Genomic DNA, 57,623 nt, shown 5'->3' on the forward strand with positions numbered 1-57,623 from the left:
CCGCCCGGAGGTGCCGGTATCGGCATGCACGTCATTCCGGTCGAGAAGGCTATCGATGCTTCGAGCACCTCGGTGCCTATTGAGCATATCGAGCACTGGCTCGACAAATACGAGGGTAAGTATGCCGCCAGCACCTGCAGCTGCCGCGCGAGCCGTCGCGTGATGGGCGAGGGCTGCGCCGACGACCCCGCCGACTGGTGCATTGCCGTGGGCGATATGGCCGACTATGTGGTTGAGACCGACCGCGGCCACTATGTGACGCGCGACGAGGTTTACGACATCCTGCGCCAGGCCGAGGACAACGGCTTTGTGCACCAGATCACCAACATTGACGGCGAGAACAAAATCTTCGCCATCTGCAACTGCAACGTCAACGTGTGCTACGCCCTGCGCACCTCTCAGCTGTTCAACACGCCCAACCTGTCGCGCTCGGCCTATGTCGCCAAGGTCGAGAAGGACAAGTGCGTGGCCTGCGGTCGCTGCGTTGAGGTGTGTCCGGCCGGCGCCGCCAAGCTGGGCCAGAAGCTCTGCAGCAAAAAGGCCGGCGGCCGCTTACCCGAGTATCCGCGCCAGGAGCTGCCCGATGCCACCAAGTGGGACCACACCAAGTGGTCGCCCAACTACCGCAACGATAACCGTATCGAGACGCACGAGTCCGGCACCGCGCCCTGCAAGACGGCCTGCCCCGCGCACGTTGCCGTTCAGGGCTATCTGAAGCTTGCGGCGCAGGGCCGCTATGACGAGGCACTGGCGCTCATCAAGCGCGAGAACCCGCTGCCCGCTATCTGCGGCCGCGTGTGCAACCGCCGCTGCGAGGACGCCTGCACCCGCGGCCGTGTGGACGCCGCCGTGGCTATCGACGAGGTCAAGAAGTTCATCGCCCAGCGCGATCTGGATGCCGCGACCCGCTATGTCCCACCTGTGGTGACCCCGACGCGTGCCGGCGGCTTCGACCAGAAGATCGCCATCATCGGTGCCGGTCCGGCCGGCCTGTCCTGCGCTTTCTACCTGGCCGAGAAGGGCTACAAGCCCGTCGTGTTCGAGAAGAACGAGCGCCCGGGCGGCATGCTCACTTACGGTATTCCCAGCTTTAAGCTGCAGAAGGACGTTATCGAGGCAGAGGTTGAGGTCATTCGCCTGATGGGCGCCGAGTTCCGCTATGGCGTTGAGGTCGGTCGCGATGTGACGCTCGACGAGCTGCGCGAGCAGGGCTTTAAGGCCTTTTATGTTGCCATCGGCTGCCAGGGCGGCCGCCTCGCCGGTATTCCGGGCGAGGCGGCCGAGGACGTGACCGTGGCCGTCGACTTCTTGCGCGAGGTCAACAGCGGCAAGATTGACGCGCTGCCCGGCCGCACCATCGTGGTGGGCGGCGGCAACGTGGCTATCGACGTCGCGCGCAACGCCTGCCGTCTGGGTTCCGAGCACGTTGAGATGTTCTGCCTGGAGAGCGAGGCCCAGATGCCCGCCAGCGAGGAGGAGCGTCGCGAGGCCGTTGAGGACGGCGCGCACATCAGCTGCGGCTGGGGCCCCAAGGAGGTTCACCTGGACGAGGCCGGTCGTGTGTGCGGCATCACCTTCAAGCGCTGCACGCGTGTCTTTGACGACGAGGGCCGATTTACGCCCGAGTACGACGAGAACGATCTGCGCCGTGTCGATGCCGACCGTGTCGTCATGTCGATTGGCCAGTCCATTGTGTGGGGCGATCTGCTGGCTGGCTCCAAGGTGGAGCTTGGCCGCGGCCAGGGCGCCCTCGCCGATCCTCAGACCTATCAGACCGCCGAGCCCGACATCTTTGTAGGCGGCGACGTCTACACCGGTCCGAGCTTTGCCATCGACGCTATCGCCGCCGGTCACGAGGCCGCCGTCTCCATCCATCGCTTTGTGCAACCGGGCTCCACGCTCAACATCGGCCGCAACCAGCGCCGCTACACCGCGCTCGACCGCGACGATGTCGTGATCGAGAGCTACGACAACGCGAGCCGCGAGGTGGCGCATGTTAACCGCGACCGCGAGAAGGCTGCGCCCTTTAGCGAGTACGTCGAGACCTTTACCGAAGAGCAGGTGCGCGCCGAGACCGCCCGCTGCCTGGGCTGCGGTGCCTCGATCGTCGACTCCAACAAGTGCATCGGCTGCGGTCTGTGCACCACCAAGTGCGCGTTCGATGCCATCCACCTGGATCGCGATCGCCCCGAGTGCTCCACGATGGTCAAATACGAGCAAAAGCTCCCGAGCCTTGGCAAGTATGCTTTAAAGCGTGCAATCAAAATCAAGTTCGGTCGAAATAGGTAACCATGGCGGGTAAGGGGACGGCGCAGACTAGATTTTGCCGTCCCCTTGCTTTGAGTTTGCATCGCATCAACCGTTGTTGAAAGGTTTCTACCTTGCATGAATTGGGAATCGTCTATCACATTATTCGCGATGTCGAGAGCGTGGCGCGCGCCAATGGCGTGAGTCGCGTTTCGAGCGTCACGCTGCTGCTGGGCGAGGTCTCGGGCGTCGTTCCCGACTTGCTGCTCGACGCTTGGCGCTGGGCGGCAGATAAAAAGCCTATCACGCAGGGCGCGGAGCTTGTCGTGGAGCCTGTCGAGGCCGTGACGCATTGCGAGGCGTGCGGCCGCGACTATGCGACAGTCGAGCACGGCAAGACCTGCCCCCATTGCGGCAGTGGCGAAACATACCTGCTGCAGGGCCAGGAGGTCATGATCAAGCAGATTGAGACCCCCGACGAGGATCCGGCAGACGCTGCCCCCGCCAGTCCTTCCGACGCTCCCGACGCCGTCGACGCCGCAAACCCCCTCCGCATCGCCTGGGATTCCCTATAAGTTGCGGTGAAATAGTTCCTCAATCCAGCCTTCTGGCTCTTAAACAAGAACTATTCCACCGCAACTATTTTGAGTGGTTTCGTAACCATAAGTCATGAAAATAGTCAAGCCATGTCCGTTTAAACAAAATAGTGGCAGTACGAGCGCATTCGCACTTGTTTAAAACCGATATTAATGAACAGCATGCTTGTGTCTGTAAAATACATGGCTTGATGAGCGACGCTTTGACGGGTAATGAGTCGAAAAACAGCGACGTAATCAATTTGTAACAAACTTGGACGTTTAAACAAATAATGCAACCTTTTACGAATTTAGATATAATTCCACAAACCAAACAGCTATACTCCTTTCATGTCGTGTAGGAAATACGTAGACAAAAAGGAGGTTATGTGATGGTAAGTATTGTTCTTGCTAGCCACGGGGACTTGGCAGCTGGAATCAAGCAGACGGGCTCGATGGTCTTTGGCGATCAGCCGTCTGTGGCCGTGGTCTCGCTCGAGCCGAGCATGGGCCCCGACGACTTCCGTGCTAAGGTCGAGGAAGCAGTCGCTTCCTTCGACGACCAGGAGCAGGTACTCTTCCTCGTTGATCTGTGGGGCGGCACGCCGTTCAACCAGATCAGCGGGCTCATCGAGGGCCACGATTCCTGGGCTATCGTCACCGGTGTCAACCTGCCTATGCTCATCGAGGCATATTCGCAGCGCTTTGACGCAAAGAACACTGCACATGCGATCGCAAAACATCTCGTGACTGAGGCTAAGGCTGGCGTGCGCGTCAAGCCCGAGTCTCTGGAGCCCGAGGAGAAGAAGCCGGCTGCGGCCGCCGCTGCTCCTGCAGGCGCCATCCCTCCGGGAACGGTCATCGGCGACGGGCACATCAAGATCGCCCACGTCCGTATCGACACCCGTCTGCTGCATGGTCAGGTGGCCACCACGTGGACCAAGCAGATCAACCCCAACCGCATCATCGTGGTTTCCGACGGCGTTGCTCACGACGAGCTCCGCAAGACCATGATCGAGCAGGCTGCCCCTCCGGGAGTCCATGCCAACGTCGTGCCTATCAAGAAGATGGCCGAGGTCGTCAAGGACACGCGTTTTGGTGACACCAAGGCCATGCTGCTCTTTGAGAACCCGCAGGATCTGCTCAAGGCCATCGAGGCCGGCGTCGACATCAAGGAAGTCAACATCGGTTCCATGGCTCACTCCAAGGGCAAGGTCGTCGTCACCAACGCCGTCGCTATGGGCGATGACGACGTTAAGACCCTCGAGGCCCTCAAGGCCAAGGGCGTCAAGTTCGAGGTCCGCAAGGTTCCTTCGGATGCTTCCGAGGATCTCGACGCCATGTTGAAGAAAGCTAAGGCCGAACTGGCCGCTCAAGCATAGTAAAGGAGGGTCCGATACATGTCTGCAATCACTATTCTGCTTGTTGCGATTGTCGCGTTGCTTGCTGGTATGGAAGGCATTCTGGATGAGTTCCAGTTCCATCAGCCGCTCGTGGCATGCACGCTTATCGGTCTCGTAACCGGTCACCTTCAGGAGGGCATCCTCCTGGGCGGTTCGCTCCAGATGATGGCCCTTGGCTGGGCTAACGTCGGCGCCGCCGTCGCGCCTGACGCCGCTCTGGCCTCGGTCGCTTCTTCGATCATCATGGTGCTCGCCCTCAACGGCGGCGCCACTGATTCGGCCAAGGCCGTTACCGCGGCCATCGCCGTCGCTGTCCCGCTGTCGGTCGCTGGTCTGTTCCTGACCATGATCTGCCGTACCATTGCTACCGCTATCGCTCACGCCATGGACGGTTGCGCCGAGAAGGGCGACTTCTCTGGCATCGAGCGCTGGCAGTACGCTGCCATCCTCATGCAGGGCCTTCGTATCGCCATCCCGGCAGTACTTCTGTGCATCATCCCGGCCGAGGCCGTTACCAACGCGCTTAACGCTATGCCCGACTGGCTGTCCGGCGGCATGGCTGTCGGCGGCGGCATGGTCGCTTCCGTCGGCTACGCCATGGTCATCAACATGATGGCCACCAAGGAGACCTGGCCGTTCTTCATCCTCGGCTTTGTCCTTGCTGCCATCCCTCAGCTCACGCTGATCGCCCTTGGCCTCATCGGCATCTCCCTTGCCCTCATCTACCTTGGCCTTAAGGATCTGGCCAAGCAGGGTGGCGGCATGGGCGGTGGCTCCGGCGACCCGCTCGGCGACATTCTGAATGATTACGAGTAGGAGGGGAGTGATACATATGGCAGAGAACAAGATTCAGCTCACCAAGGCTGACCGCAAGAAGGTTTGCTTCCGTCATCAGTTCCTTCAGGGCTCGTGGAACTACGAGCGTATGCAGAACGGCGGCTGGTGCTTCGCAATGATCCCTGCGATCAAGAAGCTCTACACCAGCAAGGATGACCAGATTGCCGCTCTTAAGCGCCACCTGGAGTTCTATAACACCCACCCCTATGTTTCCGCCCCCGTCATTGGCGTTACCCTCGCTCTCGAGGAGGAGCGCGCCAACGGTGCCCCGATTGACGATGTCGCCATTCAGGGCGTCAAGGTCGGTATGATGGGCCCGCTCGCCGGCGTCGGCGACCCTGCCTTCTGGTTCACCCTTCGCCCGATTCTGGGCGCTCTGGGCGCTTCCCTGGCCCTGTCCGGCAGCATCGCCGGTCCGCTGCTGTTCTTCTTCGCATGGAACATCATCCGTTACGCTTTCCTGTGGTACACGCAGGAGTTTGGCTACAAGGTCGGCTCCTCCATCGCCAAGGACCTCTCCGGCGGTCTGATGGGCAAGGTTACCGAGGGTGCTTCCATCCTGGGTATGTTCATCATCGGCGCCCTGGTCGAGCGCTGGGTGTCCATCTCCTTCACCCCGGTCGTCTCCAAGGTCACGCAGTCTGCTGGCGCCTTTATCGACTGGGCTAACCTGCCCTCCGGTTCTGAGGGTGTCAAGGAAGCACTGACGATGTATAACTCCATCGGTGCTAACGCCCTTGATCAGGTGAAGGTCACCACGCTTCAGGCCAACCTCGATCAGCTCATCCCCGGCCTTGCCGCCGTGTGCCTGACCCTGCTGGTCTGCAAGCTCCTCAAGAAGAAGGTCAGCCCGATCGTCATCATCCTGGCTCTCTTCGCCATCGGCATCATCGGTCGCGTCTGCGGCTTCATGTAAGCACGTTTCGGCTTAAGACCGAGAATTGCTAGGCAAGGGCTTTTGAGCCATTGAAACGGACCGCACCCGGTGGGTACACTGGATGCGGTCCGATTGTTTTATTTGGAGGGCGAGGCGCGCATGGCGCAATCTCAGAACAGCACGGTCGATCTGGCAACGCCGGCAACCTGCCTGATGGGGCTTACCAGCCACGGTAACGTGATGGTGGGCAATAAGGCGTTCGAGTATTACAACGAGCGCAATCCCGAGGATTATATTCAAATCCCGTGGGACGAGGTCGACTATATTGCCGCCGAGGTTTTACGCGGCACCAAGAAGATCACGCGTTTTGCCATCTTCACCAAGGACAACGGTCACTTTACGTTTTCGACGCGCGACGACAAAGAGACGCTTCGTGCTGTCCGCAAGTACGTCGACGAGGATAAGCTCGTGCGTTCGCCCGACTTTATCGATGTGACGGCCAAGGGCGCCAAGAGCATCCCCTCCGTTATCAAAAATCTCTTCCACAAAGGTAACTAGCTCCTCACAAGTTGCGGTGAAATAGTTCCTGAATACGGCTTTAATGCTTTAGGCGGGAACTATTCCACCGCAATTTCGAAGTCTAGTCATGCGACGTATGGCGATGCAGTAAATCTGCTACACTAGTACAACATGCCTCCGTAGCTCAGGGGATAGAGCACCGCTCTCCTAAAGCGGGTGTCGACGGTTCGAATCCGCCCGGGGGCACCAGAGATTTGCCGAGCCCGGTACCACCACGGTGCCGGGCTCTTCTGGTCTAAGGGCAGGATTCGGACCGTCGACACCCGCGTCACCAATTTCCCCGCGGGGGGAGTTTTAGAATCCGCCCGGGGGCACCAGAGGAATATCGAGCCCGGTACCACCACGGTGCCGGGCTCTTCTGGTTTAAAGAGATGCCGTAGTTTTCGCCGCTTCAGATAAAGAAAGTGCCCGTTTGCCGGGGGAGCAAACGGGCGCCATTGAGCGAATATGTTTGCGGCATCAGCCGCTGTGGGCAACGTCTTGATGACTAGTTGGTCGTGCCGGAATCGTTGCCTGAATCAGTACCAGAGCCAGAAATCGAAACCGTCAGCGTGATCGTGCTGTCGGTGGACTGCTTGCCAGTGGGGGAGACGCCCGTCACGGTGGCGTTTTCGTTGCCACTCACGGGGTTGCCGTTCTGATCGCAGAATGCGATGTTGTAGAATCCGGCGTTGTTGAGCGCGGTGACGGCGGAGGAGATACTCTTGCCGTACAGGTTGCTCGGGACGTTTGCCTTGCCGGACTTCTTGGCGATGACGACGGTGATCGTGGCGCCGGGCTTCTGCTTACCGCTGGGGTTCCAGCTAATGACGGTCCCCTCGGTGACGGAGTCGTTCTCCTGGTAGCTCACGTCGACGCCAAAACCGGCCATGTCGAGGGCGTTGCGTGCCTGGGCCTCGGTCATGTCGGTCAGATCGGGGACGGAGGTGGTGTCGGGTCCGCTGGAGACCTTGTACGAGATGGTCGTGCCCTTCTCGACTTCCTTGCCGGCATCAGTGCCCTGCTCAAAGACCTGGCCTTCTTCGGCCTCGTTGGCCTCCTCGGTTGCTTCGCCCTTGAGTCCAACGCTTGCCAGCGCGGCCTCAGCCTGGTCCTTGGTCAGGCCGACGAGCTGCGGAACCTCAACCTTCTCGGAGGGCTTGGGGCCCTTGGAGATCACCAGGTTCACCTTGGTACCCTTGGGCTTCTTGGTGTTGCCGTTGGGGGTCTGCTCGGCAACCTTGCCCTCATCGACATCGTCGTTGTAGCTTTGGTCGACGGTTCCGACCTCAAGGCCTGCCTCTTTGATCTGCTCGATAGCGGTCTGCTGGTCCTTGTTAAGCACATCGGGCACCGTAACCTGCTCGCCCCCAAAGAGTCCGGTGGCGAAGGCCACCACAACGCCAACCACGGCGATTGCGGCGACTACGGCGGCGATAATCTTGTTCTTGTTGGACTTGGGCTGATCGACCTCGTAGGAGCCCGTGGAGCCCGAAACGGCGCTGCGGGCGTTGCTCTGGCCGCTCACGCCCGAGACGGGACGTACCATGGTGCGCGTGGAGTCAGACAGCTCGCGGGTCTTGGTTGCGCCCAGGTCGCCGGCGGCGCCAATGATGCGCGTGGGCTCGGAGACGTTGACAGCGCGGCCGGACAGGTAGTTGTTGAGCACCTGGCGCAGCTCGTCGGCCGTCTGGAAGCGATTCGCCGGGTCCTTCTCCATGCACTTGAGGATGATGCGCTCCAGATCGGCATCGACACCGGAGTTGATCTGGCTCGGCGGAACCGGCAGTTCGTTTACCTGCTTGAGCGCAACCGAGATGGCGTCGTCGCCGTCAAAGGGGACGCGACCGGTGGCGCATTCGTACATCACGACGCCCAGGGAGTAGATATCCGAGGTGGGACCGAGGTCCTGGCCACGCGTTTGCTCGGGGCTTACGTAGTGGGCGGTGCCCAGTACATTGTTGTCCTGCGTGAGGTGGCTGTTCTTTGCACGTGCGATGCCAAAGTCCATGACCTTGATGTTGCCGTCGGGCAGCACCATGATGTTTTGCGGCTTAATGTCGCGGTGGATGATTTCGTGCTTGTGGGCGACCGAAAGCGCGGAGCTGATCTGCGAGCCGATCTGCGCCACCTTCTTGGGATCGAGGGCGCCGTGGCTTTTGATGCCGCTCTTAAGGTCGGTACCGCGCAGGTACTCCATGACGATGTAATAGGTATCGCCGTCCTTGCCCCAATCGTAGACGCCCACGATATAGGGGGAGGAGAGGCCGGCTGCTGCCTGGGCCTCCTGCTTAAAGCGCGCGGCAAAGGTGGCGTCGCCGGCGTACTGCGGCAGCATGATCTTGACGGCAACCGTGCGGTCGAGAACCTGATCTTGCGCACGGAAGACGGTCGCCATGCCGCCCGTTCCCACCTTATCCTTGAGGAGGTATCTTCCCCCGAGGACCCTCTGTTCCATTCCTGCTCCTAACTAACTTATTCGCTCAACGATGTGTGTAGTACCAAATCTATGGCCGCTGGGGCCGCGTGGCGCCTTGCCGCTAGCCTGTTGGCTGCGGTACGCCACATACTCGTGCTTCGATCACGGGCATCACGCTCCTTGGGCGGCAAGTGCCGCGGTCAGGACGATGCCGGCAATCTTGGCCGCCTTGACGTCGTGTTTGTCGTAATCCTCCAAAGCCACCGAGATAGCGACCGTGGGTGAATCGTAAGGTGCGAAGCCGACGAACATCGAGTTGACGTTGGTGCCGCCGGTCTCGGCCGAACCGGTCTTGCCGGCGACCTTGACGCCCGGAATCTGGGCATCGGTGCCGGTGCCGGACTGGACAACAGCGAGCATGGCCTGCTTGACCTGCTCGGCCGTGGTGGCGCTGACGGCCTGGCCGAGCGAGCGGGACTGCGTGGTCTTGACCACGGTTCCGTCGGGGGCGAGCACCTGGGCCACGAAGAACGGGTCCATGACCACGCCGCTGTTGGCGATGGCCGCCGCTATCACGCAGTTTTGCATGACGGTGGTCTGCGGGCCTGGCGTGTGGTCCATGCCGACGGGCTGGCCGGCGCCTGCCCAGGCGGTCTCCCACTCGGTCATGAGCGAGGGGTCGGCCATGATGGAAGCCGCGGCGGTCAGGTCCTGGCCGAGCTTTTGGCCGTAACCAAAGGCGTTGGCAAACTGGACGAGAGAGTTGGCGCCAACCTCGTTGGCTACCTGGCCAAAGACGACGTTGGACGATACGGCAAAGGCCTGCTGGAGGCTGATGGTGCCGAAGCTCTCATTGGCGTCGTTGGTGACCGGTGCGTTGCCGATGTCCATGGAGCTGGGCGCCTTGTAAGTGCTCGAAAGGCTGGCGGTGCCGGTCTCGAGTGCCGCGGCAAGCGTGACGACCTTAAACGTGGAGCCCGGGGTGTAAAGCGCGTTCATGGCGCGGTCGTACATGGAGCCGTCCTCGCCACCACCCGATTGCATCAGGGCATCGATGTTGGTGTTGTCGTAGGTGGGCGAGCTGGCGCATGCGAGGACCGCGCCGGTGCGCGGATCCATAACCACCACGGCGCCCTTAAAGCCCTTGAGCGCCTGCTCGGCGGCCGTCTGGATGCGCGAGTCGATGGTGAGCTTGGCGGTGTTGCCCGGTTGGTTTTGGCCCGCGAGCGACGCGAGGGCGTTGTTCCAGCTGGAGTAATCCTTGGAGCCGGTGAGCGTGTCGTTCATGACGCTCTCGATACCCGCGGTGCCGTACTGCTGGCTTACATAGCCCACCACGTGAGCGGCCATGTTTCCGTTGGGGTAGGAGCGGGCGTAGGTGCCATCCTCCTGCTGCAGTGATTCGGCCAGCGTCACGCCGTCGGACGTGATGATAGAGCCGCGCTGGATGTACTTGGAGCGGGCGATGGTGTGGTTGTTGGTCGGCATGTCCTGATAGTCCTTGGCCTTGATGACCTGGACATAGGTGAGGTTGCCGATAAGGATGGCGAACAGTGCCGTAAAGGCGAACACGGCGCGGGTCAGTCGATTGGCGAGCGCCACGCGGCCGAGTACGCCGGATTCGGGCGTGTCGAGCAGACGGCGGCGCATGCGCGAGGCGGCGGAGTGGCTGCCGCGGGGATACGAAGACGAAGTGGCGAAGCGCGTGCCGGCCGGGGAGGCCACCGAGGCGACCTGGTCGTCGGTGATGGCGGCCATGGTGCCGGTGCCTGTGAGCTCGGCCTCGCGACCGGTTGCCTCGTCACCGGCGCGCAGCAAAAGTGCGACGATGATAAAGCTTGCCAGCAGCGAGGAGCCGCCCTGGCTCATAAAGGGCAGGGTGACGCCGGTCAGCGGAATCAGGCGGGTAACGCCACCAACGATTAAGAAAGCCTGGAAGCTGATAGCGGCCGTAAGACCGGTAGCGCTAAAAGCGGCAAGGTCGGACTTGGCACGGGCTGCCGTGGTCAGGCCGCGCACGGCAAAGAGCATAAACAGGATAAGAACGGCGCCGCCGCCCAAAAGGCCCATCTCCTCGCCGATAGCCGAGAAGATAAAGTCGGACTCGACGACGGGGATGTTATTGGCCATACCGTTGCCAATGCCGACGCCAACGAGGCCGCCGTCGGCCAGCGAGAAGAGGGACTGGACAATCTGGTAGCCCTGGCCCTGCGCGTCCTTAAAGGGATCGGCCCAGATCTGGAAACGCACCTGGACGTGCGACAGGAACTTGTAGGCGCCCACGGCCCCCACGGCCAAGAGCGCAAGGCCGATGATGACATACGAGAAGCGACCCGTTGCAACGTAGAGCATCAGCAAGAAGATGGTGTAGAACAGCAAGGCCGAGCCCAGGTCACGTTCGAAGACAACGACGAGCAGGCATACGCCCCAGACTGCGAACAGCGGCAGCAGCAGGCGCAGGCGCGGAATCTTAAGACCCAAGATCTTGCGGTTGGAGATAGAGAGCAGTTCGCGGTTTTCGGCCAGATAGCCGGCTAGGAACAGCACGATAAAGACCTTGGCGAACTCGCCGGGCTGAATGGTAAAGCCAGCGATGCGAATCCACAGTTTGGAGCCCGAGATCGTGGTGCCGATAAAGATGGGCAGCATCAGCAAGATAATGCCGATGATGCCAAAGGTGTACTTGTAGCGCATGACCACGTCGAGGTTTTTGACCAGCGCAAGCGTACCTACCATCAGCGCCACCGAGACAAACAGGATGACGAGCTGCGAGATGGCGAGCGTGGGCGCCAAGCGCGTCACAAACGTGATGCCAATGCCCGAAAGCACAAAGACGATGGGCAGGATGGCCGGGTCGGCGCCGGGTGCCAGAATGCGTACGGCGATATGCGCCGCGGCGAAGGCGGCAAAGAGACCGATCGGAACGGCAAGTGTCTCAAACGAGATGGCGGCGCCTGCGGTGAGCACGTACATCGCATACAGCAGGATGACGGGGAACGCCGAGGCGATGAGTAAAAGCAGTTCGGTATTACGGCGACTCATAAGCGGCACTCCCTTTCTAATTCTTATCGGAGGCTTCGGCCTCGGCGGACTGTTCGGCGGTTTTCTCGGAATCCGATTCGGAGGTCGAACTCTGATCGGTGTTATTGCGGATCGTTTGCGCGTCGATCACCTGACGGGTCTGCTCCTCGTCTATCTGATGGCGGTACTTGGAGATGGTGTCCTGCGCATCGTCGATGCCCGTCTGCTGAATACCCGCCTTCAGGCGATTTTGCGTGTCTTCGGGCAGGTCGGACAGCTCGATGCTGGTCGTGCTCTCGAGCCAGTGCAGCTTAAGGCCGAGCGGCTTGCCGGGAATGCCCCGGTAGACCGCGACGGTGTCCTTGTAGGTGCCCAGGTAGTACGAGCCGGTGATGCCCGCGTAGGCCCAGATGGCTGCCGCCAGCACAAAAGCGATGCCCAGGACGGCGGCAATGGTGATGTTGCGGCGGCGGACGCGCTTTGCCTCGCGCATGACGCCATCGTCAACCAGGTCAACGACAACCACGGTGACGTTATCGTGCCCGCCGGCGACCAGTGCCGCGTCAACAAGGTTGTCGACGCAAATCTGCGCGGTCGAGGACTGTGTGGCGATGTTTTCGATATCGTTATCGGGAATCATGCTCGACAGGCCGTCCGAGCACAGGATCAGGCGGTCGCCTTCTTCGATATGCAGGGTAAAGTGGTCGGCATACATGGCGGGATCCGAGCCCAGCGCGCGGGTGATGACCGAGCGGTTGGGGTGGACACGCGCCTCGTCTGCCGTAATCTCGCCGGCATCCACGAGCTCCTCCACATAGGAGTGGTCGCGGGTCACGCGGATGAGCGTGCCCTCGTGGAGCAGATAGGCGCGCGAGTCGCCCACGTGGGCGATAGCGAGCATGTCGTTTTCGATATAGGCGCAGGTTGCCGTGCAGCCCATGCCGGGCTTGCCCAAACCGTTGAGCGCAGCCTCGATGACCGCGGCGTTTGCCGCTTCGACGGCGGCCGCCAGTCGTGCGGCGTCGGCTGCCTGCGGCGCTGTCTTGGCAATGGTCTCGACGGCGATGGAGGAGGCTACCTCGCCGGCGGCGTGGCCGCCCATGCCGTCGCATACGCAAAAGAGCGGCGATTGCACCAGATAGGAGTCTTCGTTATGCGGGCGCACGCAGCCAACATCGGAGCGGGCGCCCCACATGAGCTGCGTGGTCGTGCCGGCGTCGTAGGTCGAGTCGGTCTCGATGCGCTCGTCGGTCAGCGGCTCAAAACTCATGGTCGAGCCGGGGTCCTTAAGTTTGGCCTCCACGGCGGCAACGTCAATCTCGGCCGTATCGCCGGGCGAGACGGTGTCGGCATCGTTGCTTGGGTCGTTAGCGTTAGGCGTGGCGGGCTCTTCGGTTGTACGGTCGACAGGCTCGTCGTCTTGCGGGGCGACGGCTGCGGGCTCGGGCGTACTGTGGGGCTGGGAGACATCCTCCGTCGTTGCTGCGGGCACGTCTTCGGCCACAGGATGCATGGCTTCGGGCGTCGATGCGACCGCGGGGGAGGGAGCCGCCGCAGGTTCCGGTGCAGATGTGGGTTCGGGCGCTGCGGCGGGTGCCGGCGCTACGGGAAACACCGGTGCCGCGGGCTCGGGAGCCGCAAATACCGCGGAGCTCTCGGTAATCGCCGTGGCGACGGGTTCGGCAAAGTGAGCCGGCGTGGGCGTGTCTTGCGGGACCGCGGGCTGCTCGGCAGCGGCGTGCACACCGATGGGGGCGGTGCCGCCGTCAGCGTTGTCCTCGACATCCTCGTCGTCGGTCAATGTCGGATATTCTTGCGTCACATGCGAAAGAGGCAGGGAGAACACAGTGTCCTCGGGCTCCACGGGCGCAGGGCCCGCCGGGGCGGCATGAGCCGGCGCGGCTGCGGGGGCAGCCGACGTCTCGGGCATGTTTGCGGACTTGTTCTCCTCGTCGATCATCGACGGTTCACCTTCATGACCACGTCGCCAATCTGGACTTCGTCGCCCTCGCGCAGCGTTGCGGGCTCCACCAGCTGGCGGCCGTTGACGAGCGTGCCGTTAAGTGAGTTGAGGTCCTCGATAATAAGTGCCGGGCCCTGCAGCGAAAAGCGCGCATGCGAGGCCGAGACAAACGGTTCGTTGATGCAGATGTCTGACGACGGCGAACGGCCGACGATGACGGGGCCGAGCATATCCACGTGGATGCCGCGGATGCCGCGCGGGCCCTTGTCCACATCGATCGTCCAGATGGCCGAGTCACGGCGCTGGCCGCGGACGAGCCCCACGCCGGTCTTCATAACGGCAAACAGGAAGATGTAGAGCAGGACGACCAGGACAATGCGGCCTGCAAACAGGACGATATCGATGTTCATAAGCGACTATCCCCTAAATTCGAACGTGCTCAGGCCAAACGTCAGCAGGTCGCCGTTGCGCAGCGGGCAGCGCGTGATGCGGCGGTTGTTGACGAGCGTGCCGTTGGTGGAGTTGAGGTCCTCGATCGACCAGTCCGAGCCGGTAAAGGTGAGCTGGGCATGACGGCGCGACACGTTGGGGTCGCGCAGGGCGATGTCAGAAACCGAGCGCTCGCGACCGATGGTCACCTGTGCGGAGGTGATGCTGTGGCTCTCGCCGCTCACGACGTCGACGAGCTGGGCAAGCGGACGCTGCGGGGCGCGAGGGCTTGCCATGTTGGAGGCGATGCTGGTTGCGGCGCCAAGGCCCACGGCGGCGCCGGTCGCGGCGGCTCCACCCATGCCGGCAAGCGCGTCGCGCGAGACGGTTTGGGGCACGGGAATGGGTGCGGCGGCGGGATCGGGCACATTGGGCGCAAAGGGATCGGCCGCGGCAAGCGGATCGGGAGCGGCGGCGCGGGGTGCCGGCTGCTGCTGCGGCATGGCAGCGGGGTGCTGCTGCGGGGCGGCAAACTGCTGCTGGCCGGCGCGCGGGGCACTGGCGGCACGGCTTGTGGCCGAGCTGTTCTGGCCTAGGCCGTTTTGGTAGGCGCGCTCTTCCTCGTACAGGCGACCGAGCGTGGGGGCATCGACGTTCTCGGCAAAGACCGAGAACTTGCCGCCGCGCAGCTGCGGGTCGATCATAAAGCGAACGAGGGGCTCGCCGACAAAGACGTAGCGGCGCTTTTCGGCCTGCGCTTTCACAAACTCGCGGACCTCGCGCGAAAGCTCGGGGTAGAACGGGGCGAGCATGGGGTCGTCGTCGGCGGCGATCAGGATGGTATAGAGTGCCGGCGCGGTGTTGACGCCGTTGATCACCAGAGTCTGATCCTCCATGTCGCGAGCGGCCTGCTTGGCAAGCTTCTTAAAGGAGAACGGGGCACGGGTGGCACCGAAGATGCCGGCCACGTGGTCCTCGAAGATGTTCAGGAAGTTCACGAAAGATCACTCTCCGTATAGGTTCTTTGGTATCCGAGCAAATAAAGGCATATCCCAACGATTATAGAGGATAGGATTCCCGCAACCGCCGCCTTGGCGACGACCGGGCTCGCAAGGCTGGCAATTTCCATATGGTGTGCAAGACAAAACGATACGGCCGAGCCAATGCCGGCGACGGCAATTGCGACGATGGCGGCAAGGTTCGATCCCTGCTCGGCGCGCTTGGCATGAGCGTTGAGCAGCAGCGATGTTGCCGCGGCCGTTGCTGAAACCAGCACGATTGCAGCGAGAAGGAGCGCGTCTCCCAGCGCTACGGCGACATTGCTAAGCCCCAGTACGCCTCCCGCAGAGAGGGCTGCTGCGGCAAGGCGGGCAAAGAGTGCGCCCATGCCCGTAGCCGCCGCGGCACTTGCCGGAGCGAGCCAAAACGCCGCGAAGCCCCCGGCGGCTCCGGCGGCAAGGAGGGCGTCGCCGGTTAGGCAACCTAGCGCAAGCGCGCAGGTGAGCGCCGCGCTCGCAGCTGCCTCGGTGCGTCCCCAGGCAATCCACCAACCGGACATGGCGGCGGCAAAAATGACCGCGACCGGCAGCATCGACAGGATGCCCTGCGTCTGCATGGTGGCGTTGGCCATGAGCACCAAAAAGCCCACGGCCGAGATGGCCGAGCCGATCTGCGGGGCCAAGCCTGCCGCCGCGCCAATAGCGATGGCCGCCACGACCAGCCCGGGAAGCGCCGCGACGCCCGCTGTCTGCATAAGCAAAAAGCTAAAGGCTCCACACGAGAGAGCCGAGATGGCGCGCATGGTGTAGTTGCGCGCGTGGCTCCAGCGCGTGCCCGCCCAACCAAGTGCGGGGTCGACCTCGACGGTGTCATCCGCGTAGCTCGATGGCTCGATACCGTCTGCCGCGCGCTCGTCATCCGAAAGCTCGCCCACCATCTGCTCCAGGCTGCGACGGCCCTCGCGCACGCTGTCCAAGCCGGCGAGCAGCTGGTCGCAAAATGCCTCGATGCTGTTAGGGCGGTCTTGCGGCATGGGGGAGAGGGCACTCATGAGTGCAGCCTCGGCTCCCGGGGGAAAGTGTGGGATGAGCTCGCCGGGATAAGTGGCACCGCCGATGATGCGGCCGAGCGAGTCGCCGGGCGTGGCCGCCATAAAGGGGGCGCTGCCGCACAGGCTCTCGTAGATCACGCAGGCAAGGGCAAAGACATCGGCGCGTTCGTCGACCGTGCCGGTCTCGATATCGAGCTGCTCGGGCGGCATGTAGCCGATGGTGCCGCCGCGTGACCCGCCAAAGCCGCCGGCAGACGACAGCCGCGCCATGCCAAAGTCGGTGAGCTTTACATTACCCGAATGGTCGATAAGCACATTGGCGGGCTTTATGTCCAGATGAAGCACGCCGTTTGCATGGGCAAAGGTGAGTGCCTGCCCCAGCGCGTCGGCAATGGCCGCGGCCTCGTCAAAGGTGAGCGAGTGACCGTCCACGCGATGCAAAAACTCGGCCAACGACATGCCGTCGACATATTCCATGACCAGGTAGGCATAGGCGGTGTCGTGCGTAAAGTCGATAACCTGCACGATATTGGGATGTTGAAGCATGGCGGCGGTATGCGCCTCGCGCAGTACATCCATGATGTCGCTGGCGGGCATGCCGGCGCCGTTGATAAGAGGGATGCGCTTAATGGCCACGCGACGGCGCAGATGCGTGTCGCGGCAAATCTCGATGGAGCCAAAACCACCGGTCGCAAGCGTCTCGAGCGGCTGGTACCGCTTGAGCAGCTCGCGAGAGCTAGTGCCCTCCAAGGGAACGTCCGGCGAGAACCGGGCGGTATGTTGCGAGAAAAGCGGCATGGCCAACCCTCGTGCGTTTAAAGTTCGTTTGCGAGCGGCGGGCGCGGGGCCGAGCCATTCGCGGTGGCATAGATGCTGCTAGTGTAGCACGCTCAGGTGCATGGGGAGGATGGCGGGATGCGAGGCTGCCTGTCTGGCTTGGCCTTCGTCTCGACTCATCCGGAAAGCGCGCCCCAGTTTTCGGCCAAATTGTGGGATGCGTTTTCCGGATGGGGTAGGCTGCGGAAACTGTGTCCCAGAATATTGGCCTAGAACGGGATGCATTTTCCGAACCGGCGCTCAAAAGGAAACCGCATCCCACTTTGGAGTGCCAAAACGGGATGCGGTTTCCGCTGTCAATCTAAGTTTTGCCTAAGCAAGCGACTGAAGCTTGGGCTGGGAACTTGGCCTTAGCGCTTCTTCTTGTTCTTCTTTTGCTTACGCTGCTTGGCCTTTGCATTCTTAGGCTCGCTTTCCTGCTTGGCCTTGGCAGCGGCCTTTTCGGCCTTCATCTTTTTGCGTTTGGTCTCGATGCGCAGCTTTTTGTTGATGCGCGCCTTGAGGAAGGAGCCAAACTGCTCGGCATCACCACGCACAAAAGTGTCCTTAGGGATCGTCACGCCCTGGTCGGCGAACATGGCCACAAAGATGCGCTCGCCGTCGAGTACATGGTCGAGCTTTTCAAACGGGAAGAACTGCGACTTGCCGCTCTTGCCCCAGACCATCAGGCCGTCCTCGTTGGCGGCGACGCGGCGGTAGCGGCCGCCCATGGACTCGTCTGCCTCGACGGATTCGATAAAGTCGCGCGCAAGCGTATGGTGCAGATTTTTGCTCCACCAGGCCAAAAAGGCGCCGAATACGATCAGGACGACGCCGAACTTGATCCAGTTGCCGCCGGCCACCAGCATGCCGATGCCGATGAGCGCGGCAATCGCCGCGGCGACGTACAGGGAGCCACGGCGCCTGGGCGAGGCGACCAGGCGCGCAAAGTCGGTGACGAGGTCGTTTTCGTACTGATACTCGTTGAGGTACAGGATGCCGTCATCGGCTGCTGCCTGCGTTTCGAGCGCGACCTCGACCTGGTCGGCTGCTTCGGAGGGAACGAGGTTGCTCTCTGCGTCTGCCATGCTCTTTGGACTCCTATCGCGGCGGGCTCGCCGTACGGGTTATTATGAATGCAGTATGCCGTGCGACCGCATGGCCGCCGCGGCAACAAGACTCAGTATACCCGGGGGAGCACCCATGGAATCGTTGTACCGAAAGTATCGCCCGCTCACCTTCGACTCCGTGGTGGGCCAGCAGCATATCGTCTCGACGCTCGAGCACGCCATCACCGAGGGGCGCCTGTCCCACGCCTACCTGTTCTGCGGACCGCGCGGCACGGGCAAGACCACTATGGCGCGCATTTTGGCCAAGGCGCTGCTGTGCCGCAATGCCGAGGCGGCGCGCGCCGAGGGTGCAAGCGGCTGCATGCCCGACGGCACCTGCGAGGAGTGTGAGCTCATTGCCGAGGGCAACCACCCCGATGTCTACGAGCTCGATGCCGCAAGCCGTACCGGCGTAGACAACGTACGCGAGGAGATCATCAACTCCGTTAACTTTGCCCCGGTGCGCGGCAAGTACAAGATCTATATCATCGACGAGGTCCACATGCTCACGACGGCGGCGTTTAACGCGCTGCTCAAGACGCTCGAGGAGCCGCCGGCGCACGTGATCTTTGTGCTGTGCACCACCGACCCGCAAAAGATTCTGGAGACCATCCTCTCGCGCTGTCAGCGCTTCGATTTCCACCGCATCGGTAACGAGGATATCGAGCGCCGCCTGGCATACGTGTGCGAGCAGGAGGGCTTCGACTACGACGACGAGGCGCTGGCCATCGTGGCGCGCCATGCCAAGGGCGGCATGCGCGATGCGCTCTCCACGCTGGAACAGCTGAGCGTCTTCGGCAACGGCACCGTGCATGCGGACGATGCCCGCTCGCTTTTGGGCGAAGTTTCGGACCAGATTCTGGGCGAGTTTGCGCGCGCCATTGCTGATCGCGATGTCGCCGAGCTCTATGGGCTTATTCGCGCGCAGGTCGAGGAAGGTAACGATCTGCTGGAACTGACGCGCGACCTGGTGGCGCACGTGCGCGACGTGTATGTTGCCTGCGTTGCCGGTGCCCGTGCTGAGTTGTTTGAGGGCGGTGCCGAGCAGGCCGAGGCGCTTGCAGCCGAGGCCGCTGCCTTTGGCGAGCATCCTGCCGACCGCCTGGCCCGTGTGCTGACGGTGCTCGACGATGCCGCACTGGAGATGAGGGGCGCGAGCGACGTGCGCCTGGTGCTCGAGATCGCCTGCACCCGCCTGGCGCGTCCCGAGGCCGATTTAACGATTGAGGCTTTGGCTGAGCGCGTGGCTCGCTTGGAGGCCATGGTTGCCAACGCCGCCGTTCCGGCGAGCGTGGCTGCTGCTCAAGCGAGTGCGCCTGCTGCATCCGCGCCCTCTGTCCAGCAGCCGACGCTGATCTCGGGCGCCCGAGCTGCTGCTCCTGCGGCGACCGCCGCCCCCGCTGCTACGCCCGCGCATCAGGGCGGCATGCCTTGGGACCGCGGCGCTGCTGCTCCGGCGGCCCAGTCTGCGCTCAAGTCCGCGGCTCCGGCTCCCGCGCCCAAACCTGTAACGCCTGCACCTCAACCCGTTGCGGCTCCGGCTCCCGCGCCTGCTGCATCGACCGTGCCGGTGTCCAAGCCCAACAACGCCGCCCAGGTTGCCGCCGCCGGCGCTGCCGAGACCCCCGCGGTCGAGGACGCCGGCGAGCTCCAGCGCAAATGGGCCGAGGTCGTCGAGCGCGTCAAGGCGCGTCAGGCTTCCTACGCGGGACTTTTGCTCAACGCCCGCGCCACGGCCGACGACGGCTCCAAGCTCACGGTCTCGTTCCCCGCGGGCTCGACCTTTGCCATCAAGATGCTCGGTCGCGCCGACACGCAGTCGGTGGTCCTGCCGACGGTCTGCGCGGTATTCGGTCGTCGCACCGTCGACTATGTCCTGGATGGAGGTGGCACGCCGGCTCCTCAACATGAGGAGCATTCTCCATCTGCACGGGCTGCGGCATCTGCGGGCCCGCAGCCCGTGTCCTCGGCGGCCCCTGTATCCTCGAGCGCCAGCGCGCCGCAGCAGCAAGCGGCACCGGTAACGGCATCGACCCTGTCGGCGCCTAAGCCCGTCACGCCCAAACCTGCTGCCCCGGCGCCCGCGCCCAAGTCCGCTGCCGCGCCTGCGCCCAAGTCATCCGACCTGGCCAAGGCCCCTTGGCTGCGCTCCGACAACCCTGCCGGTGCTCCTGCCACGGGCAAGCTCCCGACCGAGCCCGCGCCCCGAGCGCCCGAGCGCGCGTCCGTCCCCATGGCTCAGCCGCCTGCGCAGGCTGCGCCATGGGAATCCGAGCAGGTGCCCTACGACGATGCCATGGTCGGTGGTTTTGCTGCCGATGCCGGCGGGGACGATCTGCCCCCGTTCGACGTGCCGGGTGCGGCGTCCGCGCCCAAGGCCGCTGCTGTGGCACCCGCAGCCTCTGCAAACGACGACGTCCCCGCCGCTCCCTGGGAATCCAATCCCGGTGCTGGCAGCCCCTTCGGCCATCAGGGCGCAGCCCCGAGCATCCCGCAGACCGAGGACGAGGCCAAGGCCCTCATCCGCAGCGTCTTTGGCCAGGCCACCATCTTCAAGCCGGTGGAGTAGCTGCGCAGGCGGGTATACTGCTCAAGAAGAGGACCCCTTGTCCGGGCGCATCTGTATTTCGGACATGTGTAGTGTGGTGCCGCGTATGTCGCATTTGAGCAGACAGGTGCGTGACGGTCGGCCTAGGATGCTGAGGTCGATACGATACGTCGCATGGCTGTCCGTGTACTCGACTTGCTCGGCGTTAATGGTTGCTCCGATTGCCAAATAAACGCCTAGCTCGGCATCGACAATCTTGAAGTCCTTTATCTTGACCTTGAACTCTTGATAGAGGGACGGGCTGTTGTAGTAGACGGTTCGGGTTCCGTCGGTGCACTCATCGGTCGTCTCCCATTTGACGACGGGCTGGTCCGAGCTGGCTATCAGCAGTTCTGCTCCAAAAGCTATGGCATGGGTGATGACAACCAGCAATGCCCAGCCGACAAAGAGATAGAGAACCACATATGCAACGGGGTGTTTTGAGCGGATGTTTTGGAGCGCGTTGGGGGCATTCATGGGGCACCTCCAAATTACTATCTGCGACAATCAAATTATACCCCGCCGTCATGAGCGCCGCCTCGAGTAGTGGCTCGGCATTTAGCCATTTAGTGGTACGCATTAAATGTCGGATTCCGACTCTACAAGATTTAGCTTTCAATATTATTCAGATGCGAATTATTCAACTTTGCATAATCTTTGGGTGCGGCTTGCACTCCAGGACATGTATATCGACTGAGGTAGCGTGACCGCCCCGCTCGCTGGCCTCGCGCCGTGGTACGATTTTTGAGTTTGAAAGTCCCGCCGCGTCCCGGCTGCCCTTGCAGCTCGGCGTGCGGCCGCACGTAAAGGAGCCATCATGGCCGGTATGAACATGCAGCAGATGATGAAGCAGGCTCGTAAGATGCAGGAGCAGCTTGCCGCCGCGCAGGAGAACCTCAAGTCCCAGACCGTCGACGCCTCTGCCGGCGGCGGTATGGTCAAGGTGACCGTTAACGGCGAGATGGAGCTCGTCAATCTCACCATCGATCCCGATGCGCTCGATCCCGAGGACGTCGATATGCTGCAGGACATGATCATGGCTGCCGTCAACGAGGCCGTCCGCGGCGTCAACGAGCTCGCCAACAAGCAGATGGGCGCCATCACCGGCGGCCTCAACATCCCGGGCATGCCGTTCTAAGACACGCATATATATGAGTGCGAATCACAGTCTGCAAAAACTGCTCGATGAGCTGGGCCGCCTGCCGGGCATTGGCCCCAAGTCGGCCCAGCGCATCGCCTATTACCTGCTCGAGGCCGATGCCGAGGAGGCCCGCCGCCTGGCCGAGGCCATCCTGGAGGTTAAGCAGGAGGTCCACTTTTGCAGCCGTTGCTTTAACTACGCCACGGCCGACGAGTGCTCCATCTGCCAGGACCCGATGCGCGATACCACTCGCATTTGCGTGGTGGGCGAGCCGCGCGACGTCCAGGCGATTGAGCGCACGGGCAGCTACCATGGCCTCTACCATGTGCTGGGCGGCGTGATCAGCCCCATGGACAAGATCGGTCCCGAGCAGCTGCATATCCGCGAGCTGCTGGCGCGCCTGGGCCACGAGGACATCCACGAGGTCATTATCGCCACCAACCCCAACATTGAGGGCGAGACCACGGCGAGCTACCTTGCTCGCACCATCAAACCATTGGGCGTTGAGGTATCGCGTCTTGCGAGCGGCCTTCCCGTGGGCGGCGACTTGGAGTATGCCGACGAGCTTACGCTTGGCCGCGCTATCGAGGCCCGCCGCGCGATCTAGGCGGGTCAGCTCCATGGCATGTCCCGTCGGCCTGCCGCACGGGGCACTCATAATTGGGCGCGCGTTTATGCATTTGTTGTGCAACAAACCTGCTTTTCATCCGCTTATCGCGTGGATGGGTCCGCTCGCACCTCGTATTTGCCCATTCGTTGCGCAACCTTTTTGGTTTGCTGATACACTCAAATGTGGATATGAAAGAATGCGCCGCTTTTAAGCGGCGTGTTTTTGTTGGAGGAGAACGCATGCGGCCCGCTGGCACTCAGACAAAGCATGGCGCCGCGGTGCGCATGCGACGCCGGCTGGGCCTGGCGCCTCGGGCGTATGTGCTGCTATCTTGCTCGCTCGTGCTGGTCATAGCCGGTGTTTCGGCTTATGGCATGACAGTGCCGTCCATGGTGCAGGCGCATGCTGCGCGCGAGCTGCATATTGGGCGCAAGGCCAAAAGCGACTTGGGAACGACAACTGGATATGCATGGGCGAGCGTGGTCGGGCGCACCGTGTTTGGCGTCGATCCCGCGGACGAGGGTGAGCGGGCGTCCAACGAGATCACGCTGGCAAACGGCAAGACCATCGTGCTCACCAACACCAAGGTCATTACGAAGCTTTCCAATAACAGTGTGGCTGCCGTCGTCAATAAGACCGAGCAGCAGAAGGGGCAGGACGCCCAGCAGACAGGCAAGCCCGGCGGCTCGGACGGGTCCGGTTCTGGCACCGGTTCGGCGGGCTCGGACGGCGGCTCCGGTTCGGGTTCCGCCTCTGGTGGTGGATCTTCGAGTGGCGGCTCGACGGACGGCGGTGCCGGCGGCGACACGGGCTCGGGTGGTCTCTCGGCTGCCGAGGAGGAGAGTATCCACAATTGGCTCGTGACCAAATACAACATGCTCGATGGCTATGTCGCCCGCGCCAATAGCGTGGTTTCGACCTATAACGCAACAGGCGATACCGGACCGTGCGATAGCCTGGCCAACGATATGTTTGTCATCCGTGCCGAGTTTGGCCGGCAAACGTTTTCTCCCAAGTCAAAGTGGTATCGGCAATACGCCAACCTATGGGGCTGCTACACCAATCTGTGCCAATGGGTGGGGCATTACGGCGATGACGACGTCGCGCTCAACAACTTCAATACCAAAGCGGCGGCGATCGCCCTATGACGAATAGCCTTGCTTCTAGCGCATCGTGCGCGCTAAACCGCGACCCTATGGTGGGCCTGCGCCTGGCGCGCGTTGGAGGGTTTGAGCCTGCTATTGCGCTGAGCCCGGATGAGTTGCCCGTCTACCAGCGTCGATTTGCGATGCTGTTTGCCGACGACGCCACCATGCGCCGTGGCGGCATCGGCCGCGTGACGCGTGCCGTCAATGCCCAGGGCGAGGCCGTGGCACTCAAACAGCTCATCTTGCCGGTGCGCGACGAGTTCGACGACGACACCGCTTATGAGGCGCTGGTCGCTAAGTTTAAGGCGGCGTTTCGCGAGGAATACGAATGCCATCGTGCCCTTTCGGGTCTTAAGGGCTTTCCGCGCTTATACGGGTGGGGCGAGGTTGACGGTGTGCCTGCGATTGTCATGGAGTGGGTCGAGGGCGAGACGCTTGCCCGCCTGCGCCCGCGCCTTGCCGTGGACGATGCCGGGCGTCTGTCGCCGCTCGTGGCCGCTCGCCTGGGCCGCGACCTGTTCGACCTGCTCTGCCGCATGAGCTTGGTGGGGGAGGGGTTCGTCCATCGCGATATCTCGCCCGCTAATATTATGGTGCGCACGGCGCGTCTGCCGCTCGACCGACAGCTTGCCGAAGGCACCTTCGACCTGTGCTTGATCGACTTTGGCTCGTCGCTGGCGCTCGAGCCTGCCTCTGCGGTGGCGGGAACCGGCGGCAAGGCGTCGTTTACCGAGCGCTACGCCACGTTGCGCCGCGCGACGGTTGCCTACGCTCCGCCCGAGATGCTCACCGACGATATTGCCGACCTGCGCGTTCTGCGCATGTCGCCGGCAATCGACGTGTATGCCGCGGCGAGTACGGTCTACGAGCTCATCGCCGGCGTCGCACCGTACGAGGTGGCGCCGAGCGCATCGGGCACCTCGGGTTCGCGCAAAAAGACGCGCGATATTGCCAGCCCCTATCGTCTCAAGATGGATACGCGCCCCGACTATCCCGCTGGCGCCCATGCGCCCGGTTGCGACCTAACCCAACTGCTCCGGCGTGAGCCCGATGTGGCGCTCGCCGCCGCCGAGCAGGCACAGCAGATGGGGCTCGAGCCGGACTCCGAGGAGCTGCGCGACGCGCTGGCATTTGTCGATGCCCAGTTGTTCGACGTGGTCATGGCCTGCCTGTCGTGTAATCAGGGCGATCGTCCCGAGCCCGCCGCGGTGGAGGCGGCGCTTACGACGTTTTGCGACCACTACGCGCAAAACGTCGGCCGCTCGCTTCGCGGCGAGCCGCTCACGCCCTGTCCCATGGATGCGTCCGGTCGCGTGGCCCGTCGCGCTGCGATGATCGGCGCTGCGGCTGTTTGTGGCCTCGTGTGGGCCGTTGTGGTGGTTTCGGCGGCGCTGCTGGCGTCGGGTGCTCGTATGACGGTTGCCGTGGGGCACATTTCGTGGTCCGGCACGCTGCCGGGTATCGTCGCCGCGCTCGCGCTGGCACTGCCGGGCATGGCGGGTATTGCCGTCGGTGCCATGGCGCACGATCGTCGCACGGGGTTCCTGCATGGCGTGCTGGCGCTTTCTGCCTGCGAGGTTCCGGTGCTGATCGCGGTTGCATGCATCGTGTTTTCTCAGCGCGCCGTAGCGAGTGGCTTCGTTGCCGCCTTAATTGCAACCTATGCGCTCACGTGGTTTTTGCTGGCGATGGGGTTTGCCTTTGAGCTTCCCGCCGTGTCAGCACGACGTGCGAAAATTCCTATGGCGACGCCGCTTGCCGGCGGAGCCGCGGCTGCTCGCGCCTTTGGCGGGCCGGCCGAAGTATCCGACACTATCTCTGCGACCAAGGAGGGCTAAGCCATGGCTTCTCAAGCTGAGCTCACCCCGTGCGGGGCAATGTTTGACATCTTTAAGCGCGCGGCGCACCTGAGCCATATCGAGCTGTGCGGCCTGGTGCTCTCGAGCCGCCCGCTCGCCGACGGCCGTAGTCCACAGAGCCGTGCCGCCGATCGCTCTTGGGTTTCGCGCTTTATCGTGCGCGCGCCGGTCGGCACGCTGCAGGAGCGCTATTTTGCCGATTACGGCACCTCGGCCGCGCGCATTATGTCGCAGCTGGCCCTGCGCCGTCGCAATCCCATGGACGCCGCGGCCGTGACCAACATGGTGTGCGGCCCCGCTGGCGAGCCCATGGTGCGGGCACTCGAGGAATGCCATCAGGACACGAATCTCTATCGCAATGCGCTCGAGCGCCTGTCGCAGGCGGCTGAACTCATGCCCGCCGAGCGCGCCGAGGCCATCCTGGTGCTGTTTGTCGCCGTGGGCTGCTCGGCAGATGTCCGCTCGTCGGTGACCTATGCCATCGACTACGCTCATGCGACCTGTGGCGGCGCCACGTCGACGCCACGCTCGCTGAGCACATCTTCGGTTGCAGGTGAGCACGAGGCGGCGCCTGCGCATCCGCTGGGACTGCTGCGCGTGCAAAACGGCTACGTGGTGAGCGCCCCGCGCTGGATTCAGCCGAGCGAGCAGGGCGTCGAGATCGGCGCGCTGGCGACGGGGGAGGGCGATATCACCGACGTCGGCGACGACGTCTCGGCCCGCCATGCCCATATCTGGTGCGACGATTCTGGCACATGGTTTGTCGAGGACCTGTCGTCCACCAACGGAACCGTGGTGGTAAACGGCGCGACGAACGTCTGCACCCAGGTCGAGCCCGGCCGCTCCGCTCGGCTCAACCCCGGTGACGAGCTCAGGCTCGGCGAATCCACCACCTACGCCATCCTCCTCGGCGCCCTCTAACTCATCTCCTAAATAAGTTGCGGTGAAATGGGGGCTGTTTAAGGCCGCGACCGGCAAAAACAGTCCCCATTTCACCGCAACTGCTGCGTTGTCCCCGGGGATTGCGTTCGCTGACATCGGCTGTGTGATAGTCACCCGGGGTAAACCTTTACCGCCCGCCTATATTTGCCGAAATATGGCTTGGCGGCGGGGTACAATAAGCCCGCATGCGGATTTCCGTTGCGGGCGCTTCCCATCGCCGGGGCGTGCCCGGGGGCATCCGGCATGCGGCCTTTGCGGCGCTCGGCCATGTGCAAGACGGGTAGCTGGGCCTGTGGAGCGCATCAACCGCCCCGCGCCTCGGCATGCCTTCTCTCCACGCCATGTACCTGCTGCTCAGTCTGCCTGCCAGATGATTGGAAGCAACAGCGAAAATCCCATCACGCCAACATCCCGGCGATCGCCGGGGCCTGTATACCTATATGAGAGGAGAGGGGTATATGGCGCGTAAGTTTAAGTCTATGGACGGCAACGAGGCGGCCGCATATGTTTCGTATGCGTACACCGAGGTAGCGGGAATTTATCCCATCACGCCGTCCAGCCCGATGGCCGACCATGTCGACCAGTGGGCGGCCCAGGGTCGCAAGAACATCTTTGGCACCCCGGTCAAGGTCGTCGAGATGGAGTCCGAGGCAGGTGCAGCCGGTACCGTTCACGGTTCGCTGGGCGCCGGTGCTCTGACCACCACCTACACGGCTTCTCAGGGCCTGCTCCTGATGATCCCGAACATGTACAAGATCGCGGGTGAGCAGCTCCCGGGCGTCTTCCACGTCTCCGCGCGTTGCGTCGCTTCCCACGCCCTGAACATCTTCGGTGATCACTCCGACGTCATGGCCTGCCGCCAGACCGGCTTCGCCATGCTCGCCGAGGGCAATGTCCAGGAGGTCATGGACCTCTCGCCGGTGGCTCACCTTGCCGCCATCGAGGGTAAGACTCCGTTCCTTAACTTCTTCGACGGCTTCCGCACCAGCCACGAGATCCAGAAGGTCGCCATGTGGGACTACAAGGATCTTGCCGAGATGTGCGACATGGACGCCGTCCAGGCTTTCCGCGATCACGCGCTCAACCCTGAGCACCCGCACACCCGCGGCAGCCACGAGAACGGCGACATCTTCTTCCAGAACCGCGAGGCCTGCAACAAGGTCTACGACGAGCTCCCTGCCGTCGTCGAGGGCTACATGAAGAAGATTAACGAGAAGCTCGGCACCGATTACGGCCTGTTCAACTACTACGGTGCTCCCGATGCCGATCGTGTCGTCGTGTGCATGGGCTCCTTCTGCGACGTGCTCGAGGAAGTCATCGACTACCTCAACGCTCACGGCGAGAAGGTCGGCCTGGTCAAGGTTCGCCTGTTCCGTCCGTTCTCCATCAAGCACTTCGTCGACGTTCTCCCCGAGACCGTCCAGAAGATTGCCGTCATGGACCGCACCAAGGAGCCGGGTTCCATCGGCGAGCCGCTCTACCAGGACGTCGTCTCCGCTCTCTACGAGGCCGGCAAGACGGGCATCAAGGTCGTCGGCGGCCGTTACGGCCTGGGCAGCAAGGACACGCCTCCCGCGTCCGCGTTCGCTGTCTTCGAGGAGCTTAAGAAGGACGAGCCCAAGCGCGAGTTCACCATCGGCATCGTCGATGACGTGACCAACCTGAGCCTGCCCGAGGCCGAGGATGCGCCCAACACCGCAGCCCCCGGCACCATCGAGTGCAAGTTCTGGGGTCTGGGTGGCGACGGTACCGTTGGCGCCAACAAGAACTCGATTAAGATCATCGGCGATCACACTGACAAGTACGTTCAGGCCTACTTCCAGTACGACTCCAAGAAGACCGGCGGCGTCACCGTCTCGCACCTGCGCTTTGGTGATTCCCCGATCCGCTCGCCGTACTACGTGACCAAGGCCGACTTTGTCGCTTGCCACAACCCCAGCTACATCGTCAAGGGCTTCAAGATGGTCCGCGACGTCAAGCCGGGCGGCACCTTCCTGGTCAACTGCCAGTGGAGCGACGAGGAGTTCGCCGAGCACATGCCCGCCGTGGCCAAGCGCTACATCGCCAACAACAACGTCAACGTCTACCTGATCGATGCTATCGATCTGGCTGCCAAGGTCGGCATGGGCAAGCGCACCAACACGGTGCTCCAGTCCGCCTTCTTCGCGCTGGCCAAGGTCCTGCCCGCCGAGGACGCCCTGCAGTACATGAAGGACGCGGCTACCAAGTCCTACATGAAGAAGGGCCAGGCCATCGTCGACGCCAACCATAAGGCCATCGATGCCGGCGCTACCGCCTTCCGTAAGTTCGAGGTTCCGGCCGACTGGGCAACTGCCGAGGATGCCGCTCCCGTCGAGCTCTCCGAGGAGACCAAGTCCGCTATTGCCCAGCAGGTCAAGAACCTGCTCGAGCCCATCGATCGCATGGATGGCGACAGCCTGCCCGTTTCCGCCTTTGTCGATTGCGCCGACGGTCAGTTTGAGCTGGGCGCCTCTGCATACGAGAAGCGCGGCGTCGCCGTGGTCGTTCCCCACTGGGACGAGACCAAGTGCATTCAGTGCAACCAGTGCGCCTATGTGTGCCCGCATGCCACCATCCGTCCGTTCGCGATGACCGAGGACGAGGCTGCCGCCGCACCCGAGGCTACCCGCACGCTCGACGCCATGGGCCCCAAGGCCAAGGGCATGAAGTTCACCATGGCCGTGTCCCCGCTCGACTGCATGGGCTGCACCAACTGCGTCAAGGTCTGCCCCAAGGGCGCCCTCGAGATGGTTCCCACCGAGCAGGAGATGGACCAGCAGCCCGTTTGGGACTACATGGTCGAAAACGTCTCCGAGAAGAAGGAGCTCATCGCGGCCAACGTCAAGGGCAGCCAGTTTAAGCAGCCCTACCTGGAGTTCTCCGGCTCCTGCGCCGGCTGCGCCGAGACCGCCTATGCACGTCTGGTGACCCAGGTCGCCGGCGACCGCATGTTCATCTCCAACGCTACCGGCTGCTCCTCCATTTGGGGCAACCCCGCTGCCACCGCTCCTTACTGCAAGGACAAGGACGGTCACGGCCCGGCGTGGAACAACTCCCTGTTCGAGGACAATGCCGAGCACGGTCTGGGCATGGCCGTCGGTTACGAGGCCGTTCAGAAGAAGCTGATCGCTGCTACGCAGGAGATCATCGCCGCTGACGGTCCGTCCGACGAGCTCAAGGCCGCCGGTCAGGCTTGGATCGACTCCGTCAACGACGCCGAGGCCTCTAAGACCGCTGCCGCCGCCTACGTTACCGAGCTCGAGAAGTGCGGCTGTGACGCTTCCAAGGCGATCCTCGCCGACAAGGCTTACCTCACCAAGAAGTCCTTCTGGATCTTCGGTGGCGACGGTTGGGCTTACGACATCGGCTTCGGTGGCCTGGACCACGTCCTGGCTTCCGGCCACAACGTCAACGTCTTCGTCTTCGACACCGAGGTTTACTCCAACACCGGCGGTCAGGCCTCCAAGGCCTCGAATCTGGGCCAGGTTGCTCAGTTCGCCGCTGCCGGTAAGGTGACCAAGAAGAAGTCTCTGGCTGAGATTGCCATGAGCTACGGCTACGTCTACGTGGCGCAGGTCGCCATGGGCGCCAACCCGGCTCAGACCCTCAAGGCCATCCACGAGGCCGAGGCCTACGACGGCCCGTCCCTCATCATCGGCTACAGCCCCTGCGAGATGCACTCCATCAAGAAGGGCGGCATGCAGAACTGCCAGGCCGAGATGAAGAAGGCTGTCGAGTGCGGTTACTGGAACCTCTTCCGCTTCAACCCCGAGGCTGCTGCCGGCAAGAAGTTCTCGCTCGATTCCAAGGAGCCCGCGGGTGGTTATCAGGAGTTCCTGATGAACGAGGCCCGTTACGCTTCGCTGACGCGTTCCTTCCCCGAGCGCGCCGAGGAGCTCTTCAAGGAGAACGAGCAGGCCGCTATGGACCGCTACGCTCACCTGCTGAAGCTCAAGACGGTGTACAACGAGGCCTAAGTCTCCCACCGCAGGATCTGAGGGCTGACCTTCGCGGACGTCCTCGGACATGAAAGAACCCCCGCTGCGCACTACGTGCGGCGGGGGTTCTTTCGTCCTGCGGAGTGTCCGCGAAGGTCAGCCCTCAGATCCTGCTACGACTACGTTCTCGGATTGTGTGGGCTGATGAAGGACGTGGTTGTGGGGGTCTTTTGTCCCCTTCGCTGTTTCGCAGCTTTGCCGCGAAACCTCGCGCCACTTTGGGGATGGATGGAGGTTTTGGCTGTTGCTGCCTTCTATCCCCGTGCTTTGGGGCTAGTTGCATTTTTGGAGCTCATCTTTATTCCTTATGCTGGATGAAAAGCCTCATGTTTTTGTCGGAGTGCATACTCGTCTTATTAATGCATAGAATCTCGTATAGTGCGAGTAAGATATTGCGCTGTCCGTTTTGTGTTTAGCAAAGATATAGTTTGCATAATCTGGTCTAATCCCTGCTCTATTAAAATAAAGTCGCACGTAAATGGCGTAGATATACCTGAGCTGGGCTTCTATACGCTGAGCGGGTAAAAACGACCGTTCACCGTTCAACTGTTTTCAAAATGAATAAAATGAGGGATAACAGGAATATAAACCTTAATAAACTCGCGTATCGCACGGACACGGGTTATTAATGGGTTGTAGGCCTTTTACAGAAGGGATTCCAGCAATGTCTAAGCCTCTTGGCAAGCCCGATCGTATTGTCGTCGCCCTTGGCGGCAACGCCCTCGGCAACAACCCCGTCGAGCAGATCGAGGCCGTGAGCAACACCGCCCACGCTCTCCTTGGTCTTATCGAGCAGGGTAACGAGATCATCATCACCCACGGCAACGGCCCGCAGGTCGGCATGATCCAGAACGCCTTCGCCGCCGCCCACGACGCCATCGGCACCCCCGAGATGCCGCTGCCCGAGTGCGGCGCCATGTCCCAGGGCTACATCGGCTATCACCTGCAGCAGGGCATCGGCCGCGAGATGCACAAGCGCTATAAGCGTTGGCACGCCGCAACCGTCGTCACCCAGATCGAGTGCGACCCCGACGATCCCGCGTTCAAGAACCCGACCAAGCCGATCGGCCCCTTCTACACCGAGGAGCAGGCCAAGGAGTTCATGGCCGAGGATCCCTCCAAGGTCTTCGTCGAGGATTCCGGCCGCGGCTGGCGCCGCGTCGTCGCCTCCCCCGATCCCAAGAAGATCGTCGAGGCTGATTCCATCCTTAACCTGCTCGACAACGAGTTCATCGTCATCGCCTGCGGTGGCGGCGGCATCCCCGTCGTCCGCGACTACGAGAACAAGGGCTGCTACAAGGGCGTCCCCGCCGTCATCGACAAGGACCTGGGCGGCGAGCTGCTGGCCGAGGACTGCGACGCTGACGTTCTGTTCCTGCTGACCGCCGTTGAGCATGTCGCCATCAACTTTGGCAAGCCCAACCAGGAGGAGCTCGAGGACATCACCGCCGACGAGGCCGAGCGCCTGGCCGACGAGGGCCAGTTCGGCAAGGGTTCCATGGAGCCCAAGGTCCGCGCCGCCATCAAGTTCGCCCGTTCCCGCAAGGGCCGCACCTGCATCATCGGCGCCCTGGACAAGGCCGCCGAGACCATGGCCGGCCTCTCCGGTACCCGCATCCACGAGTAGCCTCTACTCCATTGCCTCTCTCGTGGGCGCCAGGCAAGGCGCCCGCAAACTAGCCTCTCTTCATGAGCCCCGCAGTCCGCTCCGGCTGTGGGGCTTTTGCTATTCACCTAGTCGTTGGGGACGTTCTTAAACGACTAGTCAAACAAGAGCGTCCCCAATGACCACTCATTTAAGTCTGTCCCCAATGACTAGTAGTAGGCCCACATGGCTTCGACTTCGTTGAGGACCTCTACGACGCCCCAGCGGCGGGCGCTGCGGCTGGCCGAGTTGGGGTCGTAGACGCCAATCTGGTTGGCATCGTCGATGCCGTAGAGCACGATGTAGTGGCCTACGTTGGTAAACGTACCGGGGCGCACTGCGGCGATGACGGGCGCACCCGAGCGAAGTGCTTGGGTAATCGATTCGCGATCGTTATAGAGCTGTGTTCCGTTGAGCCCCAGCTGCCACGCGCCGCCTGTCATAAACGACCACTCGGTGGCACCAGTGGGGGCGTAGTTGCCGGCTTCGGCCAGTGCGCATATATCGACCGGCGTCTTATCGGTGTGGCCGGTCTTAAAGATATAGACCATGGTGAGGCAAGTGGGACCGCAAGCGTTTTCGCGAATAGTGCCACCGGCATAGGGCAGCTCCGACCATGCGGGGTCAATTTGGTAGATGTGGGGCATGGTGCCGACACTCCACTGCGAACGCGGGGTCGAAAAAGCAAATGAGTAGCCGGGTGCGACGGGAGCTTTAAGCAGCTTGTCCTCGGCAGTGGGCTCAAGACCGGCTGATCCGTGGGAGATACAGGATCCCAAAAACACAAAGACGAGGCAGGCGGCGATGGAGCAAAGCGCAAGGCGTAGACGGCGGGCTGGAAGCGCGTGGCTTGTGGTGTGCGACGCGGGGTGAGGGGCGGAATTGCCGCGATCGCGTTGAGGTCGCGAAAAGGTGCGCTTGACGTAGTAGTCGGTCTTACGGCGATCGTAGCGGCGTGGCTGCGATGTGTCGGTCTGGCGTTGGCGTGTGCTCGTACTCACGCGGTCTGACTGCTGCGCGGTACGGCTTTGTTGCCGCGAAGAAGCCCCGGGCTGCTCTTGGGGGCGCTGCGGGTTGTCGTTGTCGGAGGTGCTTCTGGGCGTTGGCGTGGTGCGGCCGGCAAGGCGCACGCTTTGTGGCCGTTGGTCGCCGTCATTGTATCCGTATGCCATTCGAATCACCTTGCCTCATGTGTAACTTGTCTATCCTACATAAAAAGATGCACGACACATGGGTATGTGCGCCAAAAGCCTGACAAATGGTATGAACGTTGCCGCGCCGCGCGCCAAGCGTCACGGCAACAGGTATTCAAAAGCAGACAAGATGAAGCGTCCAAGACGAATGACGTCTCCCGCCGTTCGTCCCAAAAACGGCGCCGCTCGTTTTGCAGTTCTGCCTTCGGTCGAGCTACAAGCGGAGCTGCTGCGCCAAGGCCGTATCTTAAAGCCACGAAATAAAAGAGCGCGGCAAAACAGACCGCGCAAGGGGTGACGTCAAGGGGCGTCAAAAAGGAAAGGAGGGGAACAATGGCGGACAAGAACGCAGAAGTTGCAGTCGAGGATAACGGCGGCATGAAGAAAACGCTTTCGCTCTGGAACTTCTTCACCATCGGTTTCGGTGCCATCATCGGTACCGGTTGGGTTCTGCAGGTCGGCGACTGGATGGTCGTGGGCGGCGGTCCCGTTCCCGCTATGATCGCATTCCTCTTGGGTGCAATCTTCCTCGTGCCCGTCGGAGCTGTTTTCGGTGAGCTCACGGCTGCTATCCCCATCTCGGGCGGCATCGTCGAGTATGTCGATCGTAGCTTTGGCCGTACGCTGAGCTACATCACCGGTTGGCTCCTGGCCCTGGGCAACGGAATCCTGTGCCCGTGGGAGGCCATCGCCATCTCGACCCTCGTGTCCGAGATGTTCGGTAGCCTGCCCGGTCTTGAGTGGCTGCGCGCCGTCAAGCTCTACACCATCCTAGGCGCCGACGTTTACCTGTTCCCGACGCTGATCGCGCTCGGCTTTGCGGTCTACGTCATCTTCCTCAACTTCCGCGGTGCCAGCTCGGCCGCCAAGCTCCAGGCCTTCCTGACCAAGGCTCTGCTCTGCGGCATGCTGCTCGCCATGGGCGTCTCGCTGTTCACCGGCTCGCCGGACAACGCCATGCCCGTATTCTCCCAGGTCAGCGGCGCTGGCGGCGGCAAGGCCGCTACCGAAAGCACCAGCCTGTTCGCCGGCATCGTGTCGGTCCTGGTTCTAACTCCGTTCTTCTACGCCGGTTTCGACACCATTCCTCAGCAGGCTGAGGAAGCAGCTGAGGGCCTCAACTGGAACAAGTTCGGCAAGATCATCTCCTTGGCCCTGCTGGCCGCCGGCGGCTTCTACATGGTCTGCATCTACTCGTTCGGCACCATCCTCGACTGGCATGAGTTTGTTAAGAGCCCGGTTCCCGCGCTTGCCTGCCTCAAGGGCATCAACATGCTCCTGTACCTGGCCATGCTCGTCATCGCCACGCTTGGACCCATGGGCCCGATGAACTCCTTCTATGGCGCCACGAGCCGCATCATGCTCGCCATGGGTCGCAAGGGCCAGCTGCCTGAGAAGTTCGCCGAGGTCGACCCCAAGTCCGGCGCTCCCAAGCTTGCCTGCGTCGTCTTGGGCGTCATCACTGTCATCGGTCCGTTCCTGGGCAAGAACATGCTCATTCCTCTGACCAACGTGTCGGCTCTCGCCTTCATCTTCTCCTGCGGCATGGTCGCCCTCGCCTGCCTGCGCATGCGCTTCACCGAGCCCGATCTGCCTCGTCCCTACGAGGTGCCCGGCGGCAAGTTTGGCATCGGCCTCGCTATCGCCGCCTGCGCCATCATCATCGGCCTGCTCGTGATTCCGTTCTCTCCCGCCTCCCTCAACATGGTGGAGTGGAGCATCGTGATCGGCTGGTTGGCTATCGGCCTGGCCCTCATGGCTTTCACCAATTCCCGCAAAAAGTAACGCCTAGCCGGGGCGGATCGGGTGCGCGGAATCCTCTCTCCCGCGCACCGAACCCGGCACCACTTGGGTAGCTTTGTGAGGCCTAGCCCAACATGGCCTCGCCCACTATATGGATCCATAAGGAGGAACCATGTCCACTAAGTATGCAATCGTTGGCGGCAAGCTCATCGACGGCACCGGCGCCGAGCCGGTCGAGAACTCCCTCGTTCTCGTCGACGACAGCGGCAAGATCGAGTACGCCGGTGCTATGCAGGACCTTCCCGAGGGCGTTGAGGTTATCGACGCCGCCGGCAAGACCGTCCTTCCCGGCCTGATCGACACCCACCTGCACTTCTCGGGCAACCTGACCGACGATGACACCGATTGGGTCATGCAGCCGCTCCTCGAGAAGCAGGCCGTCGCCGTCAAGCAGGCCTACGACTGCCTCACCCACGGCCTCACCACCGTCTGCGAGATCGGCCGCTTTGGTATCCAGATCCGTGACTGCATCGACAAGGGCGTCTTTAAGGGCCCGCGCGTTCTGGCCACCGGCCTCGGCTTCTGCCGCGTTGCCGGCCACGGTGACTCCCACCACTGCACCCAGGAGCTCAACAAGGAATCCCACCCCTGGGGCGACCAGGTCGATGGTCCTTGGGATCTGCGCAAGGCCGTCCGTCGTCGCCTGCGCGAGAACCCCGATGCCATCAAGATCTGGGCTACCGGTGGCGGCATCTGGCGCTGGGATTCCGGTCGCGACCAGCACTATTGCTCCGAGGAGATCCAGGCCGTGGTCGAAGAGGCAAAGATGGTCGGTATCCCCGTGTGGAGCCACTGCTACAACAACCACGCCGCTGCCTACGATTCCGTCCGCTTTGGCTGCGAGCAGCTGATTCACGGTTTCGATATCGATGAGCGCACCATGGACCTCATGGCCGAGCAGGGCACCTTCTTCACCCCGACAATCGCCTTCCTGCCCACCTGGTACGCCACCTATCCGCCCGTCTACGTCCCCGAGCTGCACGACAAGTACGAGGGCACCCTGGTCGAGAAGGAGCTGCAGCGCAACTACGACTGCCTGCGCGAGGCCAAGAAGCGCGGCGTCGTCATGACGATCGGCTCCGACTCCTTCTCCTTCGTCACCCCGTACGGCACCTGCTCCATCGAGGAGATGTACGAGTTCGTCGACAAGATCGGCTTCACCCCGGTCGAGACCATCACCTGCGCCACCCTCAACGGTGCCAAGATGTGCCACATCGAGGACGAGACCGGTTCCATCGAGGCCGGCAAGTGCGCCGACCTGCTGGTCGTCAACGGTGACGTCGCCGCCGACATCCACGTGCTCAACACCGACAACATGGACGTCATCATGAAGGATGGCTGGATCGTCGAGGCTGGCACCTTTGGCGAGGCCAACAAATACAGCGCCTAAGATACCGTTTGTCGATGGCTGGATGTAAAACACAGTTTTTGATTGCATAATGCAATGGAGAGGGTCGCTTGCGGCCCTCTTTATTGCTATCGGTGCGGTAGATAAAAGGGGATGACGGTGGATTTAAACAGGCTGATTCTGGGCAAGAGCTACAACTCTACCAAGGTCTTTCGTACGGCCCAGCATGTGGTCCAGGCCATCCTGCTCGGTGTTGTCGTTCCGGCGCTTATCCTGCTGCTTATCTGGGATTTAACCGATAACCCCAATCCCGTTCCGGGCGTCGTCGTCATCGCCGGCATGGTCATGCTGTGCTTCTTCTTCTCGTATGTCTTTGTGGTTCCCGACGACCTCACATCGAGCGCAACCGACCGTACGCTCGCCATCGCATCAAAAATATTCGCCTACACGTCGCGCGGCCTTACGCCCGAAGCGGCCCTGGGCGCCTCTAAAATCATCCTGTCCGAGACCATCGCCTCTGCCATTTGCTTTACCGACGGCAAGCAGGTGCTGGCAAGCTGGGGCGAGGACTCGGCAAAGTGCCCTGCCGGCACCCCGGTGGTGCTCAAGACCACGCTCAACGTGATTGAGACGGGCGAGCAGAGCGTGTTTTCGCGTGACGCCTCCAATGAGACGGGCGGCTATTTTCCCCGCCTGCGCGCCGGCATTGTCGCGCCGCTTACCGTGCGCGGGCATTGCGTGGGCACGCTCGAGCTGTATTACCCCCGCCTGAGCAGCATCGATATGCGCCAGACGGCCCTTGCCTCGGGTTTTGCCGATCTAATTTCCACGCAGCTCGCCAGCTTTGAGCTCGAGCGCCAGGACGAGCTCACGGCCCGCGTTGAGCTTCGCGCCCTGCAGTCGCAGGTCGACCCGCATTTTCTATTCAATACCATTAGCACGATCGTGTCGCTCGTTCGAACCGAGCCCGACAAGGCGCGATCGCTGCTGATCGACTTTTCCAACTATTATCGTCAGACGCTTTCTGATTCCGATACGCTCACCACGCTCGAGCACGAGGTGGAACAGGGTACTCGTTATATCAATCTTATGCAGGCCCGGTATGGCGACGGCCGTCTGCGCGTTTCGGTCGACATCGACTTTGAGGTGCGCGACAGCCTGGTGCCGCCATTTATCTTGCAGCCGCTGCTCGAAAACTGCATCAAGCATGCGCAGCGCGAGACCGAGCCGCTTTCTATTCGTGTTAGGGCTTTTGAGACCGATGACGGCTTGGAGATCATCGTCGAAGACGACGGCATCGGGATGAGCGAAGAAGTTTGCGCGCATCTGTTTGAGCAGCATCGCCGAGAGGAGCCCGAGAGCATTACCGCCGACGGCTCCATCAAGCGAGGTTGCGGCCTGGCGCTCTTCAACGTGCTTCAGCGCATCCATTTCTTTTACGGAGAAGATTCTGGCATGCGCGTGAAGTCCCAGGAGGGCGTGGGAACACAGGTCATCGTTGAGTTGAACGGCGAGCCGCATGAGCCGGCGCCGCTAACGGTGTAGCACGCGGTTGGATTGAGAGAAAAAGAGGGGAAGCGCATATGTCCGAAGGCTGGAACATCTTGGTGGTTGATGACGAGCCTCCCATTAGAGCTGAGCTACGCTATCTGTTGGAAAAGGATACGCGCGTTGGTCAGATTGCCGAGGCGGGCAATGTCACCGAAGCCGTGGAGTCGATTCTGTCGAACAAGCCCGACGTGCTGTTTTTAGACATTACCATGCCCGGTCGCTCGGGAATTGAGCTTGCCGAGACGCTGCAGAACCTAAAGACGCCGCCGGTCGTGGTGTTTGTGACGGCATTTGCCGAGTATGCGGCTGATGCCTATAACCTCGATGCTGTCGATTACATCGTCAAACCGGTCGAGGATGCCCGCTTGTCAAAGGCGCTCGACAAGATCGAGGTCGCCTTGGGCACTCGCCGTGTCGTCCATGCTCCGCGCCAGCCTTTGCGCCTGACAGTGGATCGCGGGGGCAAAAAGGTGTTCATTCCTGTGGCGGATGTCTGCTACTTTGAGGCACGCGCCGATTTTTGCAACGTCATCTGCGCCGAGGGAACATACCTGATCAATGAGTCGATTTCCTCGCTCGAGCGGCGCTTGGCCTCCGAGGGCTTTATTCGTGTCCATCGCAGCTATCTGGTCAATTTGGAAGACGTGCATAATGTCGAGATCGGTTCCACGGGTCTTATGGAGCTCAGGCTCGATCGCGTAACCTCGACGGTGCCCGTGTCCCGTCGTCGTGCTGCCGAGGTCAAGGCGCACCTGGGGCTTGCGTAGGCGGTCTGCATGCCATCGTTTACCGCCGCAGGTTTGGCATGACCGTGCGGTGGGCATAATGGGTGACATCGAATGAAATCGAAAGGATTATTATGCCCGCGCTCATTACGCATCATCTGTTTGGCGAGGAAAGCATCGGCCGTCTTCCGCAGGGCGTTATTACGTCCGACGAGGAGCGCATCGCCTTTATCCTGGGAAACCAAGGTCCCGACCCGTTTTTCTTCCACATGCTCACGCCGCGCGTTTCCGACTGCACGTCGCTTGCTCAGGTCATGCACCGCTCGCGCATGTCGCGCCAGTTCTCGTGCCTGCGCGACGGCGTGTCGCACCTGCAGCCGCGCGACGCCAATCTGGGCCGCGCCTTTGCGCTGGGCCTGCTGTCGCACTATGTGCTCGATCGCAATGCCCACCCCTTTGTCTACGAGCAGCAGTTTGGCATTGTCGAGTCCGATCCCGAGCTCGAGGCTTCTGGCAGTCAAGTTCATGCCGTGCTCGAAAGCGACCTGGACGTGCTGATGCTGCAGCTCAAGCGCGATGGGGCTACGGTCGAGGATTATCCGCCGGCGGGCGAGATCGTCACTACCGACCGCATCAATCGCGTTGCCGGCGTGCTGATGAGCTACGTCGCCGGACGCGTGTACGGTATCGACATCCCGGCGGGGGAGTACGCCGGCGCCGTCTCGGACATGCAGCTGCTCTACCGCACTATCGAGCCGGCCGGTTCGGCCAAGACGCGCGCGATTGCCCTGCTCGAGGGCTTGGTGCACGATTATTCGCTGCTCGACGGCCTTGCGCACCGCGTGACGACCGAGCTGCCCGAGCGTACCGGCAACCTGGGCCACTTGGCATGGAAGAACCCCTTTACCGATGAAGTCTCGACCGAGAGCTTCCCCGAGGTCTTTGACCGCGCGTTGGTCGATTACGAGTGCACGGTCGCCCGCTTTATCGAGACCGGCGATATGGAAGCCGTGACCAACCACGTCAATTACAGCGGCCGCGTACTCGACGCCGACGAGGAGTTCGACCGCGAGGAGTAACAAACCGTTTCAATAAGTTGCGGTGGAATAGCTCCTGAATGAGGCCCCCGGAGGGCTAAGCGGGAACTATTTCACCGCAACCGCCTTGATGGGATGGTGTTTCGCCCTGCGTGTCCGTATGACCGCTCCTGTCCCTTTGCCGAATCCTTACCGGTGCTTCTGGACAATTGGGGTACGATGAACTAACTGCATATCGGGCGAATACGAAGGGTCCCTGTCCATGAAATACACCAAGCTCGAGCGTAACTGGGTCATGTACGATGTGGGAAACTCGGCCCTCGTGCTGCTCAATACCTCGGTGGTGCCCATCTACTTTAACGCTATCAATACCGGTGCTTCCTCGGCAGACCTGGTGGTCGCTTGGGGCAATGCTCAGACGATTGCCTCGCTGGTCATTGCCATGCTCATGCCCATTCTGGGCGCGCTTGCCGATTACGCCGGCAACAAGATCAAGTTCTTCTTGGGCTTCTTCCTCACGGGCCTGGTGCTTTGCCTGGCGCAGGCTATCCCAATGTCCGCCATGGCATTTTTGACCGTGTACGTGCTGTGCACCATCGGCCTTAACTCTTCTATGACGTTCTACGACGCCATGCTGCCCGACATTACCACCGACGAGCGCATGGACGCCGTGTCCAGCTCGGGCTATGCCTGGGGCTACATCGGTTCCACCGTGCCGTTCGTCATCTGCCTGGCGCTCATCATGGGTGGCCCCGCTCTTGGCGTCCCTACCATGCTGGCAACGCGTCTGTCGTTTATCATCACTGGTGCCTGGTGGCTCATCTTTACCCTGCCGCTCATTCGCACCTATAAGCAAAAGTACGATCGCGAGCGCGGTCCCGAGGACACTATCGGCCACATCGTGGGCGGTGTGTTCTCCGAGGTCGGACACACCATGCGCGAGATCGCCCACAACAAGACCGTGCTGGTCTACATGATCGCGTTCTTCTTCTATATCGACGGTGTGCACACGGTCATTTCCATGGCAACCAGCTACGGATCGGCCTTGGGCATTGATTCGACCCAGTTGGTCCTGGCGCTGCTCGTTACGCAGTTCGTGGCCTTTCCGTCCGCCATCATCTACGGCAAGCTCGCCGGACGCGTGGGCACGCTCAACATGATCCTGGTGGCGGTCGCCGCCTACATGGGCATTGTGCTGTTCGCCGCGTTCTTCCTAAAGACCGCCTTTGAATTCTGGGTGCTTGCCATTATGGTCGGTCTGTTCCAGGGCGGCGTGCAGGCGCTCAGCCGTAGCTACTTTGGCCGCATTATCCCCAAGGAAAAGTCCAACGAGTACTACGGCTTCTTTGACATCTTCGGTCGTTATGCAAGCGTCATGGGCACCTTCCTGGTGTCGGTCGTCACCTCGCTGACCGGCAACCCGTCGCTGGGCGTCCTTTCCATTGGCGTGCTGCTGATTGTTGGCTTTATGCTGCTGGTTCGCCTGTCCCGCATGACTCGGGCGGCAGAGCATGCCGCATAGGAGCGAGCGGCTATTGTGCCTGTCCACGGTACTCTTTTGGGGTTATCCGCAATAAACATTGCGACTTGCGAGCAATGATTTGCCCAAGTGGGTATGATGGAATCAGCTAGGTCGCGGGGCGTCGCCTGTGTTTGGCGGCGCCCCGTTTTTGTGTTGCAGGGAGGGAAGGCATGAACGCCACGGTTGTGATTCCAACATATTGGGCGGGCGATGATGCCCGTGCAAACGCTCCCGGCGCCTATGACCACTCGACGAAGCTTGACGCCACCAATCCCGAGCTCGACCGCTGCCTGGCCTCGCTCGAGCAGGTGCGCGACATTCCGAGGATTATCCTTTTGATGGTCTGTCCCATCTCGGCTACGGCGGATGTGTCGAAGCGCGTGCACGAAATCGTCAACGCGCACCCTACGCTCAAAGTCACCGTAGTTACCAACACCCAGGCATCGCGTATCGCCGACCGTGTGGCGCAGATTGCTCCCAAGGGCTCGGGCGAGTGCGTGAGCCTGCGCGGATACGGCGCCATTCGCAATATGGGGCTTGCCTGCGCTGCGGTGCTCGGCCACGATGCCGTCGTCTTTTTGGATGACGACGAGACCGTTATCGATGCCGACTTTATGAAGCGCGCGACCTATGCGCTGGGCCAGCAGACGCGTCAGGGCCTGCCGATTTTGGTTAAGAGCGGTTACTTTTACGATCGCGACGGATCGCCGTTGGCGCCCACGGACAAGGTGGGCATTTGCCATCGTTGGTGGACCAAGCGCATCGAGTTTAATCGCTGGATGAAAAAGGCGCTCTCGGGCACCCGTATCTCGCGTTCAAACTACGTGTGCGGCGGCCTCATGGCACTTCATGCCCGCGCCTTTACCCGTGTGGCGTTTGACCCGTTTATCACCCGAGGCGAGGACCTGGACTACCTCTTTAACATGCGCATGTTTGGCTACGACGTGTGGTTTGACAACGAGTGGACCGTTCGTCACCTGCCGCCCGAGTCCGAGAAGCGCTCGCCGCGCTTTATGCAGGATGTGTACCGTTGGTACTACGAGCGTGCCAAGCTGACATTTGCCGCGCACCAGCAGGAGCTCGTCCCCGTCTCAGCCGCGTCGCTCATGCCCTATCCGGGTCCGTGGATTTCGCGCGAGCTCGACGAGCGCGTGCGCAAGACCGCCATGGTCCGCAGCATGTTTACCCGCGAGCACGAGGGGTATCTACGCATTTGGCGCCACGGTATTGACGAGGCCAAGACCTACGCACGCCAAAACGCTGCAAGCTACCTGCGTTTTCAGAGCTTCTGGCCCAAGATCATGGACGGGCTCTGGCGCGACGCACAACTGACCAGCATCCTGGAGGGGACTGAATGATCGACCGCCGCGCCCAGCGCGATAACTCAATATCAATCTTTCGCGTGATCGCCGTTGTCTGCGCCATTTGCGTGCTGGTGTACTTTATTTTCGCCCTGGCGACCGGAATCGAGCCAATCGCGACCGTGGTCGCCTGTGCACTGCTGTGCATCTTTCTGTGCATTTTTATCTATTTGACGCTCAATCCCGATTCGGTGCGTTCGCAGTACACCGAAGAGACGCTCTCGGTGGCTTCTGCCATGCTCGAGGACATCAAAGGCGGCCTGACGCAGGAGTCGGCGCGTCTGGTGTGCCAGCGTATTTTGCCCGAGACGCGCGCCATGACGGTTGCCATCACCGACGAGGGCAACGTGCTGGCCTGCGCGGGCGAGTTCGAGGAAAAGCTACTGCCTGATTCGCCCATCCACACACTTGCCACGCGCTACGTCATCGAGCACGGTATTGTCCAGTCGTTCAACCGTGTGGTGGACGTGGTGGGTTCGGATGGCTCGCACAACCATGTTCCTGCCGGTATCATCGCTCCTATCAAGGTGGGCGACCGCACCGTCGGCACGCTCAAGTTCTACTACAAGACCCCGCGTGCCGTCGACCGCACTCAGTACGCGCTCGCCTCGGGTTTTGCCGAGATCCTGTCCACGCAGCTCGCCATCCACGAGCTCGAGGTGCAAAAGGAACTCACGGCCCGTGCCGAGGTGCGTGCCCTGCAGGCGCAGATCAACCCGCATTTTCTGTTCAACACGCTCAACACCATCGCGTCGTTTACGCGTACCGACCCGCTGCGCGCCCGCGAGCTGCTGCGCGAGTTCTCCTCGTTCTATCGCGCCACGCTCGACAATTCGGGCTCGCTCATTCCCGTGTCGCGCGAGGTCGCACAGACCAAACGCTACCTGACGTTTGAGAAGGCGCGCTTTGGCGAGGATCGCGTGCTGGCGACCTTCGACGTGTCCGAGGACGTCGAGGACACGCTGGTGCCGGCATTTGTAATCCAGCCGATCGTCGAGAATGCCGTGCGCCACGGTATGGGCGACGGCGATGCGCTGGGGATCGATGTGTCGGTCCACAGGGATGGCGAAGATGCGATTTTGATTGCGGTCGCCGATGACGGCGTGGGCATGGACGAAGGCACCGCTGCCAGACTGTTTGACGAACGCTCCGCCCGTCCCGACGCCAACTCCCCGCAGGGCGGCGGCGCCGGTGTGGCCATGCACAATATTTCGGAGCGCATCCATCGCTTTTATGGGCCGCACTCCTATACGCGCGTCGAATCGGCCCCGGGCAAGGGCACTAAAGTGCTCCTGCATCTCGATTTGTCGGAGAGCATCTTCGACATTCAAGAGTAGAATAATAAGTTATGGGTTTAACGCTAGTTGGCGGATGCCCGACGTAGTTAGTTGACGAAAGGTTTTATCCCTATGCTGCGTGCGATGATTGTGGATGATGAGGCCCCGGCCCGATCGGAACTTCGCTTCTTGCTCGAGCAGACGGGCAAGATCGGCACGATCACAGAAGCGTCGAGCGTTCGCTCCGCCATCGAGATGCTTATGGAGAGCCGCGTCGATGTCGTGTTCCTCGATATTTCGATGCCTGGCGCTTCGGGTCTGCAACTTGCCGAGGCACTGCATAAGCTTAAGAATCCGCCGGCGATCGTATTTGTAACCGCATACAGCGATCATGCGGTCGAGGCGTTTGATGTGGATGCCGTCGACTATCTGATGAAGCCGGTCGAGGAGGCTCGTCTGGATCGAGCAATCGATAAGGTTATGCAACGCGCCAAGCCTGTCACGGACAGCAAGGTGACCATCGAGCGCATTCCGGTGGAAAAGGGCGGCCGCAAGGTCCTCATCCCCGTGGACGACATTCGCTTTATCATGGCCAAGGACGATTACTCCTGCATCTATACGGTCGACGATCGCTTTTTGTCGACGACCTCGCTGGCACAGTTCGAGGCCAAGCTCTGTGACTTTGGCTTCTTCCGCGTTCACCGCCGCTATATCGTCAACCTGGCGTGTGTCACCGACGTCGAGACGGTTCCCTCGGGCGCTATCCAGCTGGGCATTACGGGCGTCGACGAACGCGTACCGGTTTCGCGCCGTCGCGTCGTGCCGCTCAAGAAGGCCCTGAGCCTGTAGAACATTGGCCCCGCAGCCCTGTAGACCAAAAAAGTCTGCGGAGCCGTGGGGCCTTTTTGTATGTAGATGTTGGATAACGACCCGGTTTTGCGAAAGGGATCTCATGAACAGTGCAGACGCCAAGCGCATCGACATCATCTCGGACACCCATGGCTATCTTTCTCCCGCGCTTTTGGACGAGCTGGAGGGCGCAGATCTGATCATCCATGCGGGAGACCTAACGTCCGAGATGGACTATGAGCACTTGCGCACTATCGCCCCTGTGCGAGCCGTGCTGGGCAACAACGACTACTACCGCGATTACGGGCCCGACGTGGATCGATTGGCCCTCTTCACCTACGAAGGACTCAAATTCGCCGTAGCCCACTACCGCGAAGACCTCCCCGTGGGATCCGTAGACGTAGCCATCAACGGTCACACCCACGTAACCAAAGAAGCTCAAGTAGGCCGCTGCCTAGTCCTCAACCCCGGCAGTGCTAGCTACCCCAGAGGTACCCGAGGCCCCACCATGGCCAGGATGCTCGTCAAAGACGGCAAGATCCTCAGCACCAAATTTATTGACTTGGACTAACCGCAACAAAAACGGGGGGATGCACAGCGCATCCCCCGTTTTTCTTTCAGCAAAAGGTAGAGCTTCAGCAACAACCTTAGACAACCCCGTCGAGGAGAACGGGGACCTCGAGCCGCGGAAGCGGCGAGGAACAACAACAGTTTGAAGCAAGTGACGGCAGGGAGGGTCTCCGGGGCCGGCTGGCGCGGGTTAAGTTTGTCGCGAGTTCCGCACGCAAAGGAAAGCACTTAATGTGCTTTCCGTCTTGCGCAGGACTGTAGAGCAGCAAACTTAACCCGCGCCAGCCGGCCCCGGAGACCCTCCCGGACAGCCAAAAAATTTTTTCAAAAAAGTTGTTGCGTGCCAGACAGACTTCTGTGTATACTAATCCCCGCAGCGCACGCGAGCGGAAACAAACGCGAACGACTGCCTGGGGAGTTAGCTCAGTTTGGTTAGAGCGCCGGCCTGTCACGTCGGAGGTCGCGGGTTCGAGCCCCGTACTTCCCGCCAACGCAATTAAAGCCACGTCTTCGGACGTGGCTTTTTGCGTTTAATAGCCATCGATCTCATATGCCTCTTTATCCAAATCACCGCATTTGCAACGAGCGAGCCAGCCTCTACTGATATATGTGTTCAAACAGGGGGTTTGTTGCGCAACATCTGTTCAATGAAGCAGGGGGTTCGGTTATACTAAATTGCACTTTAGGCCGTACCTGATTCAGCCAGTCTTCAAGTGCGGCATTCAGTGGACACCCATTTTATAATTTGGTTGTTCAGGCGGTCATTTGGCGTCTCGACACAAGCTCGGCCCCGGAGCTCGTTCGAGCTGTTCGTATTCCTTGAAAGGGGAAACATGGACATATCGAGGAAGACTGATTATGCCCTTCGCATGCTTGCGATGCTTGCCGAGGAGCCGGAGCGGTTGCTTTCTGTTCGCACTGCTGCCGAAGAGGTCAATGTTCCGTATTCATTTGCCCGTTCGATCCAACACGGTTTGGTTCAGGCCGGCATTGTGGAGAGCCTGCGTGGTGTTCATGGCGGCATGCGCCTTAAGGTGAGCCCCGACGATGTCACGATTCGTCAGGTTGTAGAGGCCGTTCAGGGTCCCATGGTCATGAACGACTGCACCGCGCCTGATGGCGACTGTGCGCGCATGGGCACGTGCTGTTATCATCCCCTGTGGGCCGGAGCCCAGGCGCTGATGCGCGACTATCTCGATTCCGTTTCGCTCGACGATATCGTCTCCCATCGCCAGTTCCCGGCCGTCGATCCCAAGTTCGCCGACCGCGATGCGTTTCCCGAGTACGCCGCCTGCGCGTATGCTTGCCGGGAGGAATAGCGCCGTATAAGGAGCATTGTCATGATTCAGGACCCCTTTCGTTCGATGATTCGTTCGGAAGGGGTTCTGCGCTATCGCGACCTTCCGTGGCGCCGCACGCGCGACCCGTATATCATCTGGCTCTCCGAGGTCATGCTGCAGCAGACGCAGGTGCCGCGCGTGGAGACGCGCATGCCGGCGTGGCTCGATCGCTTTCCGACTGTCCAGGCGCTTGCTCAGGCCGCCCCTTCCGATGTTTTGGATGCGTGGCAGGGGATGGGCTACAATCGCCGCGCCTTGGCGCTTCACAGGGCTGCACAGTGCGTTGTGGAGGACTGGGACGGGGAGTTTCCGCGCGAGACGCACGATCTGGTCGCGCTGCCCGGCATTGGCCCGGCAACGGCGCAGGGCATCCGTTCGTTTGCATTCGATCTTCCGGGCGTGTATCTGGAGACCAACGTGCGCACGGTCTTTTTGCATCATTTCTTTCCCGATGTGCCGGCCGTTCCCGATCGCGAGCTGGTGCCGCTGATTCAAGCCGCCTGTCCGGCGGCCCCCGGTGCGGCGGCGGACGAGATCGCGCCCTTTGCCGTGCCTCAAGATGATGCCGATACGCCGCGCGCGTGGTATTACGCGTTGCTGGATTACGGCGCGTATCTTAAAAAGACGCTGCCCAATCCGTCCAGGCGGTCGGCGGGCTATAGTCGTCAGTCCAAGTTTGAGGGCTCGCGTCGCCAAAAGCGCGCCCACATTGTGCGCATGCTGCTGGCGGCGCGCGATGGGCAGCCAGCAGGTATTTCGCTCGATGAAGCCGTTGCAGGCGTTAACGAGATGGAGGCGGCAGCCGGTCGGGAACCGGTCGAGCGCGAGCTGGTCGCAAGTATTCTTGCCGATCTGGAGCGCGAGGGCTTTTGCCGCTCCGAGGGCGATCGTTGGCTGAGTGTATAGCTCGCTCGAATCTGAAGAACAGGATTATAAGGTTTAAATTTTCGGCTTGAGGGCATCCTAAAGGCAAGGCCGCTCAAAGCCTATGGGCGGCATGTGTTGAAGGGAAGTACACCTATGGATTTTGAGAACTCTCAGACCAAGAAGAACCTCGAGACCGCTTTTGCCGGTGAGTCCCAGGCACACACCAAGTATCGCTACTATGCATCCAAGGCCAAAAAGGACGGCTACGTTCAGATTTCGAATATCTTTGCCGAGACGGCGGGCAACGAGTCCGAGCATGCCAAGCTGTGGTTTAAGTATCTGCACGACGGCGCCGTTCCGGGCACTCTGGACAACCTGCGTGACGCCGCCGCGGGCGAGAACTACGAGTGGACCACGATGTATGACGAGTTTGCCAAGACCGCCGAGGAGGAGGGCTTTGCCGAGATCGCCGAGAAGTTCCGTGGCGTCGGTGCCGTGGAGAAGGCTCACGAGGAGCGCTACAACAAGCTCGTCGAGCGCATTGAATCGGGCGAGGTGTTTGAGCGCGAGGGCGTAAAGGTGTGGAAGTGCCTGAACTGCGGGCACCTGCATGTTGGTGCCGAGGCGCCCGAGGTTTGCCCGGTGTGCAACCACCCGAAGGCGTACTTTGAGGAGCAGGTGGTGAACTACTAGCGCGTGATGCTAGTTGCGGGGCGCGGGGCGGGGAGATGCCTTTCCCTCTCGCTCACGGCTTCGCAGAGTCGCGCGAGGGAAAGGCATCTCCCCGCCCCGCGCCCCGGCGTTGGGTCGTCGCGTGCTCGTTACAGAAAAGCTGATAATAAGTTTGTGTGCCGCCCCTTTGGGGCGGCACGTTTTTGTAGGGGGACTGGTTGGGACGGCACCGTTCATGGGTGGGGTACACTGGGTAGCGGCTTTTAGTTTATCTACTACCTGATGGGGTGTTTTTTATGGGTAAGAAGTCTCGGGCTCGGGTTGCTGCGGCGGGAACTCGCAAGGATCCTGGTCGTCGGGTTCCTGAGGGTAAAAAGGCCGATCGTGCCGAGAAGGACAAGAAGGTCGGTGCGCACGCTCATCCTGAGTGGGCGCCCCATTTGAATTCGGCGAGTGAGGACCTAACTGCCAAGCTGTTTACGATGGTCGAGGTCATCTTGGGTGTGGTGCCTGTGGTGGTCATTGGCCTGTTCCTGGCCTCTAAGGATGCCACGAGTGTGGATAAGCTCACCGATGTCTTTTCTCAGGATCCCTCGATGGTGGTTGCGTTTATCTCTGCGTGTCTGCAGCCGTTTGTGGCGTACATGCTGTACATGATTTATCGCAAATACTGCGAGGGCGATGCGGGCTTTGCCGCCGGAAACCTGATTGGCCTTTTGTGCTCCGAGATCTTGCTGCTCAATATTCCCGGCGTCATCGGCATGGGTATCTTGCTGTGGCGTGTTTGGCGCAACGTTGCCCCGCACTTTGAGAGCTGGCTGTTTGAGCGCCGTGCAATGGGCGTGCTGGCAGACATCGCGGGTTCGCTCGTGATTCTAGTCTTGGCGTTTATGTGCGCCACCGCCGCGCGAGGTCTCGCGGGCATGTAGTCTGTCCTCACCGACCACGGAGCGCAGGGCGGGGAAACCTTTCCCTCTCGCTCACGGCTTCGCAGGGTCGCGCGAGGCAAAGGTATCCCCGCCCTGCGCCTCGGCGTTGAGTCGCCGCATGCTCGTTACAGAAAAGCTGATAATAAGTTTGTGTGTCGCCCCTTTGGGGCGGCACGTTTTTGTGTGGGGTCCCGGTCTTCACAATTTCCGTCAAGCTTTTGGTTGGGTTTTGGTCGGTTGGCGCAAGGGTGGAAGGGCAAAAGATTGCTGGCGAAAAAAGCTCAAAGAAAGTGCTGGTAGGGGAGTTGTTGGGCTTTTCGACAGTTTTCTGACCAAAGAATCTTTGCGGTTATTGCTACGGATTTCGTTGCCGTGGCCTTGGCGGTGCGGGATGCTGAGCGTAAGCGTCGAATGCTCCGATTGAGGAGGCCAACATGGATCTGTTTCTTGAGACCCCGCAGCAACAAGCCGAGCGCATGTTGCGCCAGCAGCAACGGCTTATGGAGATGCAAATGCAGGGGGTGGCCGTCCAGCCTCCTGCGCAAAACGCCGCACCTGCGGGCGGGGCGGTCCCAGAGGCCTATTCCGTACAGCAGGATTCATATGCTCAGGAGCTTGCGTTCGATAAACGTCGTGCGCGTCGCCGTCGCTGGGCCCAGCGCCTGCGTACGCTGGCGATGATCGTGCTAATCCCGTTGGGGCTCGCGGCAATCTTCTTGGCCTCATATGCCCTCACATGCATTCTCAACGGCGCCTCGCCCAGCGAGGTGCTTGAGCACTTGGCAGCTCTCGGCCAGCGCCTGGGCGATGTCGCAACAACCATCCGCGCCGGCTGGGAGAGTTAGCGTTTGTCACATTAGGACTTCTAGGGTGTAGGGATTATCGCCATGAGTAGAATCCTTGCATCTTGCGGGCGCTGTCGTGCGACTGAATAGTATTATTGAAGATGAATAATAATAGGATTTGCTATGTATAAGCAGGCTTTAGAGCAGACTCTTTTGGGTATTGACGAAGAGGCGGAGCTGGAAATAGGTCCAAGAGACGATAGGCCGAGCGTTGTATTGGTGGGAGGAAGCGCCTTCATGCTAAACGATGTGACGAATCGGTCGGTTACACATGACATTGATGTGTTTGAGGCAGACAGGTGTCTCCGCGAGATCATAGCTCGATACCCCGAGGTGAATGGTATGGCGGTGGCATATTGTAATCAGATGCCATTCAATTACGAAGATCGCTTGATCCCCTTGGAGATTGGGGCGCGTTTTATTAGGTACTTTACGCCATCTTTGGAGGACCTGGCGGTGATGAAGCTTTATGCCTATCGTCCGAACGACATCGTCGACCTCCATAGTCGAGCGTTTATCGACCGACTTGATTGGGGGCTGCTCGAACGGCTTATATTCGACGAGGGAGAAGCACTGGCGTCGTCGCCTTCGGAGCGGAGTTATCAAGAGATGGTCTGTGCATACAGGCAATACAAAAAGGAGGTGCTCGGTTGAATCTGACCTTTGAGGGATTCTTAAAAGGCTATTGCCGAGAGCTATCCGGACAGCAGTCGCTCAGTTTTAGAAAACTGGTTAAGCAAGCGACGACGGTTGCGCCGCGCGTGGCGGAGCCCCTGTTTTTGCTCGCTTTGGCACAGGGTAAAGCCGAATACGTTCTGGGCTTATCCGAGGGTTCGTGGATGGAAGAGGGTTACCGAGGCGTTTTGTCCTTGTACGCCCAAACGGGTAGCCTGGCATCTCTATGCGCCGAGGATAAACTTCCTAATCGTTATGCCAACGTTTGGCGTGCGTATAGAGCGGTGAAGGAAAAGCCAGTGGCGGACAGAAGGATCAACGCCCTGATGCGAAAAAGAACGTTGGGAGCGCTAGAGGAATCGGGCGTAACGCGCTACGGTCTCTGCCGCGATTTGAATCTGAACAAGGGAAACGTGTACGCATATTTAGCCGGTGATGACTCAAAGGTGAGCAGGGAGACGGCGCGCCGCATTATGGAATATGCGGAGGAGAGGGGCGCCCAAGAAGGGACCGGGCGCCCGGTGCGTATGGCGGGGTAAGATTGATCGCGGTTTTGATTGGTGCTCGATTGGGTTTGTTGGGCGGAGTTTATGTCTGCTATTGATATTGTGCTTGTTGTGATCGCCTTGGTGGCGGTGGGGGTTGCTGTGGCTTGCGCCCTCCAACTCAAGAGCCTGCGTGCCGAGTTGCGGGAGCGTGGCGACAGTAGCGCGGAAACGCTGGCAGCACTCGAGCAGGCTAACAAAGCGCTCGATGCCCTGAACGTCGCGCTGGCCGAAACCCGTCGCACGGCCAATGCCATCGCGCAGCAGCAGACGACCGATGCGGCCGTAGAGCAGCAACGTTACCTGACCATCGCGCGTGAGTTCTCGCAGGCTGGCGACCGTATGGATGACCTGCGCCGCGAGACGGCCCAGCAGCTCGGTGCCAACCGCGAGGGCATCGAGCGCCGCTTGGACAAGGTGCGCGAGACGGTCGATGCCCAGCTGGGCGCCATCCGCAAGGACAACAACGTGCAGCTCGATCAGATGCGCGCGACGGTGGACGAGAAACTCTCCCGCACGCTCAACGATCGCCTGTCTGCATCGTTTAGGCAGGTGAGCGACCAGCTCGAGGCTGTGTACAAGGGTTTGGGCGATATGCAGTCCATTGCCACCGGCGTGGGCGACCTCAAGCGCGTGCTGGGCAATGTAAAAGCGCGCGGCATTTTGGGCGAGGTGCAGCTGGGTGCGATCCTGGCGGACATCCTTACGCCCGACCAGTATCTGGAAAATGTCGCCACCAAGCCCGGCGCCTCGGAGCGCGTTGAGTTTGCCGTCAAGCTGCCGGTGGACGAGGGCGATCCCGTGCTGCTACCGATCGACTCCAAATTCCCGGGCGACGCGTACGAGCACCTGCTCGACGCCCAGGAGTCGGGTGACGCTGAGGCTGTTGCCGCTGCGCGCAAGACGCTCGATGCGATGGTAAAGCGTGAGGCAAAGGACATCTGCGAAAAGTACCTGAGCGTGCCCGCGACCACCAACTTTGGCATTCTGTTCGTTCCGTTTGAGGGCCTGTACGCCGAGGTCGTCAGCCGCCCCGGGCTTATCGAGACCCTGGGCCGCGACTATCACGTCAACGTTGCCGGCCCCAGCACCATGGCGGCCATCCTCAACAGTTTGCAGATGAGCTACCAGACGTTTAAGTTGCAAAAACGCACCGACGACGTGCTGCGTGTGCTCTCTGCCGTCAAGGCCGAGCTGCCACGCTATCAGGCGGCGCTGCGCCGCGCCCAGCAGCAGATCGAGACCGCGGGAAAGACAGTCGAGGGCATCATCACCACGCGCACCAACGTTATGGAGCGCAAGCTCAAAGACATCGACGCGCTGGAAGACGCGCGGGAGGCCAACGAGATTTTGGGACTCACATCCGCGGAGCTGCTCGCAGACCAAAAAGACGAGGACTAGCTGCATCTGACGGCGGGGCGCCTGCGCAAGCGCGGGGCGCGGGCGCTTTTCGCGTCGCACTTGCCTGAAGTGCGCTTTAGTGTGCAACAATGGCGTTTCGCCCTATCAGACGCGAAAGGAAGCCCATGTCTCAGAGAAACACCAGTCCGCTCAAACGCTCCACCGTGCGTCGCACGCTGCAGCGTTTTTGGGACGTCACGCGCACGCAGCCGCTGATCGTCTTTCTCTCGGTATTCTCGTCGGCGGGCTACATCTTTTTGCTGACGTTTGCCAATACCTATGTGATGGCCCTCATTGTCGACCGCGTTCAAGCCGGTCCCGTGGCGGGTGACCAGGTGTTTGAGGTCTTCGGCTCCTATATCCTGGCGCTCGTACTCGTTAACCTGGTGGGTCAGATCCTCTCCAAGCTACAGGACTACACCGTCTACAAGCTCGAGATTGCAGGCAACTATCACCTGGCGCGCCTATGCTTCGACACGCTCTCCAACCAATCCATGACATTTCACACCAGCCGCTTTGGCGGATCGCTCGTGAGCCAGACGAGCCGTTTTATGAGCGGCTATACGGGGCTGGTCGACGTGACGGTGTATTCGCTCATCCCCACCATCACCTCGGTCATCTGCACGGTGGCGGCGCTCGCCCCGGTGGTGCCGACGTTTACCGTGATCCTGGTGTGCATCATGGCCGTCTACATCGCGTTTGTCTGGCTTATGTACAAGCGCATCATGCCGCTTTCGGCCGCGACGTCCGCCGCGCAGAACAAGCTCTCGGGCGTGCTCTCCGACGCGGTCACGAATATCCTGGCCGTCAAGACCTGTGGGCGCGAGGACTTTGAGCGCGATCTGTTCGACGCCGCCGATCGTGCCGCGCGCGACGCCGAAACGGTCTCGATGCACGCCATGATGCAGCGCAACTTTACGACCTCGGGCCTTATCGTCATCACCATGGCCGTGGTGAGTGTGTTCGTGGCGGGCGGCAACGCGTGGTTTGGCATCTCGGCCGGCTCGCTCGTCATGATCTTTACCTACACCTATAACCTCACCATGCGCCTGAACTACGTAAGCTCCATGATGCAGCGCATCAACCGCGCTTTGGGCGATGCGGCCGAGATGACGCGCGTGCTGGACGAGCCACGTTTGGTGGCAGACGACCCGGACGCCCCTGAGCTCAAAGTGACCGAGGGCGCGATTGATTTTGAGCGCCTGAGCTTTGCATACCGTGACGCCGCGGCGGGCGAGACCGTGTTCGATGACCTGACGCTTCATGTGGCGGCGGGCCAGCGCGTGGGCCTGGTGGGCAAATCGGGTTCGGGTAAGACGACGCTCACCAAGCTGCTGCTGCGCCTGGACGATGTTCAGGGCGGCCGCGTGCTCGTGGACGGCCAGGACGTCTCGCGCTGTACGCAGCAGAGCCTGCGCCGCCAGGTTGCCTACGTGCCGCAGGAGGCGCTGCTGTTCCATCGCTCCATTCGCGAGAATATCGCCTACGGACGCCCCGACGCCACCGACGAGCAGATCCGAGAGGCCGCGCGCCTGGCAAATGCCCTGGAGTTTATCGACCGTCTGCCCCATGGCTTTGACACCATGGTGGGTGAGCGCGGCGTCAAGCTCTCGGGCGGCCAGCGTCAGCGCGTGGCTATCGCCCGCGCCATCCTAACCGACGCGCCGATTCTAGTGCTCGACGAGGCGACGTCTGCCTTGGACAGCGAGTCCGAGGCGCTGGTGCAGGAGGCGCTCGAGAACCTGATGCGCGGCCGCACCTCCATTGTGGTGGCACATCGCCTGTCCACCGTGGCGGCGCTCGACCGCATTGTGGTGCTGGCCGATGGCGAGATCGTCGAGGACGGCACGCATGCGCAGCTTGTCGAGGCGGGTGGCGAGTACGCGAGCCTGTGGAGCCGTCAGACCGGCGCATTCTTGGAGGCGTAAGCGTCTCGGACGTGGGACAATTGTGCCCATAAGTTTATTGTGCCGTTGAGCCGAGGAGTCGTTATGCCACGCGAGACCAATGCCGCCAAGCGCGAGCGCGCCATCGAGGTGTGTGAGCGCCTCAACCGTCGCTATGGCCCGGTCGAGTGCTTTTTGGACCACGAGAATCCCTTCCGCCTGCTGATCGCGGTGCTGCTCTCGGCGCAAACGACCGATGCACAGGTCAACAAGGTGACGCCGCGGCTGTTTGCCCAGTGGCCCACGCCCGAGGCCATGGCGGGGGCGAGCGTGGCCGATGTGGCCGATACCATTAAGTCGCTCGGCTTTTATAAGAGCAAGGCCAAGCACGCCGTGGAGGCCGCGCAGATGATCGTTGCCGATTACGGCGGCGAGGTGCCGGCCGACATGAAGGAGCTCGTCAAGCTGCCGGGTGTGGGGCGCAAAACGGCGAACATCGTGCTCAACGTGGGGTTTGGCATTGTCGAGGGCATCGCGGTCGACACGCACGTCAACCGCATTGCGCACCGCCTGATGCTGAGTCCCAAGACACATGCCAAGGAGCCGCTCAAGACCGAGCGGGATCTGCTCAAGATTTTGCCGCACGAGTATTGGGAGTCGGTCAACCATCAGTGGATCACCTTCGGTCGCGAGATCTGCGACGCCCGCAAACCCAAGTGCGACGAGTGTCCGCTGGCAGACCTTTGCCCCAGCGTACGGGTGGTGCAATAGCTTTTTGCAAACTTTTTTGCAAAAAAAGTCTCAAACCTTAGATATAGCCTGGTTGCGCAACCTTTTTAGTGTTTTCTCCGCTTGAATAGATGATGCAATTCAAAAGTCTTCTTCTGCGAAGTGGTCGCGAAGAAGCAAGTCGGGAAAGGACGACCACATGAATAGGAAGCTTAACGCTGCTATCACAGCCGGTCTGAGCTTGAGTATGGTGCTCAGCTCCACGCCGGTTGCTGCTATCGCGGCGGAGACTGCCCGGAACACGAGTGGGGAAGCGGCTGCTGCCGCCACTGGCGTAAAGACGGTTAGTTTCTATGCAAACGGGGGCACTTTTGCTGACGGAAGCCCCATCTCAATGGATCATAAAACGAATGAGAACGGCGAGATTAATCCGCTCAAGGATTCTCCGGTTCGCGATGGATATGTCTTTGACGGTTGGTATTATGACAGCACGTGTACCCAGGCTGTCGATTTTTCACAGCCCCTTCAGGGCGGTGCAGCTAACTTTATGCTGTACGCCAAGTGGACTAAGGCTCCCTCGAAGGTGCTTCATGTGACCTACGCTGCCAATGGCGGTCAGTTCGCCGACGGCAATGTGGCCATGGAGGGTGTCACTGACAGCAACGGTATTGCGCGCCAACCGCTTGCCCCCACGCGTGATGGCTACGTGTTTGCCGGTTGGTATTATCACAGCAATGGAACCGACCAGGTTGATTTCAACCAGCCGATTGTCGGTGGCGGCAAGAATGTGACCCTTTTCGCCGCTTGGACGCCTGCGAAGCAGGACAAGACTGTCGATATCTTCTACGTCGCCAACGGCGGTACGTTCTTCGACGGCAACGAAACTATGCAGGGCGTAACCGATACCGACGGTATTGCACGCCTGCCGCTCCAGCCGACCCGCGAGGGCTATGACTTCGTTGGTTGGTCGTACGATCGCGACGGAAATGACCCCGTCGACTTCACGCAGGCTATCGTTGCGGGCAGCGGCCACGCGACCGTATATGCCCAGTGGAAGCAGAACAACGAGAAGGCTGTTCTCTATGTTGCCAATGGTGGCGCCTTCGCCGATGGCAATGTGGCCATGGAGGGTGTCACTGACAGCAACGGCGTCGCCCGCCAGCCCCTGGCCCCGACCCGCGAGGGCTACACCTTTACCGGTTGGACTTACGATGCTGCTGGCACCGAGCCTGTCGACTTCACCAAGCCCGTCCAGGGTGGCGGTCAGCACGTTACGTTCTACGCACAGTGGGCAGAGCTTGCTAACAATGAGAAGGATGTTCTCTACGTCGCCAACGGTGGTGTTTTCGCTGATGGCAACGAAGTTCTCCAGGGTGTGACCGACGGCGACGGCGTCGCCCGCCAGCCCCTGACCCCGACCCGCGAGGGCTACACCTTCGCCGGCTGGACCTACGACCGCGAGGGCACCGATCCTGTCGACTTCAGCAAGCCGCTGGTCGGCGGCGGCGACCACGCTACCCTTTATGCTCAGTGGAATGCTGTTGAGGAGGATAACTCCATCGACGTCCTCTACGTCGCCAACGGCGGCACGTTCTTCGACGGCAGCGACGCTCTCCAGGGCGTGACCGACGGCGACGGCGTCGCCCGCCAGCCCCTGGCCCCGACCCGCGAGGGCTACACCTTCGCCGGCTGGACCTACGACCGCGACGGTAACGACCCGGTCGACTTCAGCAAGCCGCTGGTCGGCGGCGGCGACCACGCCACCCTGTTCGCCCAGTGGGACATGGTTGTCGAGGACAACTCCATCGACGTCCTCTACGTCGCCAACGGCGGCACGTTCTTCGACGGCAACGAGACGCTCCAGGGCGTTACCGACGGCGACGGCGTCGCCCGCCAGCCCCTGGCCCCGACCCGCGAGGGCTACACCTTCGCCGGCTGGACCTACGACCGCGACGGTAACGACCCGGTCGACTTCAGCAAGCCCGTCCAGGGCGGCGGCGACCACGTGACGTTCTACGCCCAGTGGAACATGGATGTTGAGGCCAACTCCATCGACGTCCTCTACGCAGCCAACGGCGGCACGTTCTTCGACGGCAACGAGACGCTCCAGGGCGTTACCGACGGCGACGGCGTCGCCCGCCAGCCCCTGGCCCCGACCCGCGAGGGCTACACCTTCGCCGGCTGGACCTATGACTCCAAGGGTACCGACCCGGTCGACTTCAGCAAGCCCGTCCAGGGCGGCG

44 protein-coding genes and 2 tRNA genes (1 of these 46 cut by a window edge) are annotated in these 57,623 nt (G+C 61.3%); 37 read left to right on the plus strand and 9 right to left on the minus strand.

Annotation, left to right across the window (positions count from 1 at the left end; translation table 11 throughout):
* From V2391_RS07985 to V2391_RS08015, 7 genes are all read left to right on the plus strand, one after another.
* Positions 1–2,289, plus strand: the 3' portion of a protein-coding gene (locus V2391_RS07985; RefSeq protein WP_329738900.1) for an FAD-dependent oxidoreductase. The gene continues 492 nt to the left of window position 1, outside the view; only the last 2,289 of its 2,781 coding nucleotides appear in the window; the start codon falls outside the window, past its left edge; the stop codon is at positions 2,287–2,289.
* A gap of 92 nt (positions 2,290–2,381) precedes the next feature.
* Positions 2,382–2,822, plus strand: a complete 441-nt coding sequence (locus V2391_RS07990; RefSeq protein WP_329738901.1) for a hydrogenase maturation nickel metallochaperone HypA/HybF — start codon at positions 2,382–2,384, stop codon at positions 2,820–2,822.
* A 392-nt stretch (positions 2,823–3,214) separates the two neighbouring features.
* Positions 3,215–4,204 carry a PTS sugar transporter subunit IIB gene (locus V2391_RS07995; RefSeq protein ID WP_329738902.1) on the plus strand — a complete coding sequence of 330 codons (990 nt, stop codon included), beginning with the start codon at positions 3,215–3,217 and terminating at the stop codon, positions 4,202–4,204.
* Positions 4,205–4,222: 18 nt separating this feature from the next.
* Positions 4,223–5,041 carry a PTS mannose/fructose/sorbose transporter subunit IIC gene (locus tag V2391_RS08000; RefSeq protein WP_117770278.1) on the plus strand — a complete coding sequence of 273 codons (819 nt, stop codon included), beginning with the start codon at positions 4,223–4,225 and terminating at the stop codon, positions 5,039–5,041.
* 16 nt (positions 5,042–5,057) lie between these two features.
* Complete coding sequence (locus tag V2391_RS08005; RefSeq protein WP_022094170.1) at positions 5,058–5,978, plus strand: PTS system mannose/fructose/sorbose family transporter subunit IID; 921 nt, start codon at positions 5,058–5,060, stop codon at positions 5,976–5,978.
* 120 nt (positions 5,979–6,098) lie between these two features.
* A complete protein-coding gene (locus V2391_RS08010) occupies positions 6,099–6,497 on the plus strand; it encodes a DUF956 family protein (protein WP_006235193.1) in 399 nt (132 codons plus the stop codon).
* Positions 6,498–6,631: 134 nt separating this feature from the next.
* Positions 6,632–6,707 (plus strand) — tRNA-Arg (locus tag V2391_RS08015).
* Positions 6,708–7,005: 298 nt separating this feature from the next.
* On the opposite strand, the gene pknB is transcribed toward V2391_RS08015, so the two are convergent.
* The 7 genes from pknB to V2391_RS08050 all read right to left on the minus strand — a co-directional run bounded on the left by pknB (position 7,006) and on the right by V2391_RS08050 (position 18,283).
* Entirely contained in the window at positions 7,006–8,955 is a 1,950-nt protein-coding gene (gene pknB / locus V2391_RS08020) for a Stk1 family PASTA domain-containing Ser/Thr kinase (RefSeq protein ID WP_329738903.1), read from the minus strand.
* A gap of 132 nt (positions 8,956–9,087) precedes the next feature.
* Positions 9,088–11,958, minus strand: a complete 2,871-nt coding sequence (locus V2391_RS08025; protein ID WP_329738904.1) for an FtsW/RodA/SpoVE family cell cycle protein — start codon at positions 11,956–11,958, stop codon at positions 9,088–9,090.
* A 16-nt stretch (positions 11,959–11,974) separates the two neighbouring features.
* A complete protein-coding gene (locus V2391_RS08030; RefSeq protein WP_329738905.1) occupies positions 11,975–13,897 on the minus strand; it encodes a Stp1/IreP family PP2C-type Ser/Thr phosphatase in 1,923 nt (640 codons plus the stop codon).
* A complete protein-coding gene (locus tag V2391_RS08035; protein ID WP_055250779.1) occupies positions 13,894–14,310 on the minus strand; it encodes an FHA domain-containing protein in 417 nt (138 codons plus the stop codon). Before V2391_RS08035 ends, V2391_RS08030 begins: the two co-directional genes overlap by 4 nt.
* A gap of 6 nt (positions 14,311–14,316) precedes the next feature.
* Positions 14,317–15,327 (minus strand): FhaA domain-containing protein, encoded by a 1,011-nt coding sequence (locus tag V2391_RS08040; RefSeq protein ID WP_329738906.1) that lies wholly within the window; start codon positions 15,325–15,327, stop codon positions 14,317–14,319.
* On the minus strand, positions 15,324–17,177 hold the full coding sequence (locus V2391_RS08045; protein WP_329738907.1) for a serine/threonine-protein kinase: 1,854 nt from the start codon (positions 17,175–17,177) through the stop codon (positions 15,324–15,326). The genes V2391_RS08040 and V2391_RS08045 overlap by 4 nt, the downstream gene beginning before the upstream one ends.
* Before the next feature lie 389 nt (positions 17,178–17,566).
* Positions 17,567–18,283 (minus strand): hypothetical protein, encoded by a 717-nt coding sequence (locus V2391_RS08050; protein WP_329738908.1) that lies wholly within the window; start codon positions 18,281–18,283, stop codon positions 17,567–17,569.
* Positions 18,284–18,398: 115 nt separating this feature from the next.
* Here V2391_RS08050 and dnaX point away from each other — a divergent pair, with 115 nt between their 5' ends.
* Positions 18,399–20,873: a DNA polymerase III subunit gamma/tau gene (gene dnaX / locus V2391_RS08055; RefSeq protein WP_329738909.1), complete on the plus strand. Its 2,475-nt coding sequence runs from the start codon at positions 18,399–18,401 to the stop codon at positions 20,871–20,873.
* Positions 20,874–20,894: 21 nt separating this feature from the next.
* Here the strand turns inward: dnaX and V2391_RS08060 are convergent, their stop codons facing one another.
* Positions 20,895–21,368 (minus strand): hypothetical protein, encoded by a 474-nt coding sequence (locus V2391_RS08060; protein WP_006235175.1) that lies wholly within the window; start codon positions 21,366–21,368, stop codon positions 20,895–20,897.
* Between the two features lie 340 nt (positions 21,369–21,708).
* Here V2391_RS08060 and V2391_RS08065 point away from each other — a divergent pair, with 340 nt between their 5' ends.
* The 7 genes from V2391_RS08065 (at position 21,709) to arcC (ending at position 32,237) form a co-directional block, all read left to right on the plus strand.
* The gene (locus tag V2391_RS08065) at positions 21,709–22,029 is read left to right on the plus strand and encodes a YbaB/EbfC family nucleoid-associated protein (protein WP_006235174.1); all 321 of its coding nucleotides are present in this window, start codon (positions 21,709–21,711) and stop codon (positions 22,027–22,029) included.
* A 13-nt stretch (positions 22,030–22,042) separates the two neighbouring features.
* The gene (gene recR, locus V2391_RS08070) at positions 22,043–22,639 is read left to right on the plus strand and encodes a recombination mediator RecR (protein ID WP_006235173.1); all 597 of its coding nucleotides are present in this window, start codon (positions 22,043–22,045) and stop codon (positions 22,637–22,639) included.
* A gap of 242 nt (positions 22,640–22,881) precedes the next feature.
* Complete coding sequence (locus V2391_RS08075) at positions 22,882–23,790, plus strand: hypothetical protein (RefSeq protein ID WP_329738910.1); 909 nt, start codon at positions 22,882–22,884, stop codon at positions 23,788–23,790.
* Positions 23,787–25,628 (plus strand): serine/threonine protein kinase, encoded by a 1,842-nt coding sequence (locus V2391_RS08080; RefSeq protein WP_329738911.1) that lies wholly within the window; start codon positions 23,787–23,789, stop codon positions 25,626–25,628. The genes V2391_RS08075 and V2391_RS08080 overlap by 4 nt, the downstream gene beginning before the upstream one ends.
* A 3-nt stretch (positions 25,629–25,631) precedes the next feature.
* Positions 25,632–26,570 (plus strand): FHA domain-containing protein, encoded by a 939-nt coding sequence (locus V2391_RS08085; RefSeq protein ID WP_329738912.1) that lies wholly within the window; start codon positions 25,632–25,634, stop codon positions 26,568–26,570.
* Positions 26,571–27,049: 479 nt separating this feature from the next.
* Positions 27,050–30,589 carry a pyruvate:ferredoxin (flavodoxin) oxidoreductase gene (gene nifJ / locus V2391_RS08090; RefSeq protein ID WP_040359129.1) on the plus strand — a complete coding sequence of 1,180 codons (3,540 nt, stop codon included), beginning with the start codon at positions 27,050–27,052 and terminating at the stop codon, positions 30,587–30,589.
* Between the two features lie 685 nt (positions 30,590–31,274).
* Positions 31,275–32,237 carry a carbamate kinase gene (gene arcC / locus V2391_RS08095; protein WP_055310076.1) on the plus strand — a complete coding sequence of 321 codons (963 nt, stop codon included), beginning with the start codon at positions 31,275–31,277 and terminating at the stop codon, positions 32,235–32,237.
* A gap of 188 nt (positions 32,238–32,425) precedes the next feature.
* Here arcC and V2391_RS08100 read toward each other — a convergent pair whose 3' ends face one another.
* Positions 32,426–33,427: a C39 family peptidase gene (locus V2391_RS08100; RefSeq protein ID WP_329738913.1), complete on the minus strand. Its 1,002-nt coding sequence runs from the start codon at positions 33,425–33,427 to the stop codon at positions 32,426–32,428.
* Between the two features lie 354 nt (positions 33,428–33,781).
* On the opposite strand from V2391_RS08100, the gene V2391_RS08105 reads away from it, so the two are divergent.
* The 22 genes from V2391_RS08105 to V2391_RS08210 form a co-directional block, all read left to right on the plus strand.
* Positions 33,782–35,233: an APC family permease gene (locus V2391_RS08105; RefSeq protein WP_329738914.1), complete on the plus strand. Its 1,452-nt coding sequence runs from the start codon at positions 33,782–33,784 to the stop codon at positions 35,231–35,233.
* A 130-nt stretch (positions 35,234–35,363) separates the two neighbouring features.
* Positions 35,364–36,641, plus strand: a complete 1,278-nt coding sequence (locus V2391_RS08110) for a metal-dependent hydrolase family protein (protein WP_117584177.1) — start codon at positions 35,364–35,366, stop codon at positions 36,639–36,641.
* Positions 36,642–36,758: 117 nt separating this feature from the next.
* The gene (locus tag V2391_RS08115; RefSeq protein WP_022094846.1) at positions 36,759–38,144 is read left to right on the plus strand and encodes a histidine kinase; all 1,386 of its coding nucleotides are present in this window, start codon (positions 36,759–36,761) and stop codon (positions 38,142–38,144) included.
* Between the two features lie 38 nt (positions 38,145–38,182).
* The gene (locus V2391_RS08120) at positions 38,183–38,917 is read left to right on the plus strand and encodes a LytR/AlgR family response regulator transcription factor (RefSeq protein ID WP_329738915.1); all 735 of its coding nucleotides are present in this window, start codon (positions 38,183–38,185) and stop codon (positions 38,915–38,917) included.
* Between the two features lie 92 nt (positions 38,918–39,009).
* A complete protein-coding gene (locus V2391_RS08125) occupies positions 39,010–39,954 on the plus strand; it encodes a zinc dependent phospholipase C family protein (protein WP_329738916.1) in 945 nt (314 codons plus the stop codon).
* 220 nt (positions 39,955–40,174) lie between these two features.
* Entirely contained in the window at positions 40,175–41,434 is a 1,260-nt protein-coding gene (locus tag V2391_RS08130; protein ID WP_329738917.1) for an MFS transporter, read from the plus strand.
* 170 nt (positions 41,435–41,604) lie between these two features.
* Positions 41,605–42,792 (plus strand): glycosyltransferase, encoded by a 1,188-nt coding sequence (locus V2391_RS08135; RefSeq protein ID WP_329738918.1) that lies wholly within the window; start codon positions 41,605–41,607, stop codon positions 42,790–42,792.
* The gene (locus V2391_RS08140) at positions 42,789–44,132 is read left to right on the plus strand and encodes a histidine kinase (protein ID WP_329738919.1); all 1,344 of its coding nucleotides are present in this window, start codon (positions 42,789–42,791) and stop codon (positions 44,130–44,132) included. The genes V2391_RS08135 and V2391_RS08140 overlap by 4 nt, the downstream gene beginning before the upstream one ends.
* 72 nt (positions 44,133–44,204) lie before the next feature.
* Complete coding sequence (locus tag V2391_RS08145) at positions 44,205–44,921, plus strand: LytR/AlgR family response regulator transcription factor (protein ID WP_118080682.1); 717 nt, start codon at positions 44,205–44,207, stop codon at positions 44,919–44,921.
* A 103-nt stretch (positions 44,922–45,024) separates the two neighbouring features.
* Positions 45,025–45,492: a YfcE family phosphodiesterase gene (locus V2391_RS08150; RefSeq protein WP_329738920.1), complete on the plus strand. Its 468-nt coding sequence runs from the start codon at positions 45,025–45,027 to the stop codon at positions 45,490–45,492.
* Positions 45,493–45,903: 411 nt separating this feature from the next.
* Positions 45,904–45,981: transfer RNA gene (locus V2391_RS08155), tRNA-Asp, on the plus strand.
* A gap of 343 nt (positions 45,982–46,324) precedes the next feature.
* Positions 46,325–46,810 (plus strand): RrF2 family transcriptional regulator, encoded by a 486-nt coding sequence (locus tag V2391_RS08160; protein WP_329738921.1) that lies wholly within the window; start codon positions 46,325–46,327, stop codon positions 46,808–46,810.
* A gap of 21 nt (positions 46,811–46,831) precedes the next feature.
* Positions 46,832–47,737 carry an adenine glycosylase gene (locus V2391_RS08165; RefSeq protein ID WP_329738922.1) on the plus strand — a complete coding sequence of 302 codons (906 nt, stop codon included), beginning with the start codon at positions 46,832–46,834 and terminating at the stop codon, positions 47,735–47,737.
* A gap of 114 nt (positions 47,738–47,851) precedes the next feature.
* The gene (rbr, locus tag V2391_RS08170; RefSeq protein ID WP_271737338.1) at positions 47,852–48,391 is read left to right on the plus strand and encodes a rubrerythrin; all 540 of its coding nucleotides are present in this window, start codon (positions 47,852–47,854) and stop codon (positions 48,389–48,391) included.
* A 275-nt stretch (positions 48,392–48,666) separates the two neighbouring features.
* Positions 48,667–49,299, plus strand: a complete 633-nt coding sequence (locus V2391_RS08175; protein ID WP_329738923.1) for a hypothetical protein — start codon at positions 48,667–48,669, stop codon at positions 49,297–49,299.
* Positions 49,300–49,733: 434 nt separating this feature from the next.
* The gene (locus tag V2391_RS08180; RefSeq protein ID WP_329738924.1) at positions 49,734–50,144 is read left to right on the plus strand and encodes a hypothetical protein; all 411 of its coding nucleotides are present in this window, start codon (positions 49,734–49,736) and stop codon (positions 50,142–50,144) included.
* 123 nt (positions 50,145–50,267) lie between these two features.
* Positions 50,268–50,798: a DUF6036 family nucleotidyltransferase gene (locus V2391_RS08185; protein ID WP_329738925.1), complete on the plus strand. Its 531-nt coding sequence runs from the start codon at positions 50,268–50,270 to the stop codon at positions 50,796–50,798.
* Positions 50,795–51,358 carry a transcriptional regulator gene (locus V2391_RS08190; protein WP_195361561.1) on the plus strand — a complete coding sequence of 188 codons (564 nt, stop codon included), beginning with the start codon at positions 50,795–50,797 and terminating at the stop codon, positions 51,356–51,358. The genes V2391_RS08185 and V2391_RS08190 overlap by 4 nt, the downstream gene beginning before the upstream one ends.
* A gap of 51 nt (positions 51,359–51,409) precedes the next feature.
* Complete coding sequence (gene rmuC, locus V2391_RS08195; RefSeq protein WP_329738926.1) at positions 51,410–52,765, plus strand: DNA recombination protein RmuC; 1,356 nt, start codon at positions 51,410–51,412, stop codon at positions 52,763–52,765.
* 125 nt (positions 52,766–52,890) lie between these two features.
* A complete protein-coding gene (locus V2391_RS08200) occupies positions 52,891–54,693 on the plus strand; it encodes an ABC transporter ATP-binding protein (RefSeq protein WP_329738927.1) in 1,803 nt (600 codons plus the stop codon).
* Positions 54,694–54,756: 63 nt separating this feature from the next.
* Entirely contained in the window at positions 54,757–55,422 is a 666-nt protein-coding gene (gene nth, locus V2391_RS08205; RefSeq protein WP_329738928.1) for an endonuclease III, read from the plus strand.
* Between the two features lie 157 nt (positions 55,423–55,579).
* On the plus strand, positions 55,580–57,623 hold a 2,044-nt coding region (locus V2391_RS08210), incomplete at its 3' end, for an InlB B-repeat-containing protein (protein ID WP_329738929.1).

Source organism: Collinsella sp. CM84Y_54 (genome assembly GCF_036317945.1).
Lineage (GTDB): Bacteria > Actinomycetota > Coriobacteriia > Coriobacteriales > Coriobacteriaceae > Collinsella.

Excerpts from the sequence above, each read along its gene's own strand:
- V2391_RS07995 (WP_329738902.1), top strand. The coding sequence starts at position 3,215 with ATGGTAAGTATTGTTCTTGCTAGCCACGGGGACTTGGCAGCTGGAATC.
- V2391_RS08000 (WP_117770278.1), top strand. The coding sequence starts at position 4,223 with ATGTCTGCAATCACTATTCTGCTTGTTGCGATTGTCGCGTTGCTTGCT.
- V2391_RS08005 (WP_022094170.1), top strand. The coding sequence starts at position 5,058 with ATGGCAGAGAACAAGATTCAGCTCACCAAGGCTGACCGCAAGAAGGTT.
- V2391_RS08010 (WP_006235193.1), top strand. The coding sequence starts at position 6,099 with ATGGCGCAATCTCAGAACAGCACGGTCGATCTGGCAACGCCGGCAACC.
- pknB (WP_329738903.1), bottom strand. The coding sequence starts at position 8,955 with ATGGAACAGAGGGTCCTCGGGGGAAGATACCTCCTCAAGGATAAGGTG.
- V2391_RS08025 (WP_329738904.1), bottom strand. The coding sequence starts at position 11,958 with ATGAGTCGCCGTAATACCGAACTGCTTTTACTCATCGCCTCGGCGTTC.
- V2391_RS08030 (WP_329738905.1), bottom strand. The coding sequence starts at position 13,897 with ATGATCGACGAGGAGAACAAGTCCGCAAACATGCCCGAGACGTCGGCT.
- V2391_RS08035 (WP_055250779.1), bottom strand. The coding sequence starts at position 14,310 with ATGAACATCGATATCGTCCTGTTTGCAGGCCGCATTGTCCTGGTCGTC.
- V2391_RS08045 (WP_329738907.1), bottom strand. The coding sequence starts at position 17,177 with ATGCCGCTTTTCTCGCAACATACCGCCCGGTTCTCGCCGGACGTTCCC.
- V2391_RS08050 (WP_329738908.1), bottom strand. The coding sequence starts at position 18,283 with ATGGCAGACGCAGAGAGCAACCTCGTTCCCTCCGAAGCAGCCGACCAG.
- dnaX (WP_329738909.1), top strand. The coding sequence starts at position 18,399 with ATGGAATCGTTGTACCGAAAGTATCGCCCGCTCACCTTCGACTCCGTG.
- V2391_RS08060 (WP_006235175.1), bottom strand. The coding sequence starts at position 21,368 with ATGAATGCCCCCAACGCGCTCCAAAACATCCGCTCAAAACACCCCGTT.
- V2391_RS08065 (WP_006235174.1), top strand. The coding sequence starts at position 21,709 with ATGGCCGGTATGAACATGCAGCAGATGATGAAGCAGGCTCGTAAGATG.
- recR (WP_006235173.1), top strand. The coding sequence starts at position 22,043 with ATGAGTGCGAATCACAGTCTGCAAAAACTGCTCGATGAGCTGGGCCGC.
- V2391_RS08075 (WP_329738910.1), top strand. The coding sequence starts at position 22,882 with ATGCGGCCCGCTGGCACTCAGACAAAGCATGGCGCCGCGGTGCGCATG.
- V2391_RS08080 (WP_329738911.1), top strand. The coding sequence starts at position 23,787 with ATGACGAATAGCCTTGCTTCTAGCGCATCGTGCGCGCTAAACCGCGAC.
- V2391_RS08085 (WP_329738912.1), top strand. The coding sequence starts at position 25,632 with ATGGCTTCTCAAGCTGAGCTCACCCCGTGCGGGGCAATGTTTGACATC.
- nifJ (WP_040359129.1), top strand. The coding sequence starts at position 27,050 with ATGGCGCGTAAGTTTAAGTCTATGGACGGCAACGAGGCGGCCGCATAT.
- arcC (WP_055310076.1), top strand. The coding sequence starts at position 31,275 with ATGTCTAAGCCTCTTGGCAAGCCCGATCGTATTGTCGTCGCCCTTGGC.
- V2391_RS08100 (WP_329738913.1), bottom strand. The coding sequence starts at position 33,427 with ATGGCATACGGATACAATGACGGCGACCAACGGCCACAAAGCGTGCGC.
- V2391_RS08105 (WP_329738914.1), top strand. The coding sequence starts at position 33,782 with ATGGCGGACAAGAACGCAGAAGTTGCAGTCGAGGATAACGGCGGCATG.
- V2391_RS08110 (WP_117584177.1), top strand. The coding sequence starts at position 35,364 with ATGTCCACTAAGTATGCAATCGTTGGCGGCAAGCTCATCGACGGCACC.
- V2391_RS08120 (WP_329738915.1), top strand. The coding sequence starts at position 38,183 with ATGTCCGAAGGCTGGAACATCTTGGTGGTTGATGACGAGCCTCCCATT.
- V2391_RS08125 (WP_329738916.1), top strand. The coding sequence starts at position 39,010 with ATGCCCGCGCTCATTACGCATCATCTGTTTGGCGAGGAAAGCATCGGC.
- V2391_RS08130 (WP_329738917.1), top strand. The coding sequence starts at position 40,175 with ATGAAATACACCAAGCTCGAGCGTAACTGGGTCATGTACGATGTGGGA.
- V2391_RS08135 (WP_329738918.1), top strand. The coding sequence starts at position 41,605 with ATGAACGCCACGGTTGTGATTCCAACATATTGGGCGGGCGATGATGCC.
- V2391_RS08140 (WP_329738919.1), top strand. The coding sequence starts at position 42,789 with ATGATCGACCGCCGCGCCCAGCGCGATAACTCAATATCAATCTTTCGC.
- V2391_RS08145 (WP_118080682.1), top strand. The coding sequence starts at position 44,205 with ATGCTGCGTGCGATGATTGTGGATGATGAGGCCCCGGCCCGATCGGAA.
- V2391_RS08150 (WP_329738920.1), top strand. The coding sequence starts at position 45,025 with ATGAACAGTGCAGACGCCAAGCGCATCGACATCATCTCGGACACCCAT.
- V2391_RS08160 (WP_329738921.1), top strand. The coding sequence starts at position 46,325 with ATGGACATATCGAGGAAGACTGATTATGCCCTTCGCATGCTTGCGATG.
- V2391_RS08165 (WP_329738922.1), top strand. The coding sequence starts at position 46,832 with ATGATTCAGGACCCCTTTCGTTCGATGATTCGTTCGGAAGGGGTTCTG.
- rbr (WP_271737338.1), top strand. The coding sequence starts at position 47,852 with ATGGATTTTGAGAACTCTCAGACCAAGAAGAACCTCGAGACCGCTTTT.
- V2391_RS08175 (WP_329738923.1), top strand. The coding sequence starts at position 48,667 with ATGGGTAAGAAGTCTCGGGCTCGGGTTGCTGCGGCGGGAACTCGCAAG.
- V2391_RS08180 (WP_329738924.1), top strand. The coding sequence starts at position 49,734 with ATGGATCTGTTTCTTGAGACCCCGCAGCAACAAGCCGAGCGCATGTTG.
- V2391_RS08185 (WP_329738925.1), top strand. The coding sequence starts at position 50,268 with ATGTATAAGCAGGCTTTAGAGCAGACTCTTTTGGGTATTGACGAAGAG.
- rmuC (WP_329738926.1), top strand. The coding sequence starts at position 51,410 with ATGTCTGCTATTGATATTGTGCTTGTTGTGATCGCCTTGGTGGCGGTG.
- V2391_RS08200 (WP_329738927.1), top strand. The coding sequence starts at position 52,891 with ATGTCTCAGAGAAACACCAGTCCGCTCAAACGCTCCACCGTGCGTCGC.
- nth (WP_329738928.1), top strand. The coding sequence starts at position 54,757 with ATGCCACGCGAGACCAATGCCGCCAAGCGCGAGCGCGCCATCGAGGTG.